Source organism: Bacteroidota bacterium, assembly GCA_016711505.1.
In the GTDB taxonomy this organism is placed as follows: Bacteria; Bacteroidota; Bacteroidia; order AKYH767-A; family 2013-40CM-41-45; genus JADKIH01.
Map to the genome: position 1 here is coordinate 1 of JADJSV010000017.1, position 57,671 is coordinate 57,671.

The window sequence follows — 57,671 nt, forward strand, 5'->3', positions numbered from 1 at the left end:
CTATACCGTCACTGGGATATTGAATCTTGCCAATGGAAAGATCCAATACAGGAAGCAATACACTTTATGTAACTAACACTTCTACTACACTGGTATTACCGGATATTCATCAGCAGATTACATTATAGGAAATTAAAAATCGTTCGAGTGGGAAGTTCAGGAACTTATGATTATCCACTTGGAACATCTTCAAAATATGAATTGCTCCACATTGACTTTGTCAAGTACTGCTGAATTTTCAAATGTATTGGGTTCATTTAATGCAGAAGTCCAAATGATGCTGCACGCGATCTTGATTCCTGTGAGTGCATCCGGGGGAGTGGAATGATGACAGAACTTCTTGGCTTCCATGGTTCTTGGTCGATGGCTTTTTCAAATTCTACACTGACTTCAGGAACATTCGCAATTACTGTTAAAGAGCAAGGGTGCACTTAGTAGTAAAATATTAGACGGAACAGTTCTTACATTAGCCAATGGGGCGGAGTTCAAGTGCTGACTGGCTTCCGGCAGGTTAACTCATGATGATGCTGCGATAATGCTCTGCGGGAGTAACTTAACTGCTCAACAAGTACGACCATTAACAGGAATTGGAATCTTTGCAATTGCAATCGGAGATTTTTTGCTGCTTTTGTTGGCCCCATCATTGAGAAATTGGAGCTTTGCCCGGAGCTATAGAGTACACCAATCGCTCCTTTCCCCAAATATAACGCGAGGGTAGATGCCAGGGTACGAATGAAAATGCTTAATAATGGAGCAACATTGAATGATATTGATAATTCAACGACAAATTTACAACCACCCTTCCCGACCGTCATCCAACTATCCGGCGACGAATCTGCCCTTATAGAATGGAAAATAGCATTTAAAAAAAAGCCACCACGAGCCTAGAGTACAACAATAAAGAAGATGGCCGCTACCGGAGTTGATATTGATGGTAGTTCAGGAATGAAGAAAATTTATTGATGCAACCATGCCTTTGAGTTATAATTTAGGTCCATTTACGACATTAACGGTTGCCAGTCTTCAAAGGTAACTATCGTGCAACAGGAAGCTTTGCGAATCTAAGCGGCATTGATACAGCAGCTAAGTAGCTTGATGTTTGAATTGAATTATGTAAATGTCAAGTATAACATGTATCGGACATTTGGCAACAGTTTCAAATGCCTCTTCGGCGGAAACGAGCAAACCGTCCATTGGTTTTGTAAATCCACGTTTAATACTGACGAATAAAAACATTGCTCTTCCTATCAGGTTGATCTCTTTCAATGCAAGTCTGAACAACAATAATGTTAGTCTGAATTGGAGCTGCAGCCTCAGAGGTAAACAACTTGATTATTTTACAATTGAGCGTTCAAAGATGGTCAAAATTTTACAAGCGCTTTTTAACCAAAACAATGGTACAGGTGATTCGACATTCGAACGCGACTAGCAAGCCAATGACCCCAGTCCGTTTCAGGGTTGTTCATACTACAGATTAAAACAAACGAATTATGACGGGCGTTTCACATACAAGTAAAGTTGAAGCGATCCAAGAACAAAAAGGAGGAATGGCCATGATGAAGCTGCCGGTTGAGATCACTGCAATTTCTCAATCCCATTCGGTGATGAGTTTAAATTAGTTTTATTAGAGCAAAAACCGAGGTTGAGATCAGTATGGTTAACACAAGAGGAGATCATATTTAGAGAAACTGTTATTGCAGAAGATGGCTATAATTCATACAAGTTTAACGACAACAAAGGTCCTACAAGTGGATATTATTTTGTTTCCGTCAACTACAAAGGGCAAAGGTTACAAAGAAGATCTGAAGTATTAAGAATCCTAAGCAAATCAACAATTATTTATATAGCCACTTGGATTGAATATCCGGGTGGCTTTTTATCTTCAGATTGCTAATATTTGATATCTGCGTTTTTCTGCCGAGTTCTGCGAGATCTGCGGGAGAAAAAATTATACTAAAATATTTCCCGCAGTTCTCGCAGAACTCCTGAGATCGCTCACGGAATTCTATATTGAATTCTGTAAGATTCAACGTCATTAATTACAACAGATGTTGCAACTCTAGAATGTATCTAAGAGCATAATTGCGATAAATGAAGAAAATTCGTTTATCGGATTATGATTTCTGTTAAAATTCAAAACAGAATGAGATCATCTAGACCAAATAGAATGAGACAACGACGTGAAATGAAATTAAAAACGTCGTTCAGGCGTGTTGCATGGTGTCATCTGCCTTAGTAGGAGTACTTGCTATTGGGCTGACATTGTTCTTTAATTTTTCATCGAATGAAGATGCGTATGCAGCGGTAACAAATGAATATCGGACAAAGCATCAGGAAACTGGAGTTCGACTGGTACATGGCAGAGATATAACGGAAGTTCATGGGTAAATGCAACATCAACACCAACTTCATCTGAGCAACAATCACCATTTTATCCGGTCACACGGTAACAATAACCTCAAGCGTAGCTGCTGATCAGATTGTTGTAAATAGCGGTTAGTACATTAGTCCAGAATTCCGGAATTACGTTGACAGTTAATAATGGTTCAGGTACAAGATCTGGCCGTTTCAGGAACATTTAAAAATGCAGGAACAGTAACCATAAGCGCAAGTGCAATAGTTGTTTTCAAAGTTCAGGGAAGTATCAGCACAATTTTACAACCTCGGGTGGAACAATTCCTACAGCAACTTGGAATTCAGGATCAACATGTGAGATCATAGGATTCGACATATAACAATTCTTTGAACGGTTATGGACAAGCGTTTTCGAACTTTTGTTTGGAATTGTCCTTTACAATTAAGCTGGGTAGATTTGAATTCAGCATTAACAAATGTTACAGGAGATTTTACTATAACATCAACGCCGGACTGACAGGTGGATTGCGATTATCTAAAAATCCGGCTTCAACCTTATCAGTTGGTGGAGATTTTACATTTACAGCAGGAAATTTTTTCTTTATCTGATGGAAGTAATATTACATCAGTAATGAATGTAGCAGGAGATTACACACACACATTGGGAAGTTTTTTAGTATAGTTGATGGAAGTGGTAGTACAGGCAATGTAAACGTTTCCGGAAATTATACTCATACAGCAGGAAACTTTGACAGTAGGAGGAAACTCAAGTACAAGTGCGGTAATTTCTTTTGCCAGATCAGGTTCGCAAACATTCACTACAACTCTTCCTGTTGTAACAGGTAATGTTGATTGGAAAATTAACAGTGGTTCTACACTTGTGATGGGATCAAGTATAATGTATGGAAGAAATTTTACACTTTCTGCAGGTGCGGTCTTTCAATGGGTTCTTTGTTGGGTATCTCAGCAACAGGATTACTTGGCAATATTCAAGTTTCAGGTACACGATCATATAGTACCGGTGCTGATTATGTTTATTCAGGAGGGGCTACACAGAATACAGGTGGAGGAATCCCTGGCAACGGTTAGAAATCTGACTGTAAATAATGGAGGCACATTGACCATGTCAACAGACTTCACTGTTACAGGAGTACTGAATCTGGCTAATGGAAAGATCAATACGGGAAGTAATACGTTGTATGTTACCAATACTTCTACGAGCAGTATTACCGGATATTCATCTGCTGATTATATCATAGGAAATTTGAATCGTTCTGTCGGAAGTTCTGGAACATATGATTATCCATTAGGGACAACTTCGAATTATGAGTTGTTGACACTTAAATTATCTGGAACAGCAGGTTTTTCTAACGTGCTTGGAAAGTTTACATCAGCAGACCCGAACGATGCATCGTATGATCTTGATTCGATAACAGCAAGTGGTGTGCACATGTCTGAGTTACTTGATTATGGTTCATGGACACTTACACCTAATTCAAATCTTACATCAGGAACTTTTACAGTAACATTAAATGAAGACGGGTATAGCAATACAATTCTTGATGGTACTGTGATCACTCTGGCAAATAGAGCAAATTTGACTTCTCAGTGGCTACCGGCAGGAACTCATGATGATGCAAATCAGTCAGTAGTTTCTGGAGTTGCAACAGCTGAACGTTCAACACTAACTAGATTCGGAATCTTTGCTATTGCAATCGGCGATTTCCCAATGTTTGCAAATCCGACACTGAGGAGTGGTACAGCAGGTGCTGTGAATGCTATCTATGTTTTTCCAATTGTAGTTCGCGGTGTTGATGCCTGGGTCGAGATCATGAATTTGTCGAATGGAGCAACCTTAGATAATATTGATAATTCAGCTGTAGGTTACAATTCGTCCTTTCAACCTTTCATAAACTACCCTGCAGGCAGAACGGCTTATATAGAGTGGAAAATAACATTCAAAAAGGCCGGAACAAGTACTGACACACAATAAAGAGAGTTACAGCAACCGGAGTTGATGTTGATGGTAATAGCAACGTTAGAGAGTTTATTGAAGCAACAATGCCTTTGAGCTACAATCTTGATCCATTTACTAACTTGACGGTCACAAATTTAGGTGGTAGTTATCGTGCTTTGGGATATACAAATGACATCTCCAACATTGACTCTTCGAGAAGACAAGCTATGTATGAATTGAATTACGTCAATGTAAATACACTGATGTATCGAACGGGAGCAATTAATGTATCGGGCTCATCGCAAACCAGACAGACATCCTTGTTCTTTAAGGCCTTTTATCTGACAAATAAAAACATAGCCCTTCCAATTAAATTGATTTCTTTCGATGCTAAATTGAGGAACAACAATGTAAGTTTGACATGGGCAACTGCTGCAGAGATCAATAATGATTTTTTACGATAGAACGTTCTACAGATGGACAGACCTTTGAGCCAATTCTCACTAAGCGAGGAGCAGGGAATTCGACTGTTACTCTTGAGTATGAAGCCAATGATCCAAATCCATTGGATGGATATTCGTATTATAGATTAAAGCAAACTGATTACGACGGACATTTTTCTTATAGCGATGTAGAAACAGTAAAGAATAAAGGCGGGCAAAATGATATAGACGAAGCAGAAGTAGAAATAACAGCTATCTCGCCTAATCCATTCTCCGACGAATTCAAGATCGATTTCATTTTAAAACAAAAATGTCAGGTAGAAGTCAGTATGATCAGCTCAAAAGGTGAAATGATCTTTAATGAAGCTGTTATGGCTGAAGACGGATATAATTCGTTTTCGTATACCGATAACAAAGGTCTCACCAGCGGATATTATTTTGTGATCATCACTTACAAAGATCAGAAGGTGACGAAGAAGATCATGAAGATGTGAGCAGCTAAAAAATTTAAACACTAAGACCACAAGTTCACAAAAGACCACGGAATTCTCTGTACTTCTATTCCGTGGTCTTTTGTGAACATGTGGTCTTAGTGTTTTTCTTTTTGTGTTTCATTTTATCTTAAGCTCTCGATTAGCCTTCAGCATTTCTGCCATCGTTTGATCATTTAACATTCCATTGATCACAATTCCAATTCTCCGCGATTTCGTTTCCGGTGTCTTTGCACTACCGACCCATTTCGAATAATAATTCTGATACGACTTCGGAAGTTTTTTGAATTTTCCATATGCAATCGGTTCATCTTTCAAACAAAGCACTAATTCCTTGTCGAGCTGATACTCCTTTAAGTCTTCTTCAAGTTTTAAAACAACTTTATCGCCTTCTTCTTTTCCAATCTTTTTTCTAATCGCTGCTTTAATAGGAATAATAAACGTACCTCCGCCCATTGGAATCATCGCGATCTGTGAGATGGCCAATTCATCGATAAAGCCTTTCACTTTGTAGGATCGTTTGTAATCAGCTTTAATTTTATTCGCTTGAGCTGCGCTGATATCGACATATGACCAGCCTGTCTTCTCGCCATTTCTACTATATCTTTTTATGATTGCTTTTATAGTAACCATATCTATTTTTGATTTTCAAAATATGAATCTATTCTTGCCGCAACATTTTTTCTGATATTCATATAGAACAGATTGTAATCGCTAATGTGATAGTTTTTTCCAATATGAACAAATTTACCTTTTTGGGATTGTGAACCCATAGAATTCCTTCATTTACTTTTGCATCAGTTGCATTGGCGATAAATTTAAAATTTCTGTCAACGCCACCGAAATTGTCCATTTTACTTACGACACTCGTATCTCTTTTCCATGACAATGGATTAGTGCAATATTTATTTACACCAATCAATTTATTGTCTGTCTTAGATCCCCACTTGTAGGAATTCCATGAGATCAGACAACCGGTCTGTGTTGATGAATCGCAAGCTTGTATTTTGGTGTAAATAGAATCAGTTGTAAAACCGATGGCGTATGCGCAAATGAATTTGTCTAACAGTATAGGATCATTTTCAATCCGGTCTCGTAATAATTTGAAGGCGTGTCTGCTCCCTGACTATGCGAAGCAATAATAAACGGTCGGTCCTGATTGTAATTCCTGATGTAATAATCGAAAGCTGCAAGAACATCGCTGTACGCAAGTGCCAGAGCTTGTTCGCCGCTATCTGTTTTCTTTTCTATGAATGAGTATAATGTTGCCTGACGGTAACGGGGCGCATAAACTTTACAGGATCCATTGAATGCACTTGCCTGCATTCGAATCGGGTATTCATCAGTACGTTTGTTCAGTTTTTCATTAGCCAAATCAGCATTCCAGCTTCTCGCGCTAAAATTAACTGTAGGATGAATATAAAATACATCTACTCTGGCAGTGGATTGACCATCCATTTCTGCTGAATTTATTGGAACGGCATCTGCGCTATCGATTTTAGTTGGCAGTGCTGCCCAATTTGAAGTATCTGAATAATCAGGTTTCGCAGGTTCTTTGTAATAGGAAAAGGAATGTCCTGGTCTGAAACAACCAGTGGATGCAATTGAAATGATAATTAGTAAACTAATTCTTAAAGATTTAATATACATATTTTTGAAGAAATTCAGAGCGACTGAATTAGATTCAAAAGTAAGTTAATTATAAAGAAAATAAAACATTAAGCAATCTATAATTCATCACAATCCCGATGGCTATCGGGACACAAGGAGAAGCATGCGATTTAATCTGCGCCAAATTCTGCGAGTTCTGCGAGATCTGCGGGAAATATTTTAAGCGAAATTTTTTCTCCCGCAAATCTCGCAGAACTCGCAGATTTGGCGCAGATCCTAAAAACACAAATGCCCGGCAGATCCTAACACCTACCGGGCAATGAAGAATTATTTTCTAATGATTAATATTATTTCGTGATGATCACACTTTTTCTCATCATCTTATCGCCATTCATGATGCGGATCCAATATAATCCGGATTTCATTGATGAGCTGTTCACCACATAATTGATCTCAGCCGAAGAAGAATTTATTTTTTCTGTCGCTACCAATTTAGAAACCTGATCGAAGATGCTGATCGTAATTGGTTTTTGCGTATCCAGACTATTCATACTGATTACGAAATTGTCGCCTGCCGGATTTGGATAGATCGATACGCTATGTGAATTGTCGTTCAGTGAATTTACACTGTTGATGAGGTAGTCGATATGCACTTGTTCCGCAACCATTCACACTCACTGCAGATACAAAATAGTCGCCTGTTGCTTGCGGAACGAAGAAGCTTCCCGTAGCAGACAAGATCGGGCTACCGTTGAAGTACCACGCATAAGCAGTATAACCGGGAGAAGCGAAAAGTGTATCATTGACAGCACTCACAGTGAAATTTGTCGGTGATTGAAGTACATTGATATAATTCGGCATGAACATCGTATCAACGCCATAGTTGTTTGTAACAATGAGCATTACATCAAATGTTCCTGCAGTGTTATAGCAAATACCTGTTGGGTTCTGAGCGATGCTTGTCGCAGGATTTCCACCCGGGAATGACCACTGATAAGAGATGGCATTTACAGAAAGATTTGTGAAATCGATGCATGTTCTGGAACATACAGGATCTGTGCCGTACATGAAGTCAGCAACAGGAGGAACAACGTTTGACAATTTTACAATCCAGAAGTCGCAATACTTTTTAGTGATATCATAAGTATCTTGTGATTTGTAACCTGCAATCTGGCCATTCGTATGATTGGCAGCAACGATACTTCCGTCATTTAACAAATATGCAAATCCGCTGTCATCTCTTCCTGAAGTGAAGATCGTTTTATCCCATAGTACATTGCCTGTAGGATCAAGTTTTACAACCCAGTTGTTTTCCTGACCCAGATTATTTTCTGTTTTGTCGCCACTTACCTGTGAGTAAGAAGTTGCAGCAATGAAGAATCCGTTGTCAGATGTCTGAGTGATATTACCGAATTTGTTTTCATTGTAACTTCCACCAAGCGATTTGTCCCACTGAATATTTCCGAGGTTATCTGTTTTGATTACCCAGATATCAGAAGTATTTACCGGACCGTTATTCGCTTCTGTTTTTTCTCCACCAACAGAAGAGTATGAATTTCCGGCCATCAGGAATCCTTCATCACGGCTTTCTATAATCGAGTAAAGGATATCATTTGCAGCACCACCATATCGCTTATCCCACACCTGATTTCCCTGTGCATCCATTTTCATGATCCAGTAGTCGCAATAGTTGACCAATCCACGGTTACCGAAAGAAATGTCGCCACTTTGATCAGACCATGTATGACCGGCCAAAATGAAAGCATTATCTTTAGTACGTGTCATTGCAGTTAACTGATCGTTTCTATTACCACCGAATGTTTTATCCCAGATCCTATTTCCGGAAGCATCAATTTTTACAACCCAGTAATCAGGGCCACCAAAAGATGCTTGCGTTTTATCTCCTGTCATAGACGATAGAGAATGTCCGCCAAGCAGGTAACCATCATCACCAGAGATGACGATAGCATTTAGTTTGTCTTCATAGATTCCACCAAACGTTTATCCCATTGTTTCACACCTTGAGCGTTGATCTTTACGATCCAGTAATCAGCATAGTCGTGACCCGACTGATCCCAATTCGCTTCTGATTTATCGCCGCTAATTCCGCTGCGAGAAAATCCACCGAGAAGAAATCCGCCATCACCGGTTTGAAGAACGCAAGTAAGTTCATCTTCTAAAGAACCGCCAAAGCGTGCGTCCCATAATTTGACACCGGCAGAATCGGTTCTCACTACATAATAATCCCAGCTACCATTACTTCCCTGAGTCTTGTCTCCATCATTAATAGATAAAGAAGATCCGGCGAGTAAATAGCCTTTATCATATGTAGGCAGGAATACTTTCAGCTTTTCATCTTTGGTACCACCATAACGGTAATCCCATTCGCGCTGAAAATTGTTTTGAGCATAAATAGTAGTTGTCATGAAGAACATGGCTACCTGAATACTCTTAGTAAGTAGTGTTTTTGTGTATCGTGTAAGCATGAGGTCAAAGTAGTTTCGACGTCACGGGATATCAATTTAAAGTGGTAAATGGTAAGTAGTGATTGGTAAGTGGTAAGTAGCAAATGGTCGAGTTAATCATAGAGGTGTAAGAAACAAAGTGTTTTTTGTTCATTTGTTTTATGATAAAAAAATTGATGTTTTCACAGTGAATGTGAGAATAGAAAATTGACAGTACAGATAAAGCGATCCACTACATGTGAAAATCCATTCACCAATGAAAATTGCAAAAAGCTAATAGTGCATTTATAGAATTGAATTCTGTTTAATAAAATGAAAGTATTTTTAATTGCTAATGTGGATAGGGTTCATTGTTTAAGGTTTAAAGTTAAATGTTGACTCTGTGGGCATAAAAAATGAAAGTTTAATGTCCTGCCTAGGTGCGTTAAGCGTTATCGAACATTAAACAAACCACGTCCAAGGAACTTATCTCGCTCAACTTCACCCAAATACGATCTTGAGGCGAATGAGTTGACTTATAACACAACTTAAATCCTCCCAACAGTGGCATTTTTGTTAGGATGTCACTTTCGAAATACCCTGAAAAAGCCTTTTTAGAGGCAATAGGCAAGAATATTAAGGCCTATCGGGTAAAAAAGGGCCTTACTTTGGAGCAATTGGGAGAAGACATTGGGACAGACAAGTCGAATATGTTAAGGATAGAACAAGGCAAAAACATCACTTTATTGACATTATTGAAGCTTTCCGGATTTTTAGAAGTGGAACCGCATATACTTATTAAGACGACCTTTTCAATGACCATGGAAGACATCGAAAAGTATGTGACCCGCAAAAAAGACAAGAAGCCCGGAAAAAGTGGCGAGAAGTAGTGCATTATATATGACTGCTAATGAAAGTCTTTCGACCATTTTCCTTTAAGCCATTGATTTTACTAGAATTCAAGCAACATTAAACCGTTTGTAAGGGTATAATAATCTCTTTTTTTACTATTATTGCACTCCGAAAAAATGGTCCTGTGGCCGAGTGGTTAGGCAGAAGTCTGCAAAACTTTGTACAGCGGTTCAAATCCGCTCGGGACCTCCAATTTCTATTCATTAGAAGACATTAAGCCTCATTTCGCAAGAATGAGGCTTTTTGCTTTTCATTAGGAGACGTTAGGAGCCGTTAGGATGAGGAAGTGATTCGTTTACGATTCGCTAAGAGGGTTTTGGGTGATTCGCTAATGAGTGCCGTCTGCGGAAAAATGAACCATAATGTATCAATGAATTTGCAATCCGGTTCTTGAAAATCACTTATAAAATTTAAAAATGCACTAAAGCCTGAAATATTTTGCCATATTATACTCAATAGAAAATTTAATAGATTTGTTAGAACATGGAATGCTTGACAAACACAGAAACCATCAATGAGATCAATGAACGAAAAGCTACTTATTATAAAAACATCAGTCAGATTATTTTTAATCTGTAATGTATTCTATCTCTGTTCATGTAGTAATTCTGCAGAAGACAATAAATTTTCTATGCAAAATGTTGATTCTTCGAGCGCACATTTAACAGAAAATAAGTACAAAGATTCACCTGAGATGTTTGGACATTTCAAATATTATATGACTGAAGAAGATTATAATTTAATAAATAGCTTTTACTATAAAAACACTTATTCAATAGGATCAGGGGTGTATACATTTAAACCATTGTTTTATAACGATTCATTGATTATGATAACATTGTTTTTAAATGCCGAGAGCCCTTTTCAGTCAATTGATGAAACCCTTGGTCTGATAAATAAAAAATATGGCCAGCCAGAATATGATGATTATATTAAAAGCCAAGTAATGATTGATTGGAGAACTTCAGAAAGCACTAAAATTAAAGCCATAAAGAATTACAAGACAAAAAGCCATCAAGGATTTGAAACGGATTCGAGATTCGAATTCAAATACTACGATTTCAATATTTTCGAACGCATGATAAATAGCGAATACGAAACCAATATTCGAGCGAAGGAAAAAGAGGATTCATTGAAACTATTAAAGTTGTAACGTTTGACTCTAAATCAAATATTCTCAATAAATTTTTGTACCTGATTAGAATCGCAATTAGGCGGGGATTTCAGTTGATAGGAATTGCCTTTGGAATGCAATTGTGTTTTCGATTTTCTGCTTAAGTTTTTCTTGTTGATCATCTGGGCATGGATATTTTGCAAATGTTGATTTAATATTACTCTCTTCTACATTCATTCCAACGTTAAATGGATGAATCCAATTCACTGCATAGCCTTCCTTCGAGCCCGTCTTAAAGGGGACGTTACACTTTACAATTCCACTCTGTCGAAAGTCTAAATCGTCAAAGACCGTAAACATAAGATCACTACTTCCACCTTTACATAATTCGAATGATGAATCGTTTTCGGCAAAGCACTCAGGTGAAATATAGCATCCTGCCCATTCAAGACTGTTGCCTAATTCATAAGCTTTAATAATCGCTTTGCCAATAATTGAAGCATCAATTGCTTTTTGGTTTACCGCCTTTCGATTGTCAAAGATTGTAACGGAATCCATAACTATTGCTCCGCGTAAGGCAATATTATATTGTGTTTTGAAGCATTTCCAAATTATATTTCTTACTGCTTTTACTATTGAATAAAATGAAGGGTAGCTAGTGTCATCTGACCACAAAATAATTGTATCAGAAATAATCAAATAATTTATTTCCTGGTGTTGATTTAGCTTAAACTCGCTTTTCCCTTTTTCAGGATAGGTCAATGTATAAGTATGTTGTGACGAAACTATTTCTGTCAAATTTTGAAACACCATATTATATTCTTCAGATTCGGAATTTTCAATGATTGATTTAAAGCCCAGTATATCTATTAAAGCCACAAATGATTTTGGATAGAATTTAATTCCGATTTCTGCCATGTTGTTAAAGATTATTTTTACTCAATATCTGTAAACTTCGAGATTCCGCCAAATATAATTCTGATTTCTATCGACTAATTTTCTTTCGTCTATGCTTTTTTATACCTTGTGAACATGGAGCCACAAGCATATACAATTATTGGTACAATTTCGGGTTTAATTGTCGGAGGATTGGTAACAAATCAATTGAACAAAGCTCATTTTAAGAGAACTCAAAAAAGCAGATATTTCCAAACTAGAAATTCAAAGGCAGGCAGAAGTACTTCATAAAATGATTATTGCGCTTTCAAATATAGAAGCGTCTTCAAGAAAACTTATTTTTACAGCAAAACAAACGGTAGCTACTGGCTTTTCTTATTTCAGTCATAAAATCTATTGGGAGAATGTCGCTAAAGGTGAATATGGAATGTTTACTTACAAATCGAGCTCAACTCCAGAAGAAATCAAAAAGCAAGATGAGTTAAACAGAATTTCATACAATTCGAATATTAAGGACTATCAATTTCAACTAGCAGATTTGATTCAGTATTTAACAGAATTCAATTCATATTTAGATGGTGATGATATGATTTATAGTTATGTCGATCAGCTCGAATCATTCAATTATAATACGTATAATAATTTAGAAGTTAGAGATTCGGGATCGATTAAAACTTTTTTCGAGAATTCAAATTACGATGAGCCATACGATTATACAGAAAGAGAATTGGTAAAAAGATATTAGATGAAATTATACTCAAAGTTAGGAACGAAGTAGATGATAGAAGTAAAGTACTTTTACCTTTTGGGGATTGGAAAAAATATTGCGACAAGTACCTAAAATAAATTTGTAGTGATAAAATCAAATAAAGGATTTCTATTATTTAATAGACTGCTTATCTTTTAATAGTGCATTAAATTAAAATGAAATATAAACTTACAATTTACCTACTAATTCTCGTTGCCTGCGGGTCAAATAGCAAATCATCAAATGTGCAAAGCAAAAATGTTCCTGATGTTGACGATTCAATTAAAAATAAATCAGCTTCGATTTCGAACGATACTCTTTCCGGTCCATTTATTCGACCATGTTATTACAGTCGTGTGCAAGATAAGAATGTAAATAGTTGGCCAGGAAAACCAGATACTACCGGAATGTTTTCAGCGAAAATCACATGTGGTGGAAAAAGCAACAAAACATTTATTATTTACATCAATGCCGGCGTCGTTGTTCAGTCCGGAAAACTTCTAGACAAGAGCTATGAATGCGGAACTGAGTATAAATCAAATTTCATCGACATGAATTTCGATGGATTCCTTGACTTTAAAGTAAACTACGAGATGGGCGCCACAGGTAATAGTTGGGATGAATACTGGTTATTTAATCCGGCAGATCAAAAATTCCAATATAACATTCAACTATCGGAATTGATTTCTGCCATACCATATCCGAGAGAAAAGCGAGTTGAGTCTTACAGTAGGAGCGGAATGGATTACCAAACTTTGGAAGACTATGAATGGAACAGAGGCGCATTGACAATGGTAAAACGAGAAATTGTAAATGCTGATTCTAAATTTGTTCATCAAATTTATGAAAAGAAGAATGGGAAATTAGTACTTACGAAAGCGGATAATGAAAGATTGAATATTCGGAACTGATCTTTTTTTAAAAAAGTTTGGGCGTGATTTTGTTTTGATATATTTGAAATCAAATAAAGTTTCCATTTATTTTATAGCGAACATGGCCAAAATAAAATTGAATTCCCGGAAAGTAATCTTTAAAAAATAAATTAACATCGTTAGCCATGTGCGGACAAAGAACAGACAATATCATATACCAAGATACTTTTTATCATTTGGCTACCTTGCCATTGGATTCGTATTTAAAAGCACTTAAAGATCCTTTAGAGTTTCAAAGCCCTGATACTGGATTGCAACGTGGTTATGAAGGAACTTGGGAGATAAGAGACAATTTACTTTTACTGGTGAAACTGGATGGCTATTTTTATAATTATCGAAAGGTTGATATTCATTGTTTATTTCCGGGAGAAGATACCGTCTTTGCAAATTGGTTTACCGGTAAATTGCGGATTCCGTTTGGCTTTCCAATCTATCAAGGGGGTGATTATTTTCAATCAATATTTGATTTTGAGCTTACTATAAAAATTGAAAAAGGACACCTCGTTGGCACAAGAATGCAAAACACAATGAAAAAGGGTCGTAAAAAAATGTTAAAAGAAGCTGAATTGCAAAGGACCTATCCATTTTGAGAAACAGAAACAGAATCAATACGATTCGCTAAGGGGGGGGGTGCTAAAAAAGTTCGTCAGCAGGAAAGTTATTTATCAAAATGAATCTTTAATCTATATTCCAAATAGCATTTGAGTAACCATCTAAAGCTTCATCGCTGAATTTTTGATCAATGGTGCCGCCATATTCATCGGAAATACCTATTTTAAAATCTTCGTAATCTTCCTTGTTTCATTTCGCTTTACAATGTTAATATGGGACTATATTGAGTTTAAATTCACTCTTTGATTTTTCAGCCTTGTAAAATTCTAAATTAGGATAATGAAGTTTTTCAACCAAAGCTTGAATAGTTTCTGATTCTTCAAATGGGGTGTTAACTCCAAAGATTATTTTTTTAACATACCTTGTATTAAATTCATGCAAACCCGCATTGTTAAGCACGACTCTAAATTCCTGTTCATCTTCCCAGATTTTCGCCTTCGTTAAAACCTGACCCATTAAAGACGAGGTAAAATCTACATCATGCTCAATGAAATTTTGATAATGATTATGTTCAGGATAATTTACCTTCCAATAGTAAGCATTGCTAAATAAATGTTCATTTGCATCTAATTCAACACAAATCCCTCTATGTTTATCCGCATAATGTGACCACATTTTTATTGAGTCTGGAACTGTGGTCAAACATAGAATACCAAATTCTTCATCAGCTCTTTTTTGAACTTCACTACAAAGCCTTTCTTCAAAAATAGCTGGGTTAACCTTCCAGTTCTTTAAGAACTCATTTCTTTCCAAATTAAATACTAGATGCTTCCATCTTCCTGCTATGAAATCATAATATTCACCCATTCTTTTTTCAGTTGTTCCAACTCCAAATATCATAGGCGCTTTGCAATCGAAAGGGTCATTGAAATTTTTGGGTGAACTAAAATAAAAAGTACGGTTTATTAAATTCTCGAAAAGGAACCTATCAATTCTTGTATAATAGAATAGCGGATTATTTACGCTTTCCGTTGCTTCTTCATTAACCATGTTTTAACTCCTTCTTTTATTTCTTTTTCTGACATCAATTCTGAGACCCATACCCAAGTTTCATAACCTTCAGCAAGTCCATTTGGAACGATATTTTTATATTCAACATAAATTGCACTCGGTTTCTGCTTATTTAAAAACATTTCATAAGTACCGATATCTTTTAATCCTCCTGACACGTATTGATAAGTACCACTTCCTCTTAGAGGATTAAAAGGATCTAATTGCATAAATCCCTCAACCTCTCCTAATTGGTAAAATGCTTTAATGGAATAACTTCTTTCTCCTAAATATCTAACTTGCAATTCAGAATCAATAGACTCATAAGCTTCTAAAGGCTTGTATTTAGTATTGATTATTGCAGTATGATCAACTTCGAAAATCTCTTTTCTTTTATAAACTCCTTGAGCTTTGCCATAGACAAATTTTTCTGTGTAAAACTCTTTCACTTCAAGGATCAATAATAGAACGACTGCTCCTAATATTCCTGCGATAATATCTAAGGAATATCCTCTCCAAATGAGAAAGTACCTAAGAATGAGAACAGCAAGGAAAGTTGCTATTGCGCCAATTGATAGCCAGAAAATATTTCTCCTTCTTGAAGTTCCAAATTTCATTGTATTTTAATTAGATTCTGCGCAAGAGAAAATCGTTTTTCCGCAAAATAATAATTAAATGATTTTTTATATTCAGAATAATAACGTTCAATCTTAAGCACTTTATCATATCTGAGAATCTACAGTTTAATTTATATTTGGCTGAACTAATAAAATATTTTTAAATTTACTAAAAATAAAATCATGATGAAAACAATAACACTTGATTATAATCTCCTACATGGCTTAGGCCTTGTACTTGTATTTCGAGCAATAAAATTTCAAGGTGAACCTGATAAAGAGGGCCTAATTTCTGGAATAATGCCTAAAAACGCTGGACAACAGTTAGCAATAGCAAATTTATTGATGGAACGAGTAAATTACCATCGAGATAACTCTATATGGGAAATTAGTTTTTATAAATCTGAAATCGGCATTTTAATAGGATCCTTAACGCAAATGTACCAAGAATTACACAATAAAATTGATAAAGGCCAAGATGATCGTCAGTTTATGTCTGACATCGCATTCATAATTAAACTTTTGCAAGAATAATATTCTCTCCAAAATCCAATAGTTGCAGGAAACTACTGTTAAGGTTGTTGAAGTATCTTCTGTACTGGCTCTTCATATATTCTTTGACCAGAATCTATAAACATTAAGAAAAAAAGATGTTGCCTAAATATTGCACAACACTAAAGTTTAATAACAGGGATATTCCTATGGAAAATTTGTAGCCGGAGTTTATTTGGTAACGATTGTTACGGAGAAAGAAAAAGTGTCGGGGAAGATTGTGAAGGAGTAAGTGGTTTTTCATTTCTCCTTACCAACAAACCCCGCTCGATAACATTATCCAACTTTCCAACCATCCCATTGCACCCGTCACCCCGTCCATGTATTCTCGCAGGAAAAAAGACATGGACGCATTCGAACAAATCATTGGCCAACTTCTGATAGAAGAAAAGTATTGGGTTAGACATTCCGTAAAGATCGATCTCACGCCTGATGAAAAAAGAAGTATTAACAAACCTTCCACGCCAAGACCGGAGATTGATATAGTGGCATATAACACAACAACCGATACAATACCTGCTTGAGGTAAAGTCTTACCTCGATAGTCCTGGTGTTGTTTATGAGCATGTAGCTATTGAACAGGACGAACAGTCCGGCCGGTACAAGCTACTTACCGCAAAGAACTACCGGGAAACACTGGCGAAACGGCTTCATGAGGATTGGTGCAAATCCGGCCACATCCTTCAAAGTACAAGGATCTCGTTCGGGCTTATTGCCGGAAAGGTTTACCGTAATAGAGAGCTAGAACTCCGGAAATATTTCGAAAAGCAAAGTTGGTTATTCTGGGGCCCGGCGGAGATCAAGAGCCGGATTCTTCGGCTGTCTGAAAAGGGTTATGAGAATAATGCGGTGACGATTGCAGCCAAGATCCTAATCAGGAGCTAAGCAAGACGGAACTTCAGTTTATTTGAACCAAGGTTGGTTTAGTGGTGCGAAATAAACGTTTCGGAAAAAGGCTGGTTAGGGAATGTCTGGGAATGGCTCAGGAAGGATTGGGCGGTGCAAGGAAACCTGTAGTTTGTTTTGAACTGGTGCTAATATTCTAAACCTCAAGTTTCTTTTGAAATTGGTAATTCAAGCCAAATTTAAGTAAATTTGAAATTATGATACTAACTATAACTATTCGCGATCTAATCGTAGCTATGGGTGGAACTGCTGTTGTAATTATCTCAGCGTTTGCATTTGGTGGTAAAATATTGTTAGGAAAAATAACAGCAAAGTTCCAGCATGAATACAATGAAAAAATTGTAGGATTGACTAATGAATTATCTAAGAGTAACAATCTTTTAAATAATGCACATTCAATTTTCCTAAACAATGTAAAAGCAATCAACGAAAGGAAGATTTTAATCTTAGAACAAATATGGAAAAATACCTTTATTGTTAAAAGAGCAATACCTCCTAATGTACAATTAACATTGTGGATACTTCAAGATTCTGAGTGGTCTATTGAAACACTAAAGAATATGCAGCCATTTGGAAAACCAACAAAGTATGATAGCATTAAAATGGAAGCTAAAAACAATTTGCTAAAAGTGAGTGATGAAGCTTTTCAATTTATTGATGGAGCCCGTTGTTTCATCTCCCAAGAATTATATCAAATGTATTGGGCTTATAATTTGGTAATCCACCGAACAGTAGACGGATTTATTCGAGGAGTCACTTATAACAATCTAGAGCTGTGGAAGAAAGACGAATATACTATTCAAGGCTTAAAAACTGTTTTGACAGATACGGAGCTTCAGCAAATAGATAAAAAAACCATGGGCTCCTTTAGTTTTACTGTTGATCTACTGCAACTTAAAATTCTTGATCGAATAAAACAAGAGTTAATAGGGAAGAACGAAAGTGCAAATAATTTAAAAAATCTTTTAGAAGTTGAGGAATTGAAAAATAAAATTGAAGCAGGAAATGAGAGTGCAACTATTTAATTTAGATCCCGGCTTTTTTGTCAACTCTTTGTTAATCTTGAATATATTTATCTGTTTTCACACCATAGTACTCTCTAGTTCAATTCCAATTATTTTAATCAAATTATAATTCTTTAAATGAGTGAAATAATTTTAAAATATGGTCACTGTATTATTCCGAAAAACACATTTTTATTCCGAGGCCATCTCAGTGAGAAATTTGAAGATGTAATGTTTTTCGCAACAAAGATATGGATGGCGAAAAATGTCGGAAAAGGTATTCAGGTTTGGAAAACAAAAAGCGATATTGAAGTTGGTTTTTTTGTTAACTATTTGAACTCCAGAAGTCATGCCGTTTCTTCAATACCAAAAATATATTCAACCTTTTTTCCTGAAGAAAAACAATTTGAATTAAGTGATTTAGATATAAAACTAAATCCGAAAAGGATGGTCAAATTAGTTTCAAGATTGAAATCAGAAAATATACTAGGATGGCTTACCTCTTATGAAAATAGAGAAGAACTTGAAATTTGCTTTATAAATAAAAAGAAAACAGAGTCATCGCTAATTTTTGTAGAATCTTCCAATAAAAATAATGCGTTGTATTTTAAGGACAGCCTCAGTAAAATAAAAATATTTCCGGCAAATAGTTTTTTCGAAATAAGTAAAAGTAAAATCACAGAAAAATCATTTAATTCAGAATACTCAAAAAACATCTATAGAAAATATAAGAAATCAATAAGTACTCAAATTCAAGAGGACGTATTAAACGGAGATGATAAAATCAAAGCAATCCATTTTTATTATAACTTAAGGCAGAAACTAAAAATTTAAACATGTCCATCACTCTTTTCACTAACCATACACATCCATGCACATAGCAGCGCCTAAGCCATTATTGATTCTTGATTATAAATTGTTTTTCGGAGAAGAGCCACCGGAAAATAGAATCTCCTTAATCAGTCATATTTCTAAGGAAAGCATTCTCTATGAAATATCAGGATTAAACTATCGTCTTAAGCCCAAAACGGAAATTCAAATTGATGAGACATTTGAAACACAAGTAAAAGAGCTCAAGTATTTCACTATGACGAAAGAACAATTTGTTAAGTATTCTAATGTTGCAGAAAGATACACAAAAAGTAAGGAGGAATATCCAATCATCTTTAATAGGCAAGCTTGCCTATTTGCAATGGAAGAAATAGTCAACTCCTCAGAGATAAAAAACATTGACAACTTCAAAATGGCAAAGCCTGAAGTTTGGGATAGTATTCTAAGATATTTTTTAGCAGTAAATTATACAATCACACAAATAAGAGAAGAAGACAAAGATACAAGAGTTGATTTCGAATCATTAAACCCAAAACTCCCCCCACTAAATGAAATGTCGATCGAAACTGATCCGGTATTCACTCCTTTTCGAGGATTTCATCTAATTGACTTTTTTCTTAAACACGAAGTATTTGGCATTGAAATTTCCAAGTATTTTAAAGTTGTGTATAATATTGAGCCGCAGCAATTCATATTTGAATTATTCAGCATGTACTTGTCAAATAGTAGCGAAAAACCAGAACACAATTTTTTTTATCTAATAAAAGAAGGCCACCAAAACCTATATGATAAACTGAGCCAAGCAACACCTAACAAAGAAACTTACAAATTAATCACTATCCGCAAATCTCCATTTATCAATGTCGGTCCTTGCAAGTATATCTTATCTGACAATTCATTCCTTTTAGAGAAAACGTACTCGCAATTTCTAAATGATTTTTGGTTTGATTGGATAAAAAATGTAAAAGATGAGCAGGGTAAATCAAAATTCAAAATTACCTTGTATCGAAGTGCGTTTGGTTATTTCTTTGAAAATTACATGGGTGAAATACTGAAGGTTTGCTTTGAGAATTACAAGCATTCAATTCTACTTATGTTTAATCAACTGAAATTGCCCACGAAGAACGGAAATATCGAAATCGCAGATGTGTATTTTAGAAGTAATTCTAAGATTATACTTGGTCAGGTAAAATCAAGTAGTATTTATGACGATGATAAATTCGGAGGGACTATTGACACTTTATATAAAAATGACAGGAATTCATTTTTTGAAAAATTCGGCGTAAATCAATTAGTAAAATCGATTGAAATTCTTGAAGAGCACATGATAAATATTGACCCGAAGTTTCCTAAAGGTCATGTCTACACAATCTACCCATGTATCTTTTTAAATGACAAAGCGCTGCAAACTCCTTTAATGGCAGATACCTTTAATGCAAGATTTCAAGAATTAATTGTTGATCTAAAAACAAATAAAGTCAATATTAAGCCACTAACATTAATACACATTAACGATCTTGAAAAGTTAGAAAATTACCTTAATAAAAACCCCAAGGAGATCTGGGAACTATTTCGTTTTAATCAAAGAGACAAACATTTTATTCCTCCAATATATGCAACTTTAAATTTTAAACTTAGAGGGTTAAAATACCCTGATAAGATTATGAAACTATTTACATCGCTAGTTTCCAAATACAATCCAAACAATGAAGAATCAAGGCAGCCTGAAGAATCTGATAATAACTTAATAAAGCAAGAGGGCGTATAATTTACGCCTCCTTTGCTTATCTTTCATGAAACTCGTCTTGAAAACGCTGTAAGGTAAAGGTCCATCAACATAAATTCTTATAAAGTGTATATTATTAGTAAAGTTGCTATTAGTACATCCACAATCAAATTCCTTGTTTTATCGTTCAGCTGTTCATTCGGAATAAATTCAATTTTTATTCAAATGGGATATAAATTTAAATTATTTCTTTAATTTTCTTGAAATCCTTTTATTTGGGTTAATAAATTATTCAATAGATATGTTTAACTGTTTATTTAATCCAGCTTCAACAATTTTTTTTAAAGTCATTATTTCTATATCTTGTTTATCATTTTCTAATTTTGTTATATAAGTTCGTTATGTTCCAGATAATTCAGCTACTTCTTCTTGTGATTTCTTTGCTGCTAATCTTGCTCTTCTGAATAAAGTACCAATTGAAATATTTAATTTAGAATCAATTTCACTCAGTTTATATAATGAATCAGCTCCCACATCAAATGAAACTTTTTTTCTATTGTTATCAAAATCTGTAATTGCTAAAATGACATTGTTCCAAATCAAAGTGTGATTTTCAACTTTAACTTTCGCAAATTCATTTGGATTAAAAAGTTTATATTCTGGATCTTCTTTATCAATTTTCCAAATATTTTTAAAAATATTATTAAAGTTAAGTATTCTATCTTCACCAGTACTAAACAATACAGATACAATTAATCGATCTTTTTCAATACGATTAATCTTTAATATTTTCGGTAATCTCTTATGAGGTTTACGGTTGATATTTGGTTCCGTACTATTTATTTTGGGGTTTTCATTTTGATTTTATTTTTATTCACGACCATTATTTGCCTTTGTTATTTTTTCAATCTCGGGTTTAGTTCGAAAAAAATTCTTTCAGCGTTTTCTCTATTTTTCCCTGCTTTCAGCCACTTGTGTACCAGTTTTAGTTTGTTTGTTGGTATCCACCCTTCATAGGTTTTGCCTGTTCTTATTTCAATCAATATTTCATCTTCAGCGAAAGCTGCATGAAAATGTGGAGGCAGATGCTCTTTAGAAAAGATCGATATTTTAATGCCATTCATTTCGGCTAATAATGGAGCCATTTTAGATTGTTTTACAACAAATGTACCTAATTAGGTGCATAAAATTAAGTATTTTGCTAATTTTTAAATCTATGAATATCAACATGATATGTAAATTTCACAAACTCCTTAATATAAATACCCCGCTCGCCGGAATGTTCAACCGAATTAATAATGCAGATTAAATTACTATGTAAAATTAATAACTTCTCTTCAAGGACTAAGACGTGTAACACCTAACGCTGCATTATTCTCAATCAATGAATAATCTTCCGCATCAACAATGCCATCACCTGTGAGATCATTGACATTGTAACCAATAATGAATCCTGAAGTTTGGTTTTCTAACTGAATGAAGTCGTTGAAATTTATAATTCCATCCTTAATTCCAGACGTTATGCCATTCGTAATATCGCCGCTCCAGATTCCAAACTTGCCATTGCTTAAACTTGACTGGTTATTCCCATAAGCTTTGTTTGCAGCTGTAGTGAAGTCATAGCTTACAGACGAAGAATTAAAGTTCACCGGTAAGCTGCTCCATGTTTCAAGTGAATTACGATGTTTGACAACTATATAATACTGTTGTCCGATAATGGAAGGATTGAAAATAAATTGTCCTGAACCTGAGGTGTCAATAATTTCTTTTGCTGATTGTATTAAATTAAATGGATAACTGGTGTTATGCAATTCTACAATAATGGTATCGCAAATTGAGGGATAATTAATTTTATCAACCACTGCACGCATGGTTCCTGATGTTAATAAATACCCCTGAATTAATACCTTTAGATTTAATGTAACTATACAGCCTTCATCTATCTGACCATTGCAATTTTCATCAATTCCATTTCCACAGATCTCAGTTGAAGCCGGATTAATCAATGCATTTCCATCATTACAATCACCACCTATTAAAGCAGTATATATTCCGGATGGCGTACAAAGCCTTGCTGAATCTGTTGTTGAACCATAATTGTCATTATCTGAATCTGCAAAATAAAATATCCCTGCACCAATTAATTCGTCAGCACCAATATCGGGTGTTGTATTATTTCGTGCCTCACCATCAATATCAGTTGTAATTGAAGATGGAACACCTCTATTAACATGATCACAATTATCATATGTTAAATGCAGATCATTCTCATTATTAACAAAAACTACCGGTGTATTTATCGATTGCATGTCGCCACCGGAAATAGCTTTCCAAGCAGCAAAAGATTTATCTGAGTTCAGCGGCCAAAACGGCCACATACCAAGCGTGCTGGTGTTGGATGTACTCAAATTATTGTAATTGGAAGCTGTAGTGCTCCATGAAGTTCCGGTTAGATTCACAATTGCGTAATGACTTCCGGTACCTGATCTATAATTATGAAACAAATTATTTACTACCTGTACGTTTCCTGTTGTTGAATTTCTCCAAAATGACGATGAATTGGAAACTCCTGAATTGACGCCACCGATATAAACAGAATTATGAAAAAATGAATTGACTGATGAGGAAGTACTATGATCATAAATTCCAAAAATCGATGCCCTATGTGAATAAGGAGAATTAGTAATTGAGATCATATTATTGGAGGCAGTAATACTTCCGCTTCCGCCACGGTATTTAATTCCAAGTAAAACTTGAGAGCCGGAAGTCGTAACCGGAATTGTTTGAAAATTATATATTTTATTTTTCAACACATTAACAATTCCATTCTTAACAAATATTCCACATACAACAGGATAGAAGCCACGGTTAGAAGGTTGCGCGAGCAAACCTGTAATTAAATTGCCTGAGATCAATTGTGGCTGAATAGAACTGGATGCATTCAAAACAATTCCTATCAGCGCAAAATCTCCGGACTCACCGGTTTCATCAGAAGATTTTATAGATGTTGATTTTATATTATTAATAATATTTTCGGTGATGGAATGAGAATAACTTCCTGTTCCTGAAAAATTAATTCCGGTAAATGATGATGAACCTGTAGATAATAAATTAGAAATTGTGTTATTTTGAATAGTTGCTGCTCCATCAACAGCAGAGGTCGTGATTAATATAGCTGAACATGTTCCGTTTGAAGCCAATGAAATCGAGTTCGGAATAGTTAAACTCCCAAATCTGTTGCCGGAAACATTTACTGCTGAACCATCACAATAAATTCCGGTAAAGCTTGTTAGCATTGGATTTGTTTGAGTAATATTTTCAAAAATGTTATTAGTAATATGTTGAGTACTTGGAGAAGTATTTTCAAGACTTATTAGAGCCATTCCACCTATTCGTTCATTGTATATGTTACTGAATTTATTATTAGAAACAAGCATCGAACTTATATCAGAATGAATAAGACGCATTCCCTCAAAACTAGTGGTGGAAGAAGCGTTTAAAAATGTCACGTTGGCTATGACATTATTTGTGATAGTATCATATGAACTAGTAGAATATAAGGATGCAGATATAGCCTTAAAATCAAAAGTGTTCGCGCCGTCAAATTTCAAACTATTCGACTGAACAGTATCACCAATTAGATTATTATTAACGGTTACAATCCCTGACATAGCAATACCTCTAAATGCCGCAAAACCTCCAATTTGATTAAACTCAATATTTGCGATCTTATTATTGTTGACTTTAATTCGTCCTGTCGGTTCTTCATTTTCAACATCTATACCTACGAAAGAGCTACTTGAAATTACCATAGGCAAACCACCGGTTCCGGGAGCTGTACCACCTAGATAATTATTCGTAACATTAAAATCCAAAACACCGCAATTCAAAACAGTAATCCCACCATTAAATACATTTATTCCGTCTCCATAAATATTATTTTGTGTGATGAGCCAGTATCCAATATTTGCTCTAACTTCTATTGCATCACGGCAGCCAACGAAATCATTATTTTGAATAATGACATCATTGGTTTGCATTCCACTAGATCCATCAGCAAAAATTCCATAAGATGGAATACCAATGCTATCTATTCTATGACCAATTTTGCAGTTTTGAATGGTAGTAAAATCATTACCTGAACCTCCTGATGATTCCGGGCCAATAGAAATATTTCTTGAGCCTAAGCCTCCTTCAATCGCAAGGGCATTCAACAAATTATTAGTTGCGTCATTATAAATATAAAATGCCGCGCGAAAAGGTGTAGCATCTCTGCTTCTAAACCGCAGCCTTCTTGTTGTTCCCAATGTCCCGCCCGGAGAACCATCAAAAATGATATGGTCAGCACCATCAAGTACGATCATACCACCAAAAGAAGTATTATATGGGCCTATAATATTGATTGTAGAAGATGCATCAGATCGTGCCCGGAACACCGCCTTTTTTGTTGCTGTTCCCGAATAAGTAATTGTTATCGGATATGTTTCTGACGTACTGACATAATCACTCTGAAATTCGAAAAATCTTTTTGAATTACCAGGCAAATTATTTAATGCGTTTACAGCGGCCGTAAGTGTTGCGAATTTTGCCACATAATTATCTCCGTTTGGTTGTGTATACGAAGCACCGGGCCCGATCGCATAATAATCACCGGCTACAATATTCTCGCCGATTCCAATATATGCTCCGGTAAAATTCACAGCGCTTGTGAATGAGGATAATGATAAAGTTGTTGTAATTGTGGAACCTCCCACAATACCACCAATACTGCTGTAAGAAAGTTGAGAATTATTTGATGAAAAACCTACCAGGTTATTTGTTGTAAGTATCGGAACAGGAGTAGTAAGCGTTAATGCAAAACTTCCAATTGATGTTATTGAACTTAATCCGCTAGTATTTACATACCAGTACCTGTTTGTCATTTCACCATGTAAATTCGATGTATTAGGACCGCCTGCAGGAATAGATTCATGTGCTTCAACTTCCAAATCTAGCGCGGAGAAACCAGAAACTGTAACATTATTAAATTTGATTGGCTCGTATAAAAGTTTGCCGACAGGAAAAGTAATTGATGAAGTTGCACCTGTATTTATAACTCGAATTAATGTGCCGTTAACATATGATGAACCGGATCCACCTGTGATGCTTGAAGTTGCTTTAATTTTAACTAAACCACTACTGCATACAAAATTACCATTTGTAAGGATTAGATTTGATACTGTTACAGAAGAAGAAACTGCAACATGATTTGAACCTTTGTTGATCGATAATGTGTTTAGTGTACTCACAGATGTTGGGATGGTTATCCCGGCATCTGACCCACCATAGTTAAGATCTGTAGAAGAGTTGGTTGTAAATCCAGCCGTACTGCCATTCACAAAAGCAATATTTGGTCCGTTTAAAGTAAGTGAAGAATTGGAAGAAACGAATGTAGTTGGATTGATAAAATTTCCGCTACCAACAATGGTAAGAGTGCCATTTACTGTTAAAGCCACACCATTCTGACTGACATTAAATTCATTATCAATCGTCAAATTATTTACAACAGTAAGAGCAGAACCAATATCCTGAGCAGAGGAACCATTGTAGATGTAATTCGCTGCAGGATTGAAATTTCTTCCTCCTGTAGTTCGAATATTTCCGGTGGCATTTCCAGGAAGCGTGATCCCTGCTGATGAACCGACTTCCATAGTAGCTCCGGAAGACAAATTAAATGCGCCGGTTCCTGAAACGATAACAGTACCACAATTAATTCCGCCGTTTACAGTCAATGCACCATCCACTACTACACCAGCTGAACCACTTAATCGCAAAGTATTTTGCACAGAATAGGAGGCGCCGGATGTTATATATAGAGAATCGAAAAAGTTTGTCAATGAAATACCTGACATTATTTTACTAGTTCCCTGTAATTTAAATATCTGCGTTGAGATGCTAATAAATGAACCGTCAATCGTAAGATCACCATTGATAAGAAAGTTTGCGGTATTGTTATTATTTATTGTAACCCCGGTCCCAACATTTAAATTGTTACAAGAGATAGCTGAATTTCCTCCAGGTGTTGTTGACCATGAACCTGAAGTAGAAACAAAAGAGAGATTTCCGAAAGTTCTTCCGGATATTGAAATTGATGGAGTCAGAGAAGAAGATCCCTGATAAATAAAATTCGAATTAATATCAAAGGTAGTAACATTCAAAATTGAAGAAATTGCGGAAGTGGTATTATGAATGAATGTAGCTCCTGAATTTACTTTCATTGTTCCGGTGGAAATACTCAACGTGCCGGAATTGAGAAACGTTCCATTGATAGTGAGATCATCTCCGCTTCCGTTGACTACTGATAATGCAATTCCAGGATTTGTAGTGATCTGTCCACCCGTATTAATTACTGTTTGATCGGCGGAAACGGCAGCCGAAACAGATACGATATGAGAATTTAAAATGGTAATACTACCTTCAGTATTAGTAGGTGTAAATGGAGCCGGGGTGACCCATGTTGTTCCATTCCATCTCTCCCATGTGGAAGTCTGATTCCAATTTCCATTTTGATGTGATTGGAAATCGTTGATCGATTGAGCGATTAACTTTAAATTAGAAAAAAAGGAAAATACTATTAGCAGTATAAATTTAGTGCGCATAATGTGTGTTGATTAAGGTGGTAATTAATTGCAAAAATGAGTCAGTTATCAGAATTAGATATATTCAGTTTTAATTACTGACAACTACGAAGATTCATTTAAATCTATAAACCTGCAATCACCTAATTCGGGGATAAAGTCAAATTTCATCTGAACTGAATAGTAGGAACCGGTCTGCTTACTCCGAATTTCGAGCTACCCACCGCTCGGTGATTTCTTTTGCTTTCAATACTTCCGTATTATCCTTTCTCAAGAAGTGGCAAGATTCCCGAGCGGGTAGTATAGATTTATTTATTAACTTTGATTGGAATGATCACTAGGAAACGGCCTTGCCAACTCCCGGCGGAATCTCGCTACTGCATGCGTAAGGGGATTGAGGAAGTAATGACTTTAAAGATTCTGTCGATCGGGTGACCCATGTTGTTCCATCCCATCTCTCACAAGTGGAAGTCTGATTCCAATTTCCACTTTGATGTGATTGGAAATCGTTGATCGCTTGAGCGGTTAACTTTGAAATTAGAAAAAAAAGAAAATACTATTAGCAGTATAAATTTAGTGCGCATAATGTGTGATCATTAATGTGTGAATTAATTACAATAAAGGAATTGTGAAAAGATGAAATCTAATCAACTTGATAGTATCGAAGATGGCTTGCATTAATGAAGAATACCTCGAAAGTGTAATTCCCTTGCTAAATATAAGATATTCGATAATAAAAAACGTTGGAGAAGTTGAAAATGATTTTTTTACAACTATTTAATTGAGATGTGAAATATGGTTTAAATGACTTACAAAAGTTTGTTTAAAATCGTCAGAAACGATTTAATTGGAGTAAAAACGAATTTTCAACCGGAATGATCTATACCCGATATGATGCAATCATGCCTCATTTCGCAAGAAAGAGGCTTTTTTGTTTTCTCCCGATAACTAACGGGAAGGAGACGTTAGGACTCGTTTGACGCGGGATTGATTCGCTCACGTTTCGCTATAGGGGTTTTGGGTGTTTCGCTAAATAATTATCGTCTGCGGAACAGATTTCTAAATGTTTTTAATAGGTGTTGGGTAGCTTATTCGTTATGATTCATTGTAAAATTATTAAAGTTGATTAGTATGAATTAATTTATAATGACGTAATGTAAGCACAAGTCTAACATCTTTATCAATTAATTAGTTTAGACACACTAAGAAAAGCCCATTTGACATAATGAAAAACTCGTCTACCAAATAGTGCCTATGCAATCAATCTTATCTCTATATGTTTGTTCTAATCTCCTGTGTACTATTTAATTAAAATCAAAGCCTTTCATTGAAATGAAAATAATTATTTCTATTCTCTTACTGACAATAAGTTCCGCAACACATGCTCAACAAATTTTTGAAAAATATTTTTCAATCCACGGTACAGCCTGCGCCGCAGAAGATTCCGATGGCCATTTTTGATATCTGTTCCTAGGACACTACTATAATGAAATGTGATAGCAACTTAAATCCAATCTGGACGAAAGCTTACGATTTTTCAACTTACGTTTTTGAAATTCTGGATAATGGAAAATTGGCATGTGGCGGATATAAGTATGTTAATAATTTTCCGTCTCTTTATTTAGCTATTCTTGATTCAATCGAGATTCACTAGTGCAAACTTGCCTGATGGGCCAATCAATTATTCAAATAACGGAACACAACTCAAAATTAATAGTAGAGGGATTATTTTGCTTCGAAAGCTACTTAATTAAGTTCAAGTTATAGTAGCTATAACCTATATGTTGGACACAGAGGAACAGGCTTTCAAGTCAATTCTCTATACTAATGGTGGAAATAATTTTCATCACTCATAGATGCCTAAGAAAACTGGTGGCTTCGATTTTTACAAATATACCTTGGGGCTCTTATCAAAAGAAAATATATTTTAAAGATGCACTCAATGGTTGGATAATGAATGGTTATTATGATTCATTAATTTATCATACAATAGATGGTGGAATAAATTGGACTGCAGATTCACTGCCATCACCAATGGGCGGTTATGCAAATAATGGAATTTCATTTGTTGATTCATTAACAGGTTTTTTAACAGGAAGATATTCGTTGATGAAAACAATGGATGGCGGATTAACATGGACGGTGGTAGGCAATGTTTCCGGTGGCGATATAGCATTCAGGGATAGTCTGAACGGAATCCTTGTAAGTAGCAATGAGCTAATTTTCCAAACGACCAATGGTGGAATAAGTTGGGCTATGGTTTATCAAACACCTTTATTTTTATCCGTCAATAATTTCCCCAGAGCTTTTGTTTCGGATGGATCATTTTATGAATTTAATAATGCCGGCGCTCTCCTCAAATCCAACGATGGAACTAATTGGAAATACATTACATGGAATACATTTCCTCGATCGTATGGAAATAGTGAAGATCCTCAACTGGCTATGAGCTCAGCAAAGAATGGCATTTTTGTAAGTGCGTCCGATTGCACACCTGGTTCCTGCGGAAACAGTACTTTTTATACCACTGATAGCGGATTTACCTGGCATCAATTCGATTACTTGACGTGGAACACCGCCATTCAAACTAAATCTGATACTGAATGGTATTTCGTGGATTCATATTCTTTAACTTCCAACACTATTCTCTATGAATCGAATGATCAGATGCAAACTTATTCTCAAATTTATAGTTTTAATGACAGGATCAGATATATAAACTTCGCCGATTCGCTACATGCCGTAGCTGCGGGTTATAACACTTATTATTCTCAGGATGGCGGACTAACCTGGTCTATGGCAACAGGAATCAATGCAACTTCCTGTTTTAATGGTACCTTTCCTGATGCCAAATATGGTTGGATGATTAGATATAATAAGCTAGCTAGGACAAGTGATTACGGTGCTACCTGGAATGTAATCTATACTGATCCGTCTTTTCAAAACTATTTCAAAAAAGTAATTTTTACAGACACGTTGCATGGATTTATTGCACATCAAAATGCACCTTCGTTTGAAATGACAATTGATGGAGGGAATACATGGACTACATTAAATTCTCCAGGCTACATTTATGATTTCTATATGACAGATTCATTAACGGGATGGGTTTCCACTCGACAGTGGAATATTTTATTCAAACGATGGACTTCTAAGCTTCCAATTGCAATACGACTTACCCGTGTCCAATTTATTATTCTTAGATGAGGTTCATGGATATGCTGCAGCATCGAATTTATTTTTAAGTACAGATCAAACGAGTATTATAAATAATATTATTTCTGTCTCTGAAAAAGAAACTCCTCAGGTTGATATTTATCCCAATCCCGGAAATAATATTTTTCATATCAGAGTTCACGAAGGACTGCCCATTTTAAATTTCAAAGTGTTTGATCAATTAGGTCGAGAAATTATTGCTGTAAAAATGGTAGATAATCCTGAATCTGAATTTGATCTTAAATACATATCTGCAGGCACCTATTTTATTTCCATACAACTTTCTAACGGGAGCATGATTCTACAAAAATTCATAAAATTGATTAGTACATTTTCTGTGATTTGAAACAATTTCCAACACTTGAAGTGGACATAGTTAGAAGTTTAATTTGAATATATAATTCAACTGAACATTCCGCCAATCAGGAGAAATTAAACAGGCAATATTCTACTTTTATTTCTAAAGCTCCGCAGAGATTTCTATTTCGGATTAGAAATTTCTATGCTCGAACTGTCTTTTGATATTTTTACATTATTCTTTTTCGACCCATCCTTATTTTCTACGCTAACACCATTTTCATTCATTTTTATAGTTGTGCCTTCTTTCTGTGATGCAGAATCAACAACTATAGTTTTATTTTCCTCGCTGGCAACAGGAGCAGGAGCTGCTTCAACAGGTTCCTTAGTTTCAGTTTGGCTGTTGCACGCAGCGAATACCAGCATTGTCAGGGCTCCGAATAAAATAATGTTCTTTTTCATATGGCTTTTGGGTGAATACTTTTCTTTAAAGGTAATAAATAAAATGTATTGACAATTTTTTCTGTTCAAAGACTTTAAATTTGATTGTAAACGATTAATTCACTTTTTGATAAAATAATTCAGATGCTATGTAGTCTAAAATGTTGTTACACCTTTTGCCAATTCTTTACTTGTTTTTAAAAAGAATTTATATACTTATATTGAACAAGATGATGAAAATTATCGGTTAATTTTACGAAAACAATAAAATAGATTAAAATGAATCTTGTGAAAGGACAGATAATTGAATGGACTGAAAAAGTCTTTTTAGATCATGGAAAGAATGCAATCTTTTGTGGAGAGCGAACTAATACAGGCCAGATAATTAAAGAAAGCTATGGAGACAAAAGAGGCCAGCACACATTTACGATATTGATTCAGGCAAGCAAAGGTTATCAGGCATTATCGGTTGGGAAAAATGTTTGCAGAAAAGGCCGTAATGTTTACAGGACAGCTAAAATTATTAAAGATGTAGATCAAAAAATTAAAACTGAATTAACAATTGAAAAGTCTAAAAGAGCTATTGCTGCGAAGCAGAGAAAATATAAAAACTGGATCGATGAAGGTAAAACGAGTAAGCTCAAAAAAATCCCATCCGGAATTTTGAAAAGTAATATTTAACAAATTATATATAATTCAGCTGAACATTCAGCCAAACAGTGAAACTGATAACGTTGAATTGACCTGCTAGGCCTAATCTTCAACCGAATCATAAATGCAAATTAAATATACTGTTGTGTCAAATTCAACTTTTTAATATTGTAAACTGTACGACGATAGGCGGATTTGGATATTTTACTAAAGAGTAGCTTTTAAAGAAGAAATATTGTTCATTTTTTTAATCCGGATTTGGAATTGTAAAAAATAATTTTAATTTTGAAGAACCATTCTGAAATATTGCGAAGATTTTTAATTGCAATGATTATTTATTTTGGTTTTTTTATAATTCTTAGGATCAAATCTCAAACGCAACACGATGAAAAAACTAAATACAACCGTCCACATTTCTGCGATTCTGTTTTTTTTGTCTCTGACAACTTTTTCATCCTTGTATGGACAAAGTGGTTTGTGGACATGGGTACATGGCGACAGTGCTTATTATACCTCACCTGTCTACGGAATAAAAGGAATAGCCGATAGCAGCAATGTTCCTCCCGGATTGTATGCACCAGTTTACTGGACAGGTAAAGACGGTAAGTTTTGGATATATGGCGGCAAGGATTACAACTCCGGATATTATTCAGATCTCTGGCAATTTGACCCTGATTCCAGAATGTGGACATGGGTAAAAGGAGATAGCGGCCTGATCAATCAGCCACCGACTTTTGGTACCAGAGGTGTTTCTTCTCCAACAAATTCTCCCGGTTGCCGCGGACTAGGTTGTCCTGCCTGGACAGACACCAGTGGTAATCTATGGCTTTATGGAGGATATGTAAAAAACCGAACCGGTACAATTCAGTACAATGCTATGAATGACCTATGGAAATTTGATATTCAAACAAAAGAATGGACATGGATGCAGGGAGATTCAGTAAGAACACCCAGGGTACTGGGTACAAAATACGTGTCAAGTCCTGCAAATACTCCCGGTTGGAAGGATGAGTGTTCTGATAGCTGGGTAGATGCAAATAACAATTTTTGGTTTTACGGTGGAGGTGAAGATTTCTGGCCGGAGCAGTTGTTATGGCGATATAGTCCTTCTACAAATGAATGGACATGGATGTCGGGCAGTAGTATTTTTACTCAGGGATATTATGGAACAAAGGGAGTTTTTGATACTCTTAACTATCCGGGAAAACGTTTTGCCCATACTTCATGGACGGGTGCCGACGGGAAGTTTTGGTTATTCGGAGGAAGCTATACCGGCCTTGTTTACGATAAGTTTCTGAATGATCTCTGGTGTTTTGATCCAATGCAAAACTCCTGGGCTTGGTTTGCAGGGGATGATTCAATTTCAGGATATGGACATTACGGTCCTGAATGCATTCCTGCTGATACTGTAACACCTGCAAATGGAATTGAAGGAAGAGCTGCATGGACAGATCAAGATGGTAACCTATGGAAGTTTGGAGGAAAATTTGAAAACCCTGCCAATGCTTATACTTATAATCAATCGTTACTGTGGTGCTTTCACATGCAAACTAAAAGCTGGATGCTCGTTAATTCACCGGTTCCTAATCCAAATAATAATCTTGATGTACAAAGACAATTTGGTGCAATAGGTGTTCCGGATATAAACAGTCATCCGGGTTCAAGGTGTGGTACAGCAAGTTTTAAAGACCGTAACGGAGTCTTCTATCTTTTTGGCGGACTTACCAAAACAGCTCCCGGTCCCTTAGGTGGAGGACTTGATATTACCGTCAATGACATGTGGAGCTATGAACCGGATCCTGCTTGTTTGATTATTGCTGGTGTAAACGAACCTTTGTCAAATGAAGTTGAAGTAACAGTTTTTCCCAATCCTGTAGCTCATGAACTTACTATAAAACAATCCGCCGGAAATTATTTCGAGAGATTTGATTTGTTGAATTTAAACGGACAACTAATTCATAGTGGTAAATTAGGAATTGAAGCCAAACTTTCAGTTGAAACATTCACTTCGGGAGTGTACATTCTTCGACTGTATAATGCTACCGGTTTTAGATTTTTCAAAGTGCTGATTCAATAGATCTCTAATTTCCGCTCAACATTCGCCTATCATTGCACAACTTACAATTTACAACGGTTGAAATGGATACAGAGGTAAGTTTATTTACATCTATAATACAGTTGTACATTTCGTTAATCGAAAAAAAACAATAAGAGAGAAAATGATAAAGATGAAATTATCTCCATTTAATCATTCATTCTCTTTAATACAAAACTCCTGCATGATTTCATCAATCCACAGCCTCTCATCTTCTTCAGCCTTTTGAATTTTCACAGGAATTAATTCTGAGATTTCATTTATTATTGCATTCAATTTCGATTCATCGAATTTAAAATATTCGTTTGTGATCAAATCAATTGCAACACATAACTCAGTTAATTTCTTCTTTGCGTCATTCAAATTATCCATTATTTGCTCAAGTGAATTTAACTTCAAACTTATGCCAATATGTAACGGAATGTCAGTACTTAATTTCAAAAGCAGATCTCTTAGATCGGAATCCTCAGTAAATGATGTGGCAACTTTTTCTCTTACAATTTGCCTAAGTTCTTTTGCCCTTAGATAGATAATTTCATTTTGATTATGTATCATAATATTTTTAATTAGATTTTTAATTTGCAACTATTCAACTATTTCAATGGACCACTTTAATATTCAAAAAACATACTAAGACCAAGATTCGCAGGAATAAACCAAGTCAGAACCAGGATTTGTCTGATTGTTGGATTTTTTGGATAGGATAAACCGCTTTCGACTTACTGAATCTATATAATCCATAAATCAGACAAATCCAGGTTCTGACTTTCCGCTTCAGACATTCTCCCAGTTTCAAACTTTTTTCCGGTTCAGCAATCTTTTAATCTGCAAACTCTGCGCTCCAAAATTCAAGAGCAGTCCAACTTCCAAATTATATGCTTCTAGATAGTTCATAGCTTGTGCCAAATGAACGGGCTCTAATTGAATCACAGCTTTAATTTCAACTGAGATGATTTTATTTATAAGGAAATCTACTCTTCTTGTTCCTATATTTTCTCCCCTATACAGAATTCGCATTTCAAATTCCCGATCAAATTTTATTTGATTTTTTGCAAACTCAAATTCCAATGCTCGTTGGTAGATCACTTCCTGAAATCCATTGCCTAAATGATTGTGAACTTCCATCGCTAAACCGATGATCTGTCCCGTCATCTCTGAATATTTATAAGTTTCGTCAATCATACAACAAAGATCACTGAAAGTGTTCTTCTTCACAACCAATATTTGATGGTGATTTAAGTAGAAATTCTTCGAAAATGGATAAACCGGAACTTGTCCGATTTTGAAGCTACATTATGGACGCTTATTATTTTGCAATACATGAATGCTAAAAATCCAATCATCGGACAAATGCCTGATTAGACATTTTTGAGGCGATGAAAAAGAATATAATTATTTAGACGATAAGGATAAAGTTTGGAAAATAATTAACCGAAAAAGGTAATCAACGCTTGAAGTGATTCGGAATTTGAATGGTTTCTTAAAATATCTCTGAATTCTCTTTTAAAAGAATATTTAAAACTTTTGTTATATTTATACGTGATTTCTATTATATTTCCAAAATAATTCTTTCACTTTCAGAAATCGAATAACAAATAATAAATAAAATTTCAATGAATTACTTTTCAAGACTGATTTTAACCTGGCTTTTCATAACTCCTGCTACACTGTTTTCACAAGTAGACTCGATCACAATTACGCATCATTGGGAATTTTTTGACGGGGATAGTACGATTGAAAATATCGTCGATTCATTTTTAACAGGAATTCATGTGAGTAAATTTGTGTATGATGTAAATTACAACCCGGTGAGAAGGACTAATTACATTTGGGGTCAACAAGGATTGATTGATTCGACAACGGAAACCTACACAAATGGAACATGGATCAATTTTCATCAAACCAATAATCAATTTTACCCAAATGACAGCTTGCATATTTCTACAAAATATTATTACATTAATAATGCAGGAGTGTTTGACACGAACGGAACCCGTGTCACAATTACATTTGATTCAATTACGAATACGAAAATCGTACTTCAGGAAGAAATGAATTACAATTCGCCGTGGTCCAATGCCCGACGCGATTATTACACTTTCGATTCACTAAACAGAGTCAGATATCGTCTTTCGGAGTTTGGCGCGAATCTTCAACCATCAAGTGATCAATACAATTATTATTTATCAAATGATTCAATAGATTATTTTTTATACCATACGTACCAATCCGGTGTCGTATCGGATACTGACAGTGTAACATATTTATATAATTCAAATGGCTTTCTTATAGAAAAAACAGTATTTAATATTTGGAATCTCAACCTTTTTAGGCCTGATGAGATGAGAAGATACACATATGATGCAAATAATAACATGCTTTCATCTTGCAATCATTTGTGGGATAATGTAAACGGATGGTATATTTTTCCTGATTCCACCTGGAGTACTTACAATTCGAATAATCAAATTACAGAAACTGCAACTTCTTTTGACGGTGGGGCTGGAAATCACGGTTGGCACTTCTATGACGGACAGAACAGGCCGGATTCAGCACTCTACATAACATGGCCTCATGGCGGCGATACGCATTATTAGTACTATAAGATGGAATATCCAATTCTGAATTCAATAAATAAAACTGAAGCTGTACAAAATTTAAAAATATATCCTAACCCCTCTTCTGCCAAAATCTTTTTAGACATAAAAGATATTTCCAAATTGAAAAGAATAGAAATCACTGATGCAACAGGTAAAATGCTAAAGTCAGAACAATACGGTTCAGTAATCACTTCAATTGACATTTCCAATCTCCGGCAAGGAATTTATTACTTACATGCTGTGTATATGGATCGAAAAGGAGAATTTATACCTTTCGTAAAAACGAATCCTTAAATAATCTGAAATTTATTTTTTTACCTGCTTCCAATCTTAAGATTAAACGGCCGCTTTTGTTTTCACTAGAATATTAAAATTTTCTCCACTCCCATTGTAGTTTTCAAAAGATAAAGTCCGGGTAAGAGATTTTGAATATTTACCAAATTATTTCCCACTGAAATTTTAAGTGTTGAGATACATTTACCAGTCAGATCAGTAATCACAACTTTATCATCATCGAAATCAGATTGAATGTTGATCAATCCATCAGACGGATTTGGAAAGACAGATATCTTTTTCATTTTATCAGGATTATTTGCACCCAATGTAATATTCATACAATCATCGCCTGGTTGCAAATAAAAAACATAGTCTACATTGTTTTCATGAAAACAGTCAAAGGTTACGCCGTTTTCAAAGCAATAAAAATTAGGAAAAAATCCAAAAGAACTGCCTATACCTTCGTACCAGTAATAATATGGAATAGCGTCGCAACCCAAATTAGAGGTAGTAAAATTAAACCTTCGCACAGGTTGCCCTGATAACTGAATGGTATCTATTTGGGTCAGAACAACTGTTGCCCGACCTTGAAAAGCGAAATAAACAGAATCACTCAATGAAAAAGTGTCTCCAATTTGCATTCCAAAATCATACAATAAAATTTCCTGACCTGTATTAAAATAAAAAGAATTATACAGGCCAACAATACTATTGTTATATGATGAATCCTGGAGATAAAAAACTTTTTGTCCATCTATTCTGTAATACCCAACAACAGATGAACTAATTGTATCACTTGGATCAAGATTGTATGACTCATTTAGTATTTTGTATGTAAATCCATTCATGGAGGTGTCTCCAAGCGAGAAATATCTATAATTAAAACAGTAAAATGCTCCAGGAGCACCACCTCCGGAGAAACATTCAGTAATTACCCAGTTTGCTGTGCTATCCGGAAATGGAAGTGCTAATTGAGAATAAGAATGTTTTGTTATTAAGAAAAAACAAATAATTAAGATCCTTTTCATGGTTTGAATATTGAGTACTTTTAAAGTTATAAGTCGGCTTCGTTTGACTAAGCTATCGAAAATAATTTAAATATAAATCTTTTACGAATAAATTAAAAGGAATAATTAAAACTCATGTTTCTTAATGGGATCAGACTAGCTATGGCAACCCTTCAATATTCATTATTTTATATACTTTTGTCCCTTAACGTGATCAAAGTCCCTATAGTATGAGTTCAAATCTGAGTAAAGCATTAGATTCTTTAAGTCTGATTGTAAATCGTTATAGCGCTGAGGATAATTCAAAGAAAATTGAATTACTCAAGCGGATCTCTAAAATTAAATTGCCGCTGAATGAAACGATTCTTACTTACAATGAACTGCTGCTCTTCATTTGTGCTTATCCAAATAATGCTCAGATAACCTCTCTAGCAGAGAAAGAATTAAAAAGGATCACTGTTTTGTTGAAAAGTGCAAAGAAGCTCGATCCTGAAATTTTTACCAATTCAGGTTTACCATACACTTCTGTTCTTACCGGATTTTCGTTTGATTGTATTCAATGGCTCTTAACTCATCCTGATATCAAAATAAAATTATCAAGTTTTGAAAGTCCTTCTTTTGATCTGAATGAGGTTTTGCGTTTAACATTGCCTTCACTGGAGAAAAGTGAAACTACAGCCGGATTTACAAATTTCGAATTGCTGGATGCATTGCTGGTAAAAGAAAAAGACAGATTGCATTTTTTAATTTCTGAGTTAGGAAAGTTAAATCATCTGCCTTATGTAAAGGATCATTTGTTTGAAGGCTTAGGCTCCTATGTTGAACTTACTCCGAAAAATAAATCATTTTCCAAATCGTATAACCGTATTCATATTGAAAAGCCATTCTATCACGATCAGATTTTAAAGCGGTTTGACCACGAAGCACTCCTGAATACAGGTTTACCTAAAACGAAGGTCTATGCAAGAAAGGAAATAGATGCTGCGATTTCAGTTGTAAAAAATTCAATGGCGATTTATGAACGGGAAACAGATCCAGTCACGTATATGGATGAACGTTCATTCAGTCTGTACGAACTTGAGCGAGGAGTAACAGTTGCTATCTATGGAATGATTCCTGAACGACAACTTCCACTGGAGTCTTATGTTGGTTTCACACTATTTAAAAATGGATTACCTGCTGCTTACGGTGGGGCATGGATATTTGGTGAGTATGCTAATTTTGGAATAAATATTTTCGAATCTTTCCGCGGCGGTGAATCAGGATATATGATGTGTCAGCTGCTGCGTGTCTATAAGCAAGTCTTTAATATCAGTTTTTTTGAAGTCGAAGCCTATCAATTTGGTCTCGATAATCCTGATGGAATTAAAACAGGTGCATTCTGGTTTTATTACCGGTATGGATTCAGACCAATAGACTCCAAATTGAAAAAGATTGCAAAAGATGAAAGTGTCAAAATTGCGAAGAGAAAGAATTATCACACTTCAAAAAAAGTGTTGGTTCAGTTTACTGAAAGCAATATGGGATTGCAGCTAGCCGTAAAGAAAATTGTAAGTCTGTATGATATTTCAGAAAAAGTGAAGAAGCTGATTCAGAAACAATATTTCGGTAATCGTGTACTGGCGGAGAAAGACAGTGTAATGCGATTTAAAATTAAAACTCTTTGGGCGAAATCATTGAATACGAATGAAGAAAAAGTTCTCAAAGAAATAGCATTATGGGCAGAAGCAATGCAGATCACTGATGCCAAAAAATTAGATCTGATGTGTCAGATGATAAAAACAAAACCAATTGATCTTTATAAATATCAGTTCTTGCTTTTGAACTTCTTTAAAAATTAATCCTCATAAATTGCTTTAAGATTTGTCCATCTTAAATGTTTTCCAGTCTACACCAATTCTAAAGGTCTGATAAATCCTTCCATCTTTCAGCGAGCCACCATAATGTTGTGTAGCAGAATGCAGAGCGCCTGAAGGGTAAGCGACCATTCGATTGTATTTATATCCGATACGGTCTGTTTCTATCCACTTACTTTTATTCTTACTTTCAATCTCCAGTTGATAGCGAATATCGTAAATCGACTTTTTAAGTCTCCGCGCATCCTTGCTCATAGCAGGATCAGTTAGTTTTGTTTTTTTATGCATCCATAAAGATGTTCCACAATCAACAGGTAGTCCGGGCGTGAGATAGATCAGCACGGTGATGTCATTATAAGGTTCATCCGAATGAACTCCCGGAATTTCTTTCTTGTTCCCTTTTGAAAAGCCCTGGTAGAACACTCCGTTTTCTTCTTCAGGATCAATATCCCATCGATTAATTTTTATTCCAAGGATCCTTTCAAGTTTTGTTTTAACTCCGGGTTCATGATAAACCATTTTACTACGCAATCCAGTGCAATCAGGAGGTTCATGAAAGTCGCTCTTCAACGCTGTCTTGTAAACCTTAACAGGATCTGTATAAAAATTGTCCTTTACAAGAATGAATCTTTTGTAGTTGATTTTTTCCATTTGTTGAATACGTTATGTGTGCTGTATGAAGTAACGAATCGTAAATAAGAATATAGATGATTATTGTCAATTTTAGCGTTGAAAATAATCAGTTTAATTTGTTTACATTAAGAAAATATTTCCTACCTTTTCAAAAATAATTTACTAAGATGCTAAATAAAATTATAAAAACTATTTATGTTTTTCTTTTTTTCATGATTTCCTTTATGCCAAAAACCACCAATGCAGCATGTCAATTTACTTGTGGCCCCATTTCAATAGACACCACAAATCATCAAGTCACTATTTCATTCGATAACCATTGCAATTGCAATGTCACAAGTTACTTTTGGGATTATGGAAATGGGTTTACTGACACCTTTCAGCATGGTGGTTCGTCCTTCCCCTATCCGGGAACTTATATCGTTAAAGTTTTCGGAATGTGTAGTAATGGATCAATAGATTCAAGCGTTCATACTGTTCTTGTCGACTATCCAAATAATATTATTTGCAATTTCATTACATCAGATAATATTTCAGAACAATCGAACCACAAGTTCAGTGCCTTTCCGAACCCATTTAATGATCAACTACATTTTGATAACCCTTCTGAAGAAGGATATATTAAAATTTACAATACCTTGGGGAATCAAGTCTTATTTAAAAAAATCGGAACAGGTTTAGTCAATCTTGATGTCTCTCTATTAATTGATGGAATATATTTTTTACATTACTTCGATGGCATTTTAAGCAAAAAAACTATTTTAATTAAGTCCGTTAATATTAAGACTGATTAAAAACATGAAACTCCTTTCACTCCTCTTATTTCTTTCATTCATTTTCTCTGGTCTGCAAACAAAAGGACAAATCAAATTCAATAAAACTTTCGGTGGCACTTGTGAGGTTGAAGGAACTTTTGTTCAAGCATGCAATGATTCCGGCTATGTAATTGCTTCAAATAATTGTTATGGTGCTTATATAATTCGTACTAATTCATTTGGGGATACTCTTTGGACATCTTCATTTACTGATACTATACAAAGTCCATTTACATATCTTTCGATACCAAAAATAACATGTATCAAAGAAACTTCCGATCATGGATTTATAATGACAGGCACATTAGATCCGAATGGATATTGCCGGAAAATCGATAGTGTGGGTAATAAACTCTGGTCAAATGATCAGCCGTTTCCATTTCCTCAAAATGGAACTTTATTCGGAAATATTTTAATTCAGGATACTGGCGGATATATTATTTCAGGATATTCTGATGATGCCGGTCCGGGTAACTTTGCTTTTTATTTTGGAATAACAGATGCCGGAGATACAACTTATACTTATTCATATAGTACCGGTGGTGGAACCATTCATGATTTTAAAGAAACAGATGATAATGGTATCATACTCGTCAAGGTTTTCCAAAGTAGCAATCTTTACTTTCTTGAAAAGCATGGCGGAACAAGTGGAAGCTGGTCAAAATCGATTAACTATATGCCTTTCTGTATACTTCCAATTGGAGACTCCGGTTATATTTCCGGGGCTACCTGGTCTGCCCAGCCATCCCTCTTCAGATCAGGGCTAGTCAGAACTGACAGCCTTGGAGATTCGCTGTGGTCAAAGGAACTTGGTTTTATTCCGATAGATATTGTTCCGGTAAATTTACCGGGCGACTCCGGTTATGTTATGATCGCCAATTATTATCAGCCAACTCAATCCTTTGATAATTTAAATCCGTTCTGTGAAGTTCAGAATTCTGACATACGTCTTGTCCGTAACGACCTGGATGGAAATATCATATGGGAAAAAAAAATTCGGTGGTTCGATCTTAGACATTGCAAGCAACCTTATAGTTACAAATGATAGCGGATATTGTATCGTTGGTTCTTCCCGAAGCGAATCAGGAAAATCAGAAATAATTTTTATTAAAACAGATTCATTGGGCAATGACCATTAAACAATTTTCATTTGTATTTTTAGTGTGTTTAATTTCTGTATCCGGCAGTGGTCAAATAGCTTTTCAAAAATATTTTTTATCGTCGCCGACTGATGTCAGAGCACAGATCTTTGAAACGTCAGACAGCAACCTGATCATTACACGACAGACTATAATTAATGGAATTGGGCACCTTCAGGTAATAAAAGCTGATCAGAATGGCGACACAATCTGGTGTAAAGCAAATTACGATACATTGATCAAACATTATTTTTCTTCTTCAAAATCAGCAGATGGAAATTTTTTTATTGGTGGGGTCAATGCAGATTCAATTACTAACATGCGGGGCGCCATCGTCAAAATTGACACTTCCGGAAATGCACTTTGGTCAAAAGTTTTCTCGGATACAATTATAAATTGCATCACTCTCGTTCAAGAGATGAATAATGGAGATTTACTGATTGGTGGAATGTTAAAAGATCATCCGTACAGATTCAATACCGAAGGAGTACTTATGAGATGTGATTCAATAGGAAATGTAATTTGGTATACTCATGACTTCAATAATCCTTACCCACACAATGCATTAGAAAATAATAGTGGCGGTTTAATTATAAGAGGTCAATATTATTTTAATTATCCAACATACTACATTGCCTCATATGATTCTGCAGGAAATCAGCTTTGGCAAAGACCGCAGTTAGGATTAAAAAACAATTCACCTTTTTATTATGATTCCGATTCGACAATTGTTTCTGTTGGCCCCGAAAATCTATTGCGATTCGATTCATCAGGTGCAAATGCAGGTACGCTCAATTATACATTTGGTGATACAACAGTTTCAATTATCAGGACCAATGATTCAGGTTACTTAATAGCTTCAGTAGAGAATTTAAGTTTTACTGAAAGCAAAGATTTGTTTACAAAAGTAGACAGCCTCTTTCAGCCGCAGTGGCAAAAACGATTGCTAATTATAGCATGGAAAATCCTACCACATGTTTTCAGTCTCGTTCCGGCCGCTACTTCTTCATGGGCAATATTGATTCATATCAACATCAGGTAAGAGGGTTTTCTTTAACGGGTTTTGATACAACCAACATCACTAATTCAATTATTACTTATCCAAAGGATTCGAAACATTGCAGCGATTTTTATCCAAATCCATTTCAAAATGTTACTCAAATGGCCTTGTCAGGAGAGTTGACGAATGCAGAGATTATACTTTTCGACATTTTCGGAAGATATAAAAAAACATTGCATTCATCAGGCAATAAAATTATTTTAGAGAAAAGAGAAATGCCAACAGGAATATATTTTTATCAGGTCATATCTAATGGTAAAATTCTTTGCAGTGGTAAAGTTGTCGTTGGAAATTAATAACGTAACCTTCTGGTTATTCCCATCATTCGAATATTTACAGTTTCCAGAGTCTTAGCAATTGGCAACGGTTCATCATTGTCTATATTTTTATCTTCGGTTATCTTTCCATCATTTGTCAATTCAAAACTAACAGGTAAAATAAATCTGGAGACATATTTTTTACCATTTTTTATTGCAGGCAACCATAAGTCAGGAATTAGTTTAATCGCTCTAATCACTTCCTTTGAACATTCATCTCCCAGATCTTTTACTGGTGTCATATTATTAATATGCCCCATTGTATCTATTTCAAAAGTCATATACATAAGTCCGGCGGTATTATTATCTCTGGCATCATTCGGATACCTCAAATTCTTACCTATGATAGTATAAAACTCCACCAGGCTCCCGATATATCTTGGCTGCATATCCAATTTAGAATAAATCCATTCTCCATTGATATTTATTGCATATTCGGAGGTATCTGAAATTAAATACAGCAATTGCGCATTGTCATAATTTACTTTCAAAGATAATTCTCCCGGTAGATCGTAATATTCCCAAATACCTTCTTTGTATCCATCTTTCAATTTACCTCTTTCATAGTCATTTATGCTGGCAATGTCGACAGGTTCTCCACATGAATTATACTCCTTAACAACTTTTGCAATGGTAGAATAATCCAATATGCCTTTCCTGATCTTTTCTGCAAGCGTACTGCAATCACTGAATAATTTTTGGCCTTGCTTTTTAAATTTCAGACCATCAATAGGAATAATACTGTCATTCATTTCTATAACATGTGAAAAACCGAAAACCGGATTCCAACCTTCTGAACTTTCACTTGGACTACTTTTATAATAAGTGACATAATTGTATAATTTAACTTTGCCATCCACAATGAGTGTCATCAATTTTTCTGAATTATTATACTTAATATTTTTCGTCTGAGCAAAAGATGTTTTTATTGACCGAATGTCTTTAGTTAATAGAATCTTCAAATCGTTATTCAGAAAAGTTTTATAGCTGACAGTGTCCCATAACTTGTATTTATTTCCACCAAACAATTTAGAGTATCGCCATGCTTCAGAACGACCAATCCTGTGTCAAACCGTTGACTATTCTGGCAAATCGCTTTTAACGGGCCAACTAAAAATAATAAAATTACTAGTATTCTTATCATATGTGGTGTATAATGTATAAGGTGACAGAGTCCCCAAAGTAATATTTGTCAAATATAAAATTTCAGGAAGAATAATATCATTTAAATTATTGATTGTCCTGGCCATACCATTCCACCATTTCCAAGGCAAAAGGTTCAAAATGCCTACGACCCTTCTAAACTCCAAAATCATCAAACATTATTCCCGGCAATCCAACAATCCATTAAATCCCGGTAAAAATCAGCCCAGCCTCCCCTATCAACTTTGTATTGTTTTTCATATCTTCGAACATGAAACAATTTTTCACCATATTCCTTTTCTTCCTCATTTTTTCAAATATTTCCTTTGCCGATTCGACAACTGTCAAAATCTGCTCCACCGGAGAATTCAGTTACCAAGAATATAAGATCATCAATAAAGATATAGATCGCTTTGACTCACTAGGTCATTTAATACAAAACGAAACTTATATTTTGAATTTCAAAACTGGGGTCAACAGGATACGGCATTCAGACTCGTAACCAGGACTGATTACGGTTATAATACATCCGGTTTATTAGACACAATGCTGGAGACTCAAGTGAATTTCAATGGCACCTATTATTCCCGATATAATTATACATATGATGTTTCCGGAAACCTTTTTGAGAAACTCAGGTTTACAGGTAGTTCTTTCCCCCTTGACTCAAATGCAAGGACAACATATCAATATGATTCCAACAATAACACTGTTCAGCAACGTGAAGAACAATATGGATTTGGTCAATACCGGACATCTACTCTTTATACGTGGTCATATGATCTGTCAGATCGAAATATTGAATACAGGAAAATAAATTATCAGTCCAATATTCCCCACGATTCTTTGATCAATACTTATACCTATTCATTTTCAAATAAAATTCTGTCAAATAAAGAATTAAAATATACAACAATTTTAGATTCTACTTTTTACGATTACGTATATGATGGAAATGACAGTCTGATCAAATATACATATTACGGAAATTCAAATTCTATTTCATGGATTCCTTCCGCAACCTATGAATATAGTTTTATGGGAAACACTACAACAGAAGTGATTTTAAACTGTCCGGATACAACTTGCAGCGATACCTCGATAAGAAATACAAATGTTCGTGATTTTGCCGGACGAACAATATATCATCTCAGAGAGGAGTATTCAGGAGGAAGTTACTATTTTACGTGGAATGAAACTCATGCTTTCAATAGCGCAGGAAATATAATTGATTATTATTCACACCAATCAGGAAATCCCGGATGCGATTCTGATGAACACACTACATACGATTACAATTCATCACAAGTCCTGATTCACACCTTTAAAAATTATTACCATTGCAATGAATTTTATACTGATTGTTATTATTATAACTTAGATTCTGATTCTATACTTGTGTCGATCCAATATAATGATACCCTCTGCAGTAACTCACGCGTCGCTTTTGCTGTTACTGTTGAAGGGGGAATTCCTCCATATCAATATGACTGGTCGCCCGGAAACTATTTGTCTGACTCAACGATCATGTATCCTTATATTACAAACATAGATACCATTGTGACTTTTCGATTGCTCATTACAGATTCACAAGGGAGAACTGCTTCTGATACAATGAAACTTTACGGGTATCCAAATAACTTCGTACCCTTAAATATAATTTCTTTTGGCATTCCCTGTGAAAACAATGCATTTCAACTGACGATGGATACTATTCCTCTCAATTATTCTTACTATTGGAAAGCACCCAACTTGCCCTATAATTATAACGATACCATTATTGCAAATTTGTCAGGGAATTACACTTTATATCTGACAGACACTAATCGATGTAAATATTCTTACCAGACTACACTAAATTTATTTACTCAACCTATTGTTTCGCTTGGACCAGACACAACCGTTTGCCTTAACGACACAGTAGTTCTTAATGCCGGAAATTTTATACAGTACGATTGGAACACAGGAGATACAAGTCCATCGATTGAAACTTTCTCACAATTTCCAACTATTGATACTTTTTTTGTCACCATAACTGACACGAACGGATGCTTTAACAGTGATACAATTTCAGTGAACCACGTTGTATGTCTTGGTCAAAACGAACTTACTCCATCAGGAATTAAAGTTAGTGTCTTCCCAAATCATCTTCAGATAGATTTACCTTCTTCCATATCCAGTGCCAGATTTAAACTAATTGATATTTTTGGAAGAGTGATCATTGATGACGATATTCACGATGATCAGTACATTGATATTTCGAAGTTACATACAGGAGTATATATTTATAATATGGGAAACTATTCCGGGAAATTTTTTAAAGGATAATGATGAAATATAATACTAGTAATATTCTATTCTTAATCATTTTAATTGCTTCGGCTTTTTCCTGCAAAGAAAAGTGCACCGATGATGGTAGTTGCACTGCAGATGAGTTGTCATGGATTCCATATCATGACGGACAAATGCTGATATTTGAAAACGATTCTTCTCAAATTGATACATTTTTTGTTGAGAGAACAAGTGGTTTTTATCCGAAAGTTTATGATGATGATAGCAATTGTCCCAACTTTGAATCTGTTCAGGCGAAAATCAGGATTAACGATAACTATCTACAAATAACAACCAGTCATTATTATACTTTTCCTAAATCACAAAACTGGCCTTGCCTATATTCAGAAACAACAAGAGATTTCTTTAAAGATCATGCTGACAGCATTTCTATAACTGTTAAAAATAAAAACTATAGTCAGGTGAGACTAATGATGCAAGGACAGAATTCTTATTTTAACAATGTATATTATAACAAAACTTCAGGTATCATTTCATTTCAGCTTAGAGATGGAAGTGTATGGGGATTACTGTATTAAACAATCTTTTCGAAGAATTTCTTCACGGAAGTAATTCTTCTTTTAAAATTATGCTGCCTTCTAATTTGCCGCGGTCTTAATTACCCTGAATACTGTTCGTACATCTTTCTGAAAAACTACAACACTGTAAACTCAACCGGAAGTTTATAACCAAATTCAATATCACCATTCACTTCAGTCAGCTTTTCGATAAGCTTCGCTGCAGAATCATAAATAAAAACATCCGCTATTTTGTCAAGTGAAAGATGTAAATTCTGATTAAATGGATTTGGATAAATACTTAGTGCTGGATTACCATTCGTATTAACTGTACCGGAGCAAATTGAAAACGTGATCAAAATTATATCTGAATTTGAGCAGCGATAAGTATCAGTAACTTCTACAAATACATTTGATGTTCCACATCATGTTCCACTGCTGTCTACCGTTATGAATGATTGAACGGAACCTGTGGACCAGCTATAAGATGGATAACTATTGCCTGCATCCAGAGTCAGAGCATGGCCGGCGCAGATCGTTGTATCATTTCCTAAAGAAATGACTGGAGTACTTCTCACATCAACAGCAGAAACCGCTGAATCAGAACATCCATTTGCATCTGTATAAGAATATAAAACCGGAACAGAACCTGTCCCACTCAATGCCGGATCAAAAAAGCCTGCTACAACACCACTTCCACTATACACTCCTCCAGCAGGCGTTCCACCTGTTAACTGAACCGGACTTCCATTTTCACAAAGAGTAGTAGCGAAAGACAATGCAACAACCGGTGATTGAAATACTATTATTGAACTAACTGCAGAATCAGAACAACCATTTCCGGCGGTGAATGAATACGACAGAGGAATCGTTCCGCCTCCTGATAATGCCGGATCAAATGATCCGGAAACTACTCCACTTCCTGTATAAATTCCACCAGCAGGTAATCCGCCTGAAAGAACAACCGGATTTGCATTCTCACAAATTGAACTTGCAAGTGACAAACTTACATTCGGCGACTGAAGAACAGTGATTGAACTTGTCGTTGAGTCTGAACATCCATTGCCATCAATGTAAAAATATGAAACCTGTATTGTTCCAACTCCTGAAACAGAAGGATCAAAAATTCCTGATGTTATTCCACTTCCATGATAGTCACCACCGGATGGTGACCCGCCTGTGAGAATAACAGGACGTTCGTTTTCGCAAAGAGAATTCATGAGCGATAGACTTACGACCGGTTTCTGAAAAACAGTAATTGAACCGTTTGCTGAATCTGAGCATCCGTTTCCATCAGTATAAAAATACGAAACAGGTATTACACCATATCCTGTAAGTGCCGGATCAAAACTTCCTGATACAACTCCGGTTCCACTGTAAACTCCGCCAGTTGGCAAGCCTCCGGAAAGTATAACCGGATTACTATTTTCACAGATAGAATTTAAACCGGACAATGAAACGGATGGAAGTTGATGAACGGTGATCGTTTTTATATTCTGAACCTGACAACCACTGTTGTTTGCATTTACAGTGTAAGTGGTCGTAGAGGAAGGAAAAGCCTGCACAACACTCCCTGATGATGCAGACAAACTTCCGGCAGGTGACCAACTATAGGTTCCGCCGCCGACAGCAGTTAATGTTAATGTATCTCCGACGCAAATTGAGTTTGCGCTTGACTGGATATTCACAGAATATGTTCCCGTAGTCTTTGATGCAAGAGCCGGATTTATTGTAAGGTATGATATTACTGCTCCTGCACCGTTATATTCAAAAACAGAAAAGTGATATGTAGTTCCTGCATTAAGTCCGGTTACTGTTAATGAGTTCCCTATACCATTGTAAACAACATAGTTTCCACTTCCAAGATTTGCACCTGAACCAAATGATGGATTGGCATTATACGTAGCACCATTGACCGGTGATTGATTTACTGCTGAACCTGCACGGGCAATAATAATTCTTCCTGCTCCATTTCCAGGAGTAAAACTCAAAGACAAATCATTGCAATTAGAATTGGTGACTATCAAATTTGTTGAAGCACTCGACGGCGCTGCAACAGGTATAGGACTTACTTTGTCAACATAATAATCAGAGAGTAAATTACCGGTCAATGAATAACTACCAAAGGTTGCACTGCCTGTATAGATCCCTGTTGTACAAATGTAACCATTGCGATCACTTGCAATTCCGTATGCAATATCACGATTCACTCCGCCATAAGGTTTTACCCATTGGCAATTTCCATTCAGATCATAAGCTGCTATATAAACATCTCTGTTGCCCGCAGCACCTGCATATTTAGAATCAAAATATCCGTGATCATCAAGCTGACCGGTTATATAAAACATTTCATTGATTGAATCTACTGTAATTCCATTCGCAATATCCTCATAAGGTCCACCTGCTTTTTTTGCCCAGATGACGTTACCTGATGGATCGTATTTGACCATCAGAATATCACTGCTACCGGAGGAGGTCAGAGTTGTACTTCCAATAGTAACAGTTCCTGTAAAATATCCTGTTGTATAAATATTGTCGTCAGCATCAATTGCAATTCCATCATATTCAGAAGTACCGCAGCAATTTCCTTTAAGCCAAACAATCTGTCCGCTTGCATCATACTTCACCAGAAATCCTCCGGATGTACCATTGTTGTTGATTGTATTTCCACTGAACGTTGCCTGATCCGTAAAAAATCCTGCTACGTAAACATTTCCATTTCTGTCAAATGTTATTCCCTTTCCTTTATCATTTTCTGAGCCCGCACCTTTCTTTGCCCATTGAACTACACCGGCACTGTTCAATTTCATTGTATACACATCTCCCAATCCGGCAGGCGTTAAATGGATATTGTCAAAATAAATATGTGCTGAATAAAATCCTGTCAGAAAAACATCACCGTTGGAATTCGTCATCAGCGAATATCCTTTATCACTTTCTGTGCTGCCAAAACTTTTAGCCCAAACTAAAGTTCCATTCGAATTGTATTTACTTAAAAAGATATCGTTACCACCTTTAGAAATCAGCGATACCGAAGAGGAGAACTGGGCAGTATCTTCAATTTCACCTGTGACATAGCAATTCTGTTGATCATCGACAGCAACACCATAACCAACATCCCCACCTCTGCCGCCTGCATTTCGAAGCCATTTTACTGTACCATCGGGACCATATTTACCGGCAAATATGTCATGAATTCCATAGGATGATAGGTTTTGTCCGTTATCGAAATGGGTCGTATATTCGATTTGTCCGGAAACATATACATTTCCCGAATCATCAGTGGTAACTGCATTTCCATATTCATAACCCTGAGAAGTGCCTTTATGAGCCCATTGAACGGTTTGGGCGTTCGTTTGAAAAAAGAAAAATAAGGTTATTATTGAAAAAAAGCCTGTTTGCAGGGATTTCATTGTTAATATGGTTTTGATAAAACTATTCAAAACCTTTGAAGAGCCGTATGATAGAAGTCAAAGGTAAGTCTGAAATATATCAATAAAATATTCTGTATGTTAAATTTAGATTACTAATTCGGAAGGTATTTATTAACCTTGGATTTTGACCGGGATTTAATGGATGTTGGGATTACTAGGAATATGTTGATGGGAAGTAACTATGACCTAAATTCACTTCATATAAAAAGTAAAGATTAATATATGAAATTACTTGTAATTAAGGTTTTTTATTAGCTTTAAAAAAAGTTGTTCTTTAATCTTATTAAATTAATCCATAAAACCAACTACCATGAAATTTATTACCTTTTTATCTCTTTTCCTCATCTCAGTTTGTTCGAACGCTCAGATTGCTTGGGAACATTTATACATGGGAATGAATCGTTCTTTAGTGAACGACATTGTACATGCACCAGGAAATGTTTTTTACGCTAGTGGACAGGACACAGTTAATTCTGAGGTAAGGGGTTTTCTTGCAAAACTTGATAGTGCCGGTAATCTACTTTGGGAAAGAATTTATACTGACCAGGATTCAGATATTATGTTTACGAATATAATATTTATTGATTCGGTTTTGGTTTTGCAGACTTCTTCATATTCAAGAGTAAATGGTTTTTATGGCGTACCTAAAATTTTACGATGGATACTTCGAAATGTTCTGGATAGTGTCTATACCGATATTTCAAGTGTCTACAATAGCACAGGTAATAGGCTGATACATGAAGGTGCAAACAATACACTCTGGGCAATTACTTTCATCGGGACTATTGGAATCTCCAACGAAATTAAAGTAACACAGTTTGACCAGGATCTTGACACCCTGAAAAACCTGCACTTTGGCAATTATTATCAAACCTATTTTTCTTTCAATAAACAAAATGAACTTGCGTATGATCAGCTTATCGAAGAATATGATACAGCTACTAATCTACTTTCAACACCACCATGTTTACCTTTATGATTCCGCTGGAAACAAATTTTTTTGATTCAACTTTTTGATCTGCCGGCTTCAAAATCAATCTTTCGTACAGATGATGGTGGTTTCAAATTAATTTATCAGCAAACTGATTCAATGGTCATCAGGCAATTCGATGAAACCGGAGTCTTACAAAGAACCAGATATTACAGTCCAATGGTTGCTCCTTATTATCCGGCCGAAGCTGCTTCCGACAGTGGTTACTTTCTTGTTACAGTAGAATATGATTTTCAGCTTAACAGAAAAAAACATATTGTAATCAAGTGTAATATACACCTCTCTGGACTCAGACATTTTATGACCATGCAAACACATTTAAAAATTTAAATGCAACGATGGTGGGCAATTGTGGTTCGAACTTGCAAATGATACGGTCAGTTATCTCGTAAGGCTTGGGCCAAATGGTGAACGTTTTCCCTACTCTCTACAGATCAATCTATCTGTATATTGCCAGGGCGATACTTACACTTTCTACAATGCAATCCGCTTCATCTTACATTTGGAATACCGGAGACACTACCGAACAATTACATGTTACGACGTCGGGAAACTATAGTGTTATTCTAACTGATAGTCTCGGTCAAAGCTATTCCGTTCATTCTGTTCCTCTTGTTTGCGCCGCCTGTCTTTGTAATCTCAGCAACATAAGCGGAATACTTACTGGAGCAATGATCCTAACGGTATTACATCAGGTCCAAGCAAATCATATTCCAGAACTACTCTTCCTGACACACTTTCAATTTGGGTCATGGTTCAGACAGCGAATGGATGCAGGTACTCAGATTCAGCAATGATATATTTTGATGATTGCACTAATATTTCAGGACCATCAGGAAAAGCGAAGAACGTTTCGTTCAAAACTTTTTTTATTTGAAAACTTCAACCGGAAAAACAATCTCTGAAGTAATACTTTCCGATTTGACTGGGAAAATCCTGAAACAAATCCAGTAGCAAATTTTTGTTGAAATCGATACAAATTCACTTCCTGCAGGAGTCTATATCCTCAGATCAAAAATCAAAAATGAGTGGATAAATATAAAAGTCACTAAATCATATTAGCACGTAAACATATAGTAAAAACCTTATTCGCCGGAATGAGGCTTTTATAAGATGCAAAATAAGAACGATGACATTATTACCTGTCATCAGAAAATTCCAAACTGTGTAGCATAACTCAATTTCTTATCTGAGAATTGAATAAAATAATTTCCTCTGTCAAGATCTTCAATCTTTGATTTGATTTATTCCTTTAGAAATCCTTCTAAAAGAAGCCTTCCATTTAAATCATAGATTGTAATTTTTAGGTTTAAATTCCAAATTTGTAAATTTAAAATTGAAAATATCACTTGCTGGATTTGGGAAAATAGTTATTGATCCGTATTGTGTCATATTCTTTTATTCCTGTACTTATATCATCAAGTCTTGCAACAAATCCTAATCTCACATTAAAGCCAATATTACTGTTTCCGGCTAAATAAACTGATGAATTATTAAATTCAATTGCATTGACTTCCGGATCTGTTAATCCAGGAAGCAGGAGTGTCTGATCAATTATTCTTTGTCCGCTTTCATTATATCCATAAATATGACTCGTCTACGGAAGATGTTGTAAAAATTACTTTACCGTTTTTCAGTTGCATGAAATCTTTATTTCTGCCAAACATGCCTCCTACTCCACGTGCTGTATCCATCCATAATATTGAACCACCGGAATCGAATTTTGTAATTAAAGAATACTGATTAATTCCATTGGAAGTTCCAAGTACATAGATATTATTCAATGAATCAGTTTTAATATTTACAACTTCAACCGAAGCTGTGGAAAGACCTGGATATGTATAACTCCTGGTCCACAATGTATCTCCGTAAGAGTTTAACTTTACCAGTCCAAAATTATTATTATTGTATCTGACACCGACAATTGCATTGAAGTCATTGTCTGTTGCTAATGCTGAATGGTAATTATCAGTTGAAACAGGTAAAGTTACTGCCCAGTCAAATGTCCCGGATGTATCACAATATAACACTGAAGCAAATCCTGTAAAGTTTACTGTTAAGCAATACATACCGGTATCTCCGCACATTTCTATTGCACGGATATCTCCTGTCGACCATCCGGGTAAGATCGGGAAACTACTTAGCCATCTGAATTCACTACCAGCATCAAATCGTGCAACTGCTGCGGGAAAATCTCCGCCAACTCTGATCTGACCTGCAAGAAATAAATTTCCTGTTCTGTCAATACAAATGTCACCCAGATCATCACCAGTTGTGAATCCCGGTGAATTTAAAATTCCGCCACCAATACTATCTCCGGAATAATTATATTCTGTGTAGATCATATTATTCGTTCCTGTCTGATCTTCATATTCGCCTGCAAAGACAACATGTCCTAATGGCGATTTTAAACTTCTCCAACTAAAATTTAATCCCAATTCACTAATGGTCCGTCGCCACCTTTCCATTCCTGATGAATCATATGAAATATAGATTGGTATAATTGTCTGAAATGAATCAATAGTGCCATTCACATATAAATTACTATTTTCATCAAGTACAAGATCTTCGAGTAAATTATATCCCGGTGCTGCCGATGTATCTCTTTCTGTTCTTACCCAGTTTAATTGCAACTGTGCATCTGAATAAATTACTTTCAATACAAAACAAAATAATATTATCGCTTTTTTCATTTCTAAATAGCTTTTAGTTTTCGATAACAAGATAAATAATATAAGGAATTTCCAAATGTTAAAATATTTCAGATAACAACTTAAATATTTAAATGTTTTCATGTTTTGAAAAATAAAAGTGCTATTACGGGCATAGAATTTTCATAAGAAAACGAAAAAAGCATATGGAACACAATTTTCACGACGAAAAAGACAACATTAAAAACCTCAGCGGAAAAGAGGCAATTGATAAATTAAAAGAACTTGCTGAAGGCGCCAGAATGTGCATGTTTACAACCTTCACTACCGAACGCCCAATGCCAAGCCGACCTATGGCATTACAGATTGTGGAAACTGACGGCACACTACAATTTTTCAGCGCCACTGATTCTCATAAAAACCATGAATTAGAAAAAGATCCGGATGTACAATTACTTTTCGCAAATTCCGGCAGCAGTGAATATTTAAATGTTTATGGTCATGCTATAATTTCACAGGACCGTGCTAAAATAAAAGAACTCTGGTCGCCTTTGGCAAAAACCTGGTTTCAGGATGGACCGGAAGATCCGAAACTCAGCCTCATCAGTGTAAAACCTGACTCATGTGAATATTGGGATACGAAGCATAATAAAATTGTGGCCTATCTGAAAATTGCTGCATCAATAGTAACCGGCAAAACGATGGATGACGGAGTTGAAGGTCAATTAAAACTCGACAAAAAATAAAAATCCACTCACCCTTTTTTTCTTATTTAAAAATAAATTAAATCCTCCGGGCAACATTGCCCGTATATTATATTAAATACCTCTAACCATGAAAAAATCAGTACACACAATTGCTAGCCGCTATCTTAAGACGTTCACACACAGATTTGCTTTAGCCGTATGCATTCTTTGCCTTCTTTCTTTTAATTTATCTGCTCAAACCATTTTCGGTATTTCCGGAAATAATCTGGTAAGGTTTCAGGTAAATACTCCGGAAACTATTCAGGCAACAATCCCAATAACAGGAGTCATGGCAGGACAAGAAATTGTCGGGCTTGATTCACGACCGGCAACAGGAGAACTGTTCCTGCTTGGCTACAATAACCTGACATCAGAAGCGAATTTGTATACATTAGATACAATGACTGCTGTAGCAACTCAAGTTGGTTCTATGCCAATTACACTCGCTCTTGATAGTGGAAAAGTTGGCTTCGATTTTAATCCTACTGTTGACCGGATCAGAGTTGTTTCTGAAAGCGGTGCGAACTACAGATTAAATCCAATTACCGGCGGCATAGCTGCTACAGATTCGACACTGAGATATAATACCGGTGACTTGAATGAAAATGAAACACCGCAAGTAGTTTCTGCTGCATATATCAATAGTTACATTGGAACCGGCTCAACTACTTTATATGATTATGATGCCGGATTAAATATTATCACGACTCAGAATCCGCCAAACAACGGAACACTGAATACGATAGGTTCATCTTTATTAAATGTGGATTCAATGACACGCAGAATGGATATGGATATTTTCTTCGATGCATTTACCTCTTCAAATATTGCTTATGCTGCAGTACATGTACAAGGCTCTTCAGTTGATTCATTATATACGATCGATTTAATATCAGGAGCATTTACTAATGTGGGACCAATTGGTAATGGCGCGCCTATCAGCAATATTGCAATATATATAGACCGCACTGTTCCTCCTTTGATGGGAAATCTTATTTATGGTTTATCAGGAAATAATTTAATTGAATTCGATTCGCAAAACCCGGGATTTTTAAGATCATATAAAAGCATAACAGGAATAACCTCCGGACAAGCAATTGCCGGAATGGATGTACGTCCTGCTACAGGAGAATTATTTGCTCTTGGATATGATACAATAAATAATAACGCTCAGCTTTATACTATTGATGTTATGACAGCAATAGCAACATCAATTGATACTACTCCCATTCAACTTATGCTTGGAACAGGTCATATCGGTTTTGATTTCAATCCGACTGTCGACAGAATTCGTGTGATTGCTGATAATGATACCAACTACAGATTAAACCCTGTTACAGGTGCAATTGCTGCAATTGATCAGAGTCTTGCATATGCTGCATCAGATATTAATAACGGAACAGATCCAAATGCTGGTACTGCTGCATATTTAAACAGTTATATAGGAACAGGGACAACACTTTTATATACCATAGATGACTCACTCGGAATTCTTGCCACACAAAATCCACCTAATGCAGGAACATTAAACACTATAGGTTCTCTTGGTATTAATTTAAACCCTGCTGACTTATCTATCGATATGGACATTTATTTTAATCCTATGACGTCTGTTAATACTGCTTATGTAACTGCAAATACAGGTTCTGATGCCAGAGACGCACTTTACTCTGTGGATCTTTCTACCGGTAATGC

General features: G+C 35.5%; 57 protein-coding genes and 1 tRNA gene (1 of these 58 running past the window's edge). 37 read left to right on the plus strand and 21 right to left on the minus strand.

Going from position 1 to position 57,671, the window contains the following annotated elements; translation table 11 throughout:
- The first annotated feature begins 1,117 nt into the window (after positions 1-1,117).
- The 7 genes from IPL24_13615 (at position 1,118) to IPL24_13645 (ending at position 5,249) form a co-directional block, all read left to right on the plus strand.
- The gene (locus tag IPL24_13615) at positions 1,118-1,429 is read left to right on the plus strand and encodes a hypothetical protein (protein ID MBK8364649.1); all 312 of its coding nucleotides are present in this window, start codon (positions 1,118-1,120) and stop codon (positions 1,427-1,429) included.
- Between the two features lie 791 nt (positions 1,430-2,220).
- Positions 2,221-2,388, plus strand: coding sequence for a hypothetical protein (locus IPL24_13620; GenBank protein MBK8364650.1), 168 nt, complete (start codon positions 2,221-2,223; stop codon positions 2,386-2,388).
- A gap of 153 nt (positions 2,389-2,541) precedes the next feature.
- Positions 2,542-2,721 (plus strand): hypothetical protein, encoded by a 180-nt coding sequence (locus IPL24_13625; GenBank protein ID MBK8364651.1) that lies wholly within the window; start codon positions 2,542-2,544, stop codon positions 2,719-2,721.
- 57 nt (positions 2,722-2,778) lie between these two features.
- Complete coding sequence (locus IPL24_13630) at positions 2,779-2,964, plus strand: hypothetical protein (protein ID MBK8364652.1); 186 nt, start codon at positions 2,779-2,781, stop codon at positions 2,962-2,964.
- Positions 2,965-3,103: 139 nt separating this feature from the next.
- Positions 3,104-4,348: a hypothetical protein gene (locus tag IPL24_13635; protein MBK8364653.1), complete on the plus strand. Its 1,245-nt coding sequence runs from the start codon at positions 3,104-3,106 to the stop codon at positions 4,346-4,348.
- Positions 4,349-4,416: 68 nt separating this feature from the next.
- Positions 4,417-4,776: a hypothetical protein gene (locus tag IPL24_13640; protein ID MBK8364654.1), complete on the plus strand. Its 360-nt coding sequence runs from the start codon at positions 4,417-4,419 to the stop codon at positions 4,774-4,776.
- A 101-nt stretch (positions 4,777-4,877) separates the two neighbouring features.
- Entirely contained in the window at positions 4,878-5,249 is a 372-nt protein-coding gene (locus IPL24_13645) for a T9SS type A sorting domain-containing protein (GenBank protein MBK8364655.1), read from the plus strand.
- A gap of 117 nt (positions 5,250-5,366) precedes the next feature.
- Here IPL24_13645 and IPL24_13650 read toward each other — a convergent pair whose 3' ends face one another.
- From IPL24_13650 to IPL24_13675, 6 genes are all read right to left on the minus strand, one after another.
- The gene (locus IPL24_13650; protein MBK8364656.1) at positions 5,367-5,879 is read right to left on the minus strand and encodes a DUF1905 domain-containing protein; all 513 of its coding nucleotides are present in this window, start codon (positions 5,877-5,879) and stop codon (positions 5,367-5,369) included.
- 58 nt (positions 5,880-5,937) lie between these two features.
- Complete coding sequence (locus IPL24_13655; protein MBK8364657.1) at positions 5,938-6,333, minus strand: DUF3089 domain-containing protein; 396 nt, start codon at positions 6,331-6,333, stop codon at positions 5,938-5,940.
- A complete protein-coding gene (locus IPL24_13660; protein ID MBK8364658.1) occupies positions 6,309-6,896 on the minus strand; it encodes a DUF3089 domain-containing protein in 588 nt (195 codons plus the stop codon). Before IPL24_13660 ends, IPL24_13655 begins: the two co-directional genes overlap by 25 nt.
- A 308-nt stretch (positions 6,897-7,204) precedes the next feature.
- The gene (locus tag IPL24_13665; protein MBK8364659.1) at positions 7,205-7,510 is read right to left on the minus strand and encodes a T9SS type A sorting domain-containing protein; all 306 of its coding nucleotides are present in this window, start codon (positions 7,508-7,510) and stop codon (positions 7,205-7,207) included.
- Positions 7,455-8,768, minus strand: a complete 1,314-nt coding sequence (locus IPL24_13670) for a hypothetical protein (GenBank protein ID MBK8364660.1) — start codon at positions 8,766-8,768, stop codon at positions 7,455-7,457. Before IPL24_13670 ends, IPL24_13665 begins: the two co-directional genes overlap by 56 nt.
- A gap of 59 nt (positions 8,769-8,827) precedes the next feature.
- On the minus strand, positions 8,828-9,343 hold the full coding sequence (locus tag IPL24_13675; GenBank protein ID MBK8364661.1) for a hypothetical protein: 516 nt from the start codon (positions 9,341-9,343) through the stop codon (positions 8,828-8,830).
- Between the two features lie 539 nt (positions 9,344-9,882).
- Here IPL24_13675 and IPL24_13680 point away from each other — a divergent pair.
- From IPL24_13680 to IPL24_13690, 3 genes are all read left to right on the plus strand, one after another.
- Positions 9,883-10,191, plus strand: a complete 309-nt coding sequence (locus tag IPL24_13680) for a helix-turn-helix transcriptional regulator (protein ID MBK8364662.1) — start codon at positions 9,883-9,885, stop codon at positions 10,189-10,191.
- 140 nt (positions 10,192-10,331) lie between these two features.
- Positions 10,332-10,405, plus strand: a tRNA-Cys gene (locus IPL24_13685).
- Between the two features lie 526 nt (positions 10,406-10,931).
- Entirely contained in the window at positions 10,932-11,366 is a 435-nt protein-coding gene (locus IPL24_13690) for a hypothetical protein (GenBank protein ID MBK8364663.1), read from the plus strand.
- Between the two features lie 57 nt (positions 11,367-11,423).
- On the opposite strand, the gene IPL24_13695 is transcribed toward IPL24_13690, so the two are convergent.
- Entirely contained in the window at positions 11,424-12,245 is an 822-nt protein-coding gene (locus IPL24_13695) for a hypothetical protein (protein ID MBK8364664.1), read from the minus strand.
- A gap of 271 nt (positions 12,246-12,516) precedes the next feature.
- Here IPL24_13695 and IPL24_13700 point away from each other — a divergent pair, with 271 nt between their 5' ends.
- The 3 genes from IPL24_13700 to IPL24_13710 all read left to right on the plus strand — a co-directional run bounded on the left by IPL24_13700 (position 12,517) and on the right by IPL24_13710 (position 14,494).
- Positions 12,517-12,969, plus strand: coding sequence for a hypothetical protein (locus tag IPL24_13700; protein MBK8364665.1), 453 nt, complete (start codon positions 12,517-12,519; stop codon positions 12,967-12,969).
- A gap of 179 nt (positions 12,970-13,148) precedes the next feature.
- Positions 13,149-13,883, plus strand: coding sequence for a hypothetical protein (locus IPL24_13705; GenBank protein MBK8364666.1), 735 nt, complete (start codon positions 13,149-13,151; stop codon positions 13,881-13,883).
- A gap of 146 nt (positions 13,884-14,029) precedes the next feature.
- Positions 14,030-14,494, plus strand: a complete 465-nt coding sequence (locus tag IPL24_13710) for a hypothetical protein (protein MBK8364667.1) — start codon at positions 14,030-14,032, stop codon at positions 14,492-14,494.
- 229 nt (positions 14,495-14,723) lie between these two features.
- Here the strand turns inward: IPL24_13710 and IPL24_13715 are convergent, their stop codons facing one another.
- Both IPL24_13715 and IPL24_13720 read right to left on the minus strand, forming a co-directional pair.
- The gene (locus IPL24_13715) at positions 14,724-15,506 is read right to left on the minus strand and encodes a DUF2971 domain-containing protein (protein MBK8364668.1); all 783 of its coding nucleotides are present in this window, start codon (positions 15,504-15,506) and stop codon (positions 14,724-14,726) included.
- Positions 15,476-16,123 (minus strand): hypothetical protein, encoded by a 648-nt coding sequence (locus IPL24_13720; protein ID MBK8364669.1) that lies wholly within the window; start codon positions 16,121-16,123, stop codon positions 15,476-15,478. Before IPL24_13720 ends, IPL24_13715 begins: the two co-directional genes overlap by 31 nt.
- Positions 16,124-16,309: 186 nt before the next feature.
- Between IPL24_13720 and IPL24_13725 the strand changes: the two genes are divergently transcribed.
- From IPL24_13725 to IPL24_13745, 5 genes are all read left to right on the plus strand, one after another.
- Positions 16,310-16,657: a hypothetical protein gene (locus IPL24_13725; GenBank protein ID MBK8364670.1), complete on the plus strand. Its 348-nt coding sequence runs from the start codon at positions 16,310-16,312 to the stop codon at positions 16,655-16,657.
- 362 nt (positions 16,658-17,019) lie between these two features.
- Positions 17,020-17,199 (plus strand): hypothetical protein, encoded by a 180-nt coding sequence (locus IPL24_13730; GenBank protein ID MBK8364671.1) that lies wholly within the window; start codon positions 17,020-17,022, stop codon positions 17,197-17,199.
- 579 nt (positions 17,200-17,778) lie between these two features.
- Complete coding sequence (locus tag IPL24_13735) at positions 17,779-18,606, plus strand: hypothetical protein (protein ID MBK8364672.1); 828 nt, start codon at positions 17,779-17,781, stop codon at positions 18,604-18,606.
- Between the two features lie 117 nt (positions 18,607-18,723).
- Positions 18,724-19,419: a hypothetical protein gene (locus IPL24_13740; GenBank protein MBK8364673.1), complete on the plus strand. Its 696-nt coding sequence runs from the start codon at positions 18,724-18,726 to the stop codon at positions 19,417-19,419.
- Positions 19,420-19,456: 37 nt separating this feature from the next.
- Positions 19,457-21,184, plus strand: a complete 1,728-nt coding sequence (locus IPL24_13745) for a hypothetical protein (protein ID MBK8364674.1) — start codon at positions 19,457-19,459, stop codon at positions 21,182-21,184.
- A gap of 357 nt (positions 21,185-21,541) precedes the next feature.
- Here the strand turns inward: IPL24_13745 and IPL24_13750 are convergent, their stop codons facing one another.
- The 3 genes from IPL24_13750 to IPL24_13760 form a co-directional block, all read right to left on the minus strand.
- Positions 21,542-21,883: a hypothetical protein gene (locus IPL24_13750; GenBank protein MBK8364675.1), complete on the minus strand. Its 342-nt coding sequence runs from the start codon at positions 21,881-21,883 to the stop codon at positions 21,542-21,544.
- Between the two features lie 155 nt (positions 21,884-22,038).
- Complete coding sequence (locus IPL24_13755) at positions 22,039-22,287, minus strand: DUF4160 domain-containing protein (protein ID MBK8364676.1); 249 nt, start codon at positions 22,285-22,287, stop codon at positions 22,039-22,041.
- A 192-nt stretch (positions 22,288-22,479) separates the two neighbouring features.
- A complete protein-coding gene (locus IPL24_13760) occupies positions 22,480-27,780 on the minus strand; it encodes a hypothetical protein (protein MBK8364677.1) in 5,301 nt (1,766 codons plus the stop codon).
- A 1,465-nt stretch (positions 27,781-29,245) separates the two neighbouring features.
- Here IPL24_13760 and IPL24_13765 point away from each other — a divergent pair.
- The 3 genes from IPL24_13765 to IPL24_13775 all read left to right on the plus strand — a co-directional run bounded on the left by IPL24_13765 (position 29,246) and on the right by IPL24_13775 (position 31,321).
- Entirely contained in the window at positions 29,246-29,413 is a 168-nt protein-coding gene (locus IPL24_13765) for a hypothetical protein (GenBank protein ID MBK8364678.1), read from the plus strand.
- 218 nt (positions 29,414-29,631) lie between these two features.
- Positions 29,632-30,966 carry a hypothetical protein gene (locus tag IPL24_13770; protein MBK8364679.1) on the plus strand — a complete coding sequence of 445 codons (1,335 nt, stop codon included), beginning with the start codon at positions 29,632-29,634 and terminating at the stop codon, positions 30,964-30,966.
- Positions 30,941-31,321, plus strand: coding sequence for a T9SS type A sorting domain-containing protein (locus tag IPL24_13775; protein ID MBK8364680.1), 381 nt, complete (start codon positions 30,941-30,943; stop codon positions 31,319-31,321). The genes IPL24_13770 and IPL24_13775 overlap by 26 nt, the downstream gene beginning before the upstream one ends.
- A gap of 134 nt (positions 31,322-31,455) precedes the next feature.
- Here the strand turns inward: IPL24_13775 and IPL24_13780 are convergent, their stop codons facing one another.
- Positions 31,456-31,734, minus strand: coding sequence for a hypothetical protein (locus IPL24_13780; GenBank protein ID MBK8364681.1), 279 nt, complete (start codon positions 31,732-31,734; stop codon positions 31,456-31,458).
- 258 nt (positions 31,735-31,992) lie between these two features.
- Here IPL24_13780 and IPL24_13785 point away from each other — a divergent pair, with 258 nt between their 5' ends.
- Entirely contained in the window at positions 31,993-32,394 is a 402-nt protein-coding gene (locus IPL24_13785) for a hypothetical protein (protein ID MBK8364682.1), read from the plus strand.
- 355 nt (positions 32,395-32,749) lie between these two features.
- Positions 32,750-34,441 (plus strand): T9SS type A sorting domain-containing protein, encoded by a 1,692-nt coding sequence (locus IPL24_13790; GenBank protein MBK8364683.1) that lies wholly within the window; start codon positions 32,750-32,752, stop codon positions 34,439-34,441.
- Positions 34,442-34,612: 171 nt separating this feature from the next.
- Here IPL24_13790 and IPL24_13795 read toward each other — a convergent pair whose 3' ends face one another.
- Positions 34,613-35,014 carry a hypothetical protein gene (locus tag IPL24_13795; GenBank protein ID MBK8364684.1) on the minus strand — a complete coding sequence of 134 codons (402 nt, stop codon included), beginning with the start codon at positions 35,012-35,014 and terminating at the stop codon, positions 34,613-34,615.
- A 237-nt stretch (positions 35,015-35,251) separates the two neighbouring features.
- Entirely contained in the window at positions 35,252-35,641 is a 390-nt protein-coding gene (locus IPL24_13800) for a GxxExxY protein (protein ID MBK8364685.1), read from the minus strand.
- Between the two features lie 431 nt (positions 35,642-36,072).
- Between IPL24_13800 and IPL24_13805 the strand changes: the two genes are divergently transcribed.
- Together IPL24_13805 and IPL24_13810 are read left to right on the plus strand one after the other, a co-directional pair.
- Positions 36,073-37,056, plus strand: coding sequence for a hypothetical protein (locus IPL24_13805; GenBank protein ID MBK8364686.1), 984 nt, complete (start codon positions 36,073-36,075; stop codon positions 37,054-37,056).
- A gap of 9 nt (positions 37,057-37,065) precedes the next feature.
- Positions 37,066-37,353 carry a T9SS type A sorting domain-containing protein gene (locus tag IPL24_13810; protein ID MBK8364687.1) on the plus strand — a complete coding sequence of 96 codons (288 nt, stop codon included), beginning with the start codon at positions 37,066-37,068 and terminating at the stop codon, positions 37,351-37,353.
- A gap of 65 nt (positions 37,354-37,418) precedes the next feature.
- Here IPL24_13810 and IPL24_13815 read toward each other — a convergent pair whose 3' ends face one another.
- The gene (locus IPL24_13815) at positions 37,419-38,363 is read right to left on the minus strand and encodes a T9SS type A sorting domain-containing protein (protein ID MBK8364688.1); all 945 of its coding nucleotides are present in this window, start codon (positions 38,361-38,363) and stop codon (positions 37,419-37,421) included.
- A 209-nt stretch (positions 38,364-38,572) separates the two neighbouring features.
- Here IPL24_13815 and IPL24_13820 point away from each other — a divergent pair, with 209 nt between their 5' ends.
- Positions 38,573-40,183, plus strand: coding sequence for a hypothetical protein (locus IPL24_13820; protein ID MBK8364689.1), 1,611 nt, complete (start codon positions 38,573-38,575; stop codon positions 40,181-40,183).
- Positions 40,184-40,198: 15 nt separating this feature from the next.
- On the opposite strand, the gene IPL24_13825 is transcribed toward IPL24_13820, so the two are convergent.
- Positions 40,199-40,849: a hypothetical protein gene (locus IPL24_13825; GenBank protein ID MBK8364690.1), complete on the minus strand. Its 651-nt coding sequence runs from the start codon at positions 40,847-40,849 to the stop codon at positions 40,199-40,201.
- A 206-nt stretch (positions 40,850-41,055) separates the two neighbouring features.
- On the opposite strand from IPL24_13825, the gene IPL24_13830 reads away from it, so the two are divergent.
- The 4 genes from IPL24_13830 to IPL24_13845 all read left to right on the plus strand — a co-directional run bounded on the left by IPL24_13830 (position 41,056) and on the right by IPL24_13845 (position 44,141).
- Positions 41,056-41,625, plus strand: coding sequence for a T9SS type A sorting domain-containing protein (locus tag IPL24_13830; GenBank protein MBK8364691.1), 570 nt, complete (start codon positions 41,056-41,058; stop codon positions 41,623-41,625).
- Between the two features lie 4 nt (positions 41,626-41,629).
- A complete protein-coding gene (locus tag IPL24_13835) occupies positions 41,630-42,691 on the plus strand; it encodes a hypothetical protein (GenBank protein MBK8364692.1) in 1,062 nt (353 codons plus the stop codon).
- 83 nt (positions 42,692-42,774) lie between these two features.
- Complete coding sequence (locus IPL24_13840; protein ID MBK8364693.1) at positions 42,775-43,827, plus strand: hypothetical protein; 1,053 nt, start codon at positions 42,775-42,777, stop codon at positions 43,825-43,827.
- Complete coding sequence (locus IPL24_13845) at positions 43,794-44,141, plus strand: T9SS type A sorting domain-containing protein (protein MBK8364694.1); 348 nt, start codon at positions 43,794-43,796, stop codon at positions 44,139-44,141. Before IPL24_13840 ends, IPL24_13845 begins: the two co-directional genes overlap by 34 nt.
- Here IPL24_13845 and IPL24_13850 read toward each other — a convergent pair.
- Positions 44,138-45,124: an energy transducer TonB gene (locus tag IPL24_13850; GenBank protein ID MBK8364695.1), complete on the minus strand. Its 987-nt coding sequence runs from the start codon at positions 45,122-45,124 to the stop codon at positions 44,138-44,140. The genes IPL24_13845 and IPL24_13850 overlap by 4 nt on opposite strands.
- 727 nt (positions 45,125-45,851) lie before the next feature.
- On the opposite strand from IPL24_13850, the gene IPL24_13855 reads away from it, so the two are divergent.
- The gene (locus IPL24_13855) at positions 45,852-47,633 is read left to right on the plus strand and encodes a hypothetical protein (protein MBK8364696.1); all 1,782 of its coding nucleotides are present in this window, start codon (positions 45,852-45,854) and stop codon (positions 47,631-47,633) included.
- Between the two features lie 2 nt (positions 47,634-47,635).
- Complete coding sequence (locus tag IPL24_13860; GenBank protein MBK8364697.1) at positions 47,636-48,175, plus strand: hypothetical protein; 540 nt, start codon at positions 47,636-47,638, stop codon at positions 48,173-48,175.
- 116 nt (positions 48,176-48,291) lie between these two features.
- On the opposite strand, the gene IPL24_13865 is transcribed toward IPL24_13860, so the two are convergent.
- Positions 48,292-48,513, minus strand: coding sequence for a hypothetical protein (locus IPL24_13865; protein ID MBK8364698.1), 222 nt, complete (start codon positions 48,511-48,513; stop codon positions 48,292-48,294).
- Positions 48,514-48,579: 66 nt separating this feature from the next.
- Complete coding sequence (locus IPL24_13870; protein MBK8364699.1) at positions 48,580-51,567, minus strand: SBBP repeat-containing protein; 2,988 nt, start codon at positions 51,565-51,567, stop codon at positions 48,580-48,582.
- Between the two features lie 331 nt (positions 51,568-51,898).
- Here IPL24_13870 and IPL24_13875 point away from each other — a divergent pair, with 331 nt between their 5' ends.
- The 3 genes from IPL24_13875 (at position 51,899) to IPL24_13885 (ending at position 53,376) form a co-directional block, all read left to right on the plus strand.
- Positions 51,899-52,567: a hypothetical protein gene (locus IPL24_13875; protein ID MBK8364700.1), complete on the plus strand. Its 669-nt coding sequence runs from the start codon at positions 51,899-51,901 to the stop codon at positions 52,565-52,567.
- Between the two features lie 21 nt (positions 52,568-52,588).
- Complete coding sequence (locus IPL24_13880; GenBank protein ID MBK8364701.1) at positions 52,589-52,909, plus strand: hypothetical protein; 321 nt, start codon at positions 52,589-52,591, stop codon at positions 52,907-52,909.
- A gap of 74 nt (positions 52,910-52,983) precedes the next feature.
- Positions 52,984-53,376: a hypothetical protein gene (locus IPL24_13885; GenBank protein MBK8364702.1), complete on the plus strand. Its 393-nt coding sequence runs from the start codon at positions 52,984-52,986 to the stop codon at positions 53,374-53,376.
- 777 nt (positions 53,377-54,153) lie between these two features.
- Here the strand turns inward: IPL24_13885 and IPL24_13890 are convergent.
- The gene (locus IPL24_13890) at positions 54,154-55,272 is read right to left on the minus strand and encodes a hypothetical protein (GenBank protein MBK8364703.1); all 1,119 of its coding nucleotides are present in this window, start codon (positions 55,270-55,272) and stop codon (positions 54,154-54,156) included.
- A 164-nt stretch (positions 55,273-55,436) separates the two neighbouring features.
- Between IPL24_13890 and IPL24_13895 the strand changes: the two genes are divergently transcribed.
- Complete coding sequence (locus tag IPL24_13895; GenBank protein ID MBK8364704.1) at positions 55,437-55,976, plus strand: pyridoxamine 5'-phosphate oxidase family protein; 540 nt, start codon at positions 55,437-55,439, stop codon at positions 55,974-55,976.
- 88 nt (positions 55,977-56,064) lie between these two features.
- Positions 56,065-57,671: the 5' portion of a DUF4394 domain-containing protein gene (locus IPL24_13900; protein ID MBK8364705.1), read on the plus strand. It continues 1,141 nt past the right edge of the window; 1,607 of the gene's 2,748 nt are visible here — the first part of the coding sequence; its start codon is at positions 56,065-56,067; its stop codon lies off the right edge, out of view.

Bases quoted from the DNA above. Each gene is read 5' to 3' on its own strand.
- IPL24_13675 (MBK8364661.1), bottom strand. From the start codon at position 9,343: ATGCTTACACGATACACAAAAACACTACTTACTAAGAGTATTCAGGTA.
- IPL24_13710 (MBK8364667.1), top strand. From the start codon at position 14,030: ATGTGCGGACAAAGAACAGACAATATCATATACCAAGATACTTTTTAT.
- IPL24_13885 (MBK8364702.1), top strand. From the start codon at position 52,984: ATGGTGAACGTTTTCCCTACTCTCTACAGATCAATCTATCTGTATATT.
- IPL24_13780 (MBK8364681.1), bottom strand. From the start codon at position 31,734: ATGAAAAAGAACATTATTTTATTCGGAGCCCTGACAATGCTGGTATTC.
- IPL24_13715 (MBK8364668.1), bottom strand. From the start codon at position 15,506: ATGGTTAATGAAGAAGCAACGGAAAGCGTAAATAATCCGCTATTCTAT.
- IPL24_13670 (MBK8364660.1), bottom strand. From the start codon at position 8,768: ATGACAGGAGATAAAACGCAAGCATCTTTTGGTGGCCCTGATTACTGG.
- IPL24_13705 (MBK8364666.1), top strand. From the start codon at position 13,149: ATGAAATATAAACTTACAATTTACCTACTAATTCTCGTTGCCTGCGGG.
- IPL24_13690 (MBK8364663.1), top strand. From the start codon at position 10,932: ATGACTGAAGAAGATTATAATTTAATAAATAGCTTTTACTATAAAAAC.
- IPL24_13660 (MBK8364658.1), bottom strand. From the start codon at position 6,896: ATGTATATTAAATCTTTAAGAATTAGTTTACTAATTATCATTTCAATT.
- IPL24_13755 (MBK8364676.1), bottom strand. From the start codon at position 22,287: ATGGCTCCATTATTAGCCGAAATGAATGGCATTAAAATATCGATCTTT.
- IPL24_13760 (MBK8364677.1), bottom strand. From the start codon at position 27,780: ATGCGCACTAAATTTATACTGCTAATAGTATTTTCCTTTTTTTCTAAT.
- IPL24_13800 (MBK8364685.1), bottom strand. From the start codon at position 35,641: ATGATTGACGAAACTTATAAATATTCAGAGATGACGGGACAGATCATC.
- IPL24_13740 (MBK8364673.1), top strand. From the start codon at position 18,724: ATGAGTGAAATAATTTTAAAATATGGTCACTGTATTATTCCGAAAAAC.
- IPL24_13720 (MBK8364669.1), bottom strand. From the start codon at position 16,123: ATGAAATTTGGAACTTCAAGAAGGAGAAATATTTTCTGGCTATCAATT.
- IPL24_13815 (MBK8364688.1), bottom strand. From the start codon at position 38,363: ATGAAAAGGATCTTAATTATTTGTTTTTTCTTAATAACAAAACATTCT.
- IPL24_13820 (MBK8364689.1), top strand. From the start codon at position 38,573: ATGAGTTCAAATCTGAGTAAAGCATTAGATTCTTTAAGTCTGATTGTA.
- IPL24_13835 (MBK8364692.1), top strand. From the start codon at position 41,630: ATGAAACTCCTTTCACTCCTCTTATTTCTTTCATTCATTTTCTCTGGT.
- IPL24_13695 (MBK8364664.1), bottom strand. From the start codon at position 12,245: ATGGCAGAAATCGGAATTAAATTCTATCCAAAATCATTTGTGGCTTTA.
- IPL24_13700 (MBK8364665.1), top strand. From the start codon at position 12,517: ATGATTATTGCGCTTTCAAATATAGAAGCGTCTTCAAGAAAACTTATT.
- IPL24_13795 (MBK8364684.1), bottom strand. From the start codon at position 35,014: ATGATACATAATCAAAATGAAATTATCTATCTAAGGGCAAAAGAACTT.
- IPL24_13895 (MBK8364704.1), top strand. From the start codon at position 55,437: ATGGAACACAATTTTCACGACGAAAAAGACAACATTAAAAACCTCAGC.
- IPL24_13860 (MBK8364697.1), top strand. From the start codon at position 47,636: ATGAAATATAATACTAGTAATATTCTATTCTTAATCATTTTAATTGCT.
- IPL24_13765 (MBK8364678.1), top strand. From the start codon at position 29,246: ATGAAATGTGATAGCAACTTAAATCCAATCTGGACGAAAGCTTACGAT.
- IPL24_13735 (MBK8364672.1), top strand. From the start codon at position 17,779: ATGATACTAACTATAACTATTCGCGATCTAATCGTAGCTATGGGTGGA.
- IPL24_13790 (MBK8364683.1), top strand. From the start codon at position 32,750: ATGAAAAAACTAAATACAACCGTCCACATTTCTGCGATTCTGTTTTTT.
- IPL24_13855 (MBK8364696.1), top strand. From the start codon at position 45,852: ATGCTGGAGACTCAAGTGAATTTCAATGGCACCTATTATTCCCGATAT.
- IPL24_13825 (MBK8364690.1), bottom strand. From the start codon at position 40,849: ATGGAAAAAATCAACTACAAAAGATTCATTCTTGTAAAGGACAATTTT.
- IPL24_13640 (MBK8364654.1), top strand. From the start codon at position 4,417: ATGCCTTTGAGCTACAATCTTGATCCATTTACTAACTTGACGGTCACA.
- IPL24_13890 (MBK8364703.1), bottom strand. From the start codon at position 55,272: ATGAAAAAAGCGATAATATTATTTTGTTTTGTATTGAAAGTAATTTAT.
- IPL24_13830 (MBK8364691.1), top strand. From the start codon at position 41,056: ATGCCAAAAACCACCAATGCAGCATGTCAATTTACTTGTGGCCCCATT.
- IPL24_13680 (MBK8364662.1), top strand. From the start codon at position 9,883: ATGTCACTTTCGAAATACCCTGAAAAAGCCTTTTTAGAGGCAATAGGC.
- IPL24_13805 (MBK8364686.1), top strand. From the start codon at position 36,073: ATGAATTACTTTTCAAGACTGATTTTAACCTGGCTTTTCATAACTCCT.
- IPL24_13625 (MBK8364651.1), top strand. From the start codon at position 2,542: ATGGTTCAGGTACAAGATCTGGCCGTTTCAGGAACATTTAAAAATGCA.
- IPL24_13725 (MBK8364670.1), top strand. From the start codon at position 16,310: ATGAAAACAATAACACTTGATTATAATCTCCTACATGGCTTAGGCCTT.
- IPL24_13810 (MBK8364687.1), top strand. From the start codon at position 37,066: ATGGAATATCCAATTCTGAATTCAATAAATAAAACTGAAGCTGTACAA.
- IPL24_13785 (MBK8364682.1), top strand. From the start codon at position 31,993: ATGAATCTTGTGAAAGGACAGATAATTGAATGGACTGAAAAAGTCTTT.
- IPL24_13615 (MBK8364649.1), top strand. From the start codon at position 1,118: ATGTCAAGTATAACATGTATCGGACATTTGGCAACAGTTTCAAATGCC.
- IPL24_13845 (MBK8364694.1), top strand. From the start codon at position 43,794: ATGGGCAATATTGATTCATATCAACATCAGGTAAGAGGGTTTTCTTTA.
- IPL24_13650 (MBK8364656.1), bottom strand. From the start codon at position 5,879: ATGGTTACTATAAAAGCAATCATAAAAAGATATAGTAGAAATGGCGAG.
- IPL24_13745 (MBK8364674.1), top strand. From the start codon at position 19,457: ATGCACATAGCAGCGCCTAAGCCATTATTGATTCTTGATTATAAATTG.
- IPL24_13840 (MBK8364693.1), top strand. From the start codon at position 42,775: ATGACCATTAAACAATTTTCATTTGTATTTTTAGTGTGTTTAATTTCT.
- IPL24_13870 (MBK8364699.1), bottom strand. From the start codon at position 51,567: ATGAAATCCCTGCAAACAGGCTTTTTTTCAATAATAACCTTATTTTTC.
- IPL24_13730 (MBK8364671.1), top strand. From the start codon at position 17,020: ATGGACGCATTCGAACAAATCATTGGCCAACTTCTGATAGAAGAAAAG.
- IPL24_13875 (MBK8364700.1), top strand. From the start codon at position 51,899: ATGAAATTTATTACCTTTTTATCTCTTTTCCTCATCTCAGTTTGTTCG.